Here is a 55,875-nt window from a genome sequence, read left to right on the forward strand (position 1 = left end):
TGTCCGGCGTGTCCTACCCGGTCGAGAGCAGGCACCCGGGCTGGCCGGCGCGGCTCGGCCCGCTGCGGGTGCCCGCCGGCGTGGTCGCGATCCGGCCGGTCCGGCTGCGCGACGCGGGCGAGTGGAGCCGGATCCGGCTCCGGGACCGGGCGCACCTCGAGATGTGGGAGCCGACCGGCGTCGGCCCGTGGCCGGAACGCAACGCCTTCTGGTCATGGCCGTCGCAGTGGGCGGCGCTGCGTTCGCTCGCTCGGCGTGGCCAGTGCCTGCCGTTCACGATCACCCTCGACGGGCGACTCGCCGGTCAGATCACTGTGGGTAACGTCATCCGGGCGTCGCTGCGGTCCGCCTGGATCGGCTACTGGGTGTCGTCCGAAGTGGTCCGCGGCGGGGTCGCGACGGCCGCCGTCGCCCTCGTCACCGACCACGCCTTCGGCCCGGGCGGCCTGCACCGGCTGGAGGCCACCGTGCGGCCGGAAAACACCGCCAGCCTGCGGGTTCTCACCAAGGCGGGCTACCGGCAGGAGGGGCTGTTCGAGCGCTACCTCGACGTCGCCGGTGCCTGGCGGGACCACTACTGCTTCGCCGTCACGCGCGAGGAGACCGGGCCTGGGCTGGTGTCCCGGCTGGTCGCGGCGGGCCGCGCCGACCACGCCTGACCGTGATTACCCACCTGGGTCAGTAGCCGCGTTACCACATGCTGTGAGATTCACCTAATCCGGTGAGGCATTTCCGTGATCGAACCCGGCGAGCCTCCGCCCGATCTGTTACTCCTGTGACTAGCGTGATTTCAGGTGAAGGATCGGGGGAGGTGACGGGAGATGCCCAGCTCCGTGATCATCGTCGCGCTCGCCGCGGCATGGCTCGTCGTTCTCGTGCCCATGGTCGCGCGCAAGCGGCAGCAGGTCGCGAGGACGACCGACTCCGCGTTGGCGGCCAGGGTCGTGCGCAGTGGTGGTGGACGCAACGAAGACCGGGAGGAATTCGCCATGTCCGACAGTCCCGAGAAGACCCGGCCCTCGGTCGAGGACGACCTCGCGGAACTGGAAGCGGACCTCGAACTCGAGGACGACTTCGAGGATCCGGAGCCCGACCCCGAACCGCTCCCGCAGCCGAAGCGCGCCTCGCGGGCGGAACGCGACCGGCCGGGCTACCGCCCCGGCCGAGGCGGCTTCGACCCCGAAGCGGCCGAGATCGCGGCCCGCGCGAAGTACGGCTTCCGGCAGCGGGTCGTCGTCATCCTGCTCGTGATCGCGGTCGCGACGGCCGCGGTGGCCGGCTTCCTCGTCCCGCTGGTCTGGTGGGGCCACGCCATCGTCGACGTCGCGCTCGTCGGGTACCTCGTGTACCTGCGCCGCCAGGTCCGCATCGAGGAGGAGATCCGGCAGCGCCGGCTCGCGCGGTTCAACAGCACGCGTGCGCCTCGTCGTGCTCCTTCGATTTCGGTGGAGGAGTCCGCTCCGGTCGAAGCGGAGGAGGACCACGCCGAGGACGTGGAGGTGGTCGAGCCGGTTCGGCGTGAGGTCGTCGAGCGTCGCCCGTCGCCGACTTCCCGGATCCGGCGCAGTGCGGTGGTCGTGGATCTCGATGACGAGGACCCGGCGTTCGAGGAGCTGGACGAGCCCGGGACCGGGCCTTATCGGCGTGCGGTGGGAGAGTGACCCCCCTGCGTGGGGTGCTCGTGGGGCACTGCTAAGCTCTACGAGCACAACCAAGGGGCTGTAGCGCAGTTGGTAGCGCGTCTCGTTCGCATCGAGAAGGTCAGGGGTTCGATTCCCCTCAGCTCCACTTCTTTCGTGAGAGAGCCCTGTTTGCCGAAAACGCAAACAGGGCTCTCTTCGTAGTGTCTTTTGGGGGTCGAATCCCCAAACCCCCGCCAAAGGGCTCCGCCCCCTGGACCCCCGGCCGTGGTCACCTTGTTCGAGTAAGCGTCAGCTCGGGTCGCGGTACTGGTGCAGCAGCTTCGTGAAGTTGCGGAGCTTCCTGATCGTGTCTTCGGCGACCGGGTCCGGGTGGAAGTGCATCACCTTGTTGCGGATCAGGCGGATCTTCTCCAAACGGGACGTGAAGGTCTGGCGGTCCAAGGGCCAGCCCAGCTTCTGCCAGATCTCCTTGTTCTCCAGGATGCGCTGGTAGTCGCCGAACGCCAGGTCGTCGAAGGACTTGATCGGTCTGCTGCAGTGCGGCTGGACGGCGGGGAGGTCCAGGCAGCGGCCCAGGATCCAGCGCAGCGTCTGGTCCAGCTCGCCCAGCAGGAAGTACGGCGTGGCCATTTCGCCGTAGCGGTGGGCGACGTCCGCGGTCGTGACGATGCCCTTGACCTCTTTGCTCTCGTTCAGCACCAGCACGAACTCGTGCTGCTGCAACGTCGGGAGGACTTCGAAGAGGTCGCGGTCGTAGGCGACCGATTCCGCGCCGACGATCGCGTCGGCGACCGTTGCCGTCGGTTTCTGGTGCAGGGCTTGGGCTATCGAGCGCCAGGTGACCGCGCCGCGGGCGTTGCGGGGGCCGCTGAGGACCGCCAGCTGGGAAAAGTCGTTGAGGAGCATCTTCGTGATCGCCTCGGCCAGCTCGCTGTTCGGGCCGACGGATGCCACGCCGTCCAGGGGCGTCAGGTTTCCCACCGTCAGGCGGACGTTGAGGTCGTCGCCGCCCTCTTCGTCCTCGGTGATCGGGGTGTCCTCGACCTCGTCGGGCGGGGTGGTCAGCGACACCATCGTGTCGAGGGTGACCGCGCGGAAGCTCGGGGACGTCACCAGCCCGTGGTTGGCCAGGTCCGCTTCGATCCGGCTGACCTGGTCGCCGCGGTCCCTCGCGCCCCAGAGGGCCAGGAGGTCGCGGACGGAGATGCGCTCGGGATCGTGCTGGTCGGCGCGGGCGCGGGCCTGGCGCAGGCGTTCGTGGACGCGCTGGCGGTCCGTGTCCTCGGAGCGGCGGTGAGCCGCGGAAATCGCGCGGTCGAGGAACTCCTGGCGGACCGTGTCCAAAAGGCGGTCTTCGTCGACCAGCACCCACGCGCGCCAGCCGTCGACCGCGCGCATGCCGGCCGCCACCATGGCCGCTCGTGAAGGGGACCGGAATTCCTCGCCGGTGGGCTCCAGGCGGATGCGGCCCTGGTCCGTCACCGTCGCTTCGAACGTGGCGCCGATGCGCTTGCGGCTGAACCTGAGCTTCGCGCCCGCCTGGATCAGGCCCGCCTCCAGCAGGTCCGAGACCATCACGCGGCGGCCGCCGATCAAGTGCATCGAACGGCCGTCTGCCGTCACCACTTCCGCAGGCCGGCGAACTTGCGCCGGGCGCCGATGGCCTGCTTGAGGACTCTCTTCTCGAGCTCCTTCGGCTGGAGGCGGTCGACGCGCGTCAGCTGCAGCTCGGTCGCGACGGCCAGCAACCCCTCGCGGTCGAGGTGCTGTGCCCGGAGGTACGCGGCGCCTTCTTCCTCGGTCTCCGTTTCCCGCAGGTGCGACGCGATGGCTGCCGCGTCGGAGTCCGGGTTCGTGGTGCTGACCGGGGGCGGTGCCTCGGGGCGGATGTCCGCCACCGGTTCGCTCACGGCGGGGCCGCCCAGGAGAGCCACGAGCCCGCCGCGCGTCAGTTTGCTGTACCCGCGCAACCGGCGTTTCTTGGCCAGCGCCCTGAGTTCGGTCACGGTCATGCTGGACAGCGAAGCCGGCTGTGGTTCCGGTGGCTGTTGCGCGCCGGTGATGGCCAGGTGCGCCTCGCCGCTGGCGATCGCCTCCAGCGTGGCCTCGTCCTGCTGGGCCAGGAATTCGAACATCCGCGCCTGCAACGCGGCCAGCTGCTTCAGGTCGTTCACCGGCGGCCGCCGGGCAGGGAGAGCGCGCCGAGGACCTCGTCGGCCAGGTGGTCGAATTCGCGGATGACTTCGTCCCGGCCGGCCACGCGCAGCATCGCCGGTACGCCGCTTTCGCCGGCGTCACCGAAGTGGCGGGGGCTGTTGCGGATCTTGCTGTTCAGCACCGGAACCCGGGAATTCAGGCGCACTTCCTCGATGTAGGCGTGCTGGGCGAGCGTCACCTGCTGCGAGTAGATCTGCACCATCGTGAAGACCACGCCGAGGATGGCGGGGTCGATCGGGCGGTGCCCTTGGGTGCCGCCGCGGTGGTTGACGAAGTCGTTGAACTGCGTGACCAGCTCGGCGCAGTTGCCCACGAGGTAGTCCAGGCCCAGCGTGGACAGGTAGTCCGCCTTCGCGGGCACGAGAACCTGTTCGCTGGCAACGATCGCGGTCTTGGTGACGATGCCGAAGTTCGGGGCGCAGTCGATGAGAACCAGGTCGTAGTCGGCGAAGTGGTCGTCGCGGAGCGCGCGCCGGAGGCAGTCGTGCAGGTCGAGGAACTTCCGCTTCGACGTCTCGATGGTGGTCGCCCCGCCCAGCCGGGCCGCGAGTTCCAGGTCGATGTCGATCAGACCCAGGTGCGACGAGATCAGGTCGAGGCGCCCGCCGGTGCCGTCGAGGACCTTGTTGACCCGCTCCGGGGTGACGACGAGGCCGGCCAGGGGCGTGTCCCGGCCCGGCACCTCGTCTTCGTACCACTGCTTGATCGTGCGGTTGTTGTCCTTGAGCTGGTGGTGCCAGTCGTCGATCGAGAAGAACGAGAACGTGAGGTTGGTCTGCGGGTCGAGGTCGAGGAGGAGGACGCGCAGGCCCCGGCTGGCGGCCACCGCGCCGAGGTTCGCGGTCAGGGTCGTCTTTCCTACGCCGCCCTTGTAGTTCATGACCGCCACTACCCGCATGCGCACTCCCCGGTGGTGTAGTCCTGAGCGCTGTTTGTAGTACAGCGCGGCCGGACCGACGACCCGCGGGAACCAACTGTCCCGGAACTGTCCAGGATCTGGCTGCTATGCAAGCGTCTTAAGCCAGTCCGAGACCACCGAGAAGTACGTCGGGGCGTTGGGGGCGTAGTTGATCGCGTGGCCGTAGCCGTCGAGGATGTACGTCTGCAGGGGGCCGGCGAAGAACGGGGCTTCCGACACGCGCAACGCTTCCGGGGAAGAGCAGTCGCTGCCCAGGGTTCCGCAGAAGTGCGGGTCGTTGCCCAGCACCAGCAGGACCGGGACGGTGATCTGCTGGGACGCCGGGGTGACCACCGTCGTCAACGTCAGGCTGTCCACCGCTTCCGTCGTCGCGAAGACGTCCTTTGTGGACTCGTCGTACGCGATCGCGGCCTCGTCGAGGGGGCCCGGGGTGTGGAACGCCGTGTAGCGGGTGCCGGGGCTCGTGGTCAGGTAGCCCGCGTCGCGGTCCGGGACGGCCGGGTCCAAGGGGGCCGGGATCATGTTGGCGAGGACCGGGATCACCGTGATCAGGTTCATCCGGTGGGTCATGCCCGTCACCAGCACGCCGTCGACGTCGTGGTAGCGGCCGGCCTCGATCATGGCCATGGCCGCGCCGATCGAGTGGCCGCCGATGATCACCCTGGGGAAGCCGGCGCGGATCGACTGGATCACCTGGTGGGCCGCCGTCGCCTGGGTCGAGGCGCTCAGCAGGGTGCTCAACGGCTTCGAGCTCGCTCCCGTTCCCAGGCGGTCCAAGGCAAGGGTCGCGATGCCCGCGTTGTTCATCGCCAGGCGGAACGAGCGGGTCTCCGGGGTGTAGCCGATGTCCCAATAGGACGCGTTGTACGTCCCGCCGGGGATCAGGACCACCACCGTGCGCGCGTTCGGCGGGGCGCACAGGCGGCCGTGCATCGTCTCGGGGAGCAGGGACAGCGTCACCGGGAAGTTCCGGTCCTCGCACGTCGCCGTGGCCGCCCGCGCGGGGGTCGGGAGCAGGGTCAGCAACAGGAAAACGGCAGCACAAACACGTAGGCGGAGCACGGGGAGTACGACCTCCAGCTAGTGACGGGGGACAGCCGTCATCGGCAGGCTGTCCGGGTAGGCGGCCGAGGTGAACTTCACGCGTACCGGGTGGCCCGGGAGCGGGACCAGCCGCCAGCGCGCGGCCACCGTGGCCACCGTGATGACGATTTCGTTCTGGGCGAAGCGGTTTCCGATGCACTGCCGGTTGCCCGCCCCGAACGGGATGAACGCGCCCTTCGGCAGTTCGGCGGCGCGTTCCGGGCTCCAGCGGCCGGGATCGAACCGGGCCGGATCGGGGAACGACGCGGGGTCGTGGTGCAGTGCGTGGGGACTGACGATCACCTCGGCGCCTTCCGGGAGGCGGACGCCGCCGAGGTCGACCTCCTCGAGGGTGCGGCGCATCAGCATCCACAGCGGGTACAGGCGCAGCACTTCGTCGACGACCTGGCGGACGTAGGCCAGCTGCCCGAGGTTTTCGGCCGTGACCGGGCGGCCGCCCAGCACCTCGTCGACCTCGGCGTGCACCCGTGCCTCCACCTCGGGGTGCCTGCCGAGCTCGTGGAACGTCCAGGACAGCGCCAGCGCGGTCGTTTCGATGCCCGCGGTGAGCAGCGTCAGCACCTCGTCCCGCGCCTGCTCGTCGGTCATGCCGGCCAGCAGCAACGTCGAGAGCAGGTCGCCGTGGTCGGTGCCGTCCGCCCGCCAGTCGCGGATCACCGCCAGCACGATTTCCCGCATCCGCGTGATCGCTTCGTCGAACCGCCGGTTCCCGGGCACCGGCAGCTTTTCGACGAACTTCGGCGACAACGCGCGAATCATTCCCTGCTGGATGATCAGGTAAATGGATCTCCGCGCTTCGGCGATCGCCTCTTTTCCCAGTTCCGTGGAGAACAGCGCCTCGCCGACGATCGTCACCGCGAGGCGCTGCATGTCCTCGTCGACCGGGCGAACCTCGCCCGCTTGCCAGGAATCGCCCATATCGGCCGCCGCGCGCCGCATGATCTCCGCGTAAGCGATCAAGCGGTCGCGGTGGAACGCCGGTTGCATCAGCCGCCGCTGGCGCCGGTGGAAGTCGCCGTTCGAAAGCACCAAGCCATTTCCGACGAACGGCCGAAACTTGTCGAACATGGCGCCCTTGCGGAACTTCGGACCCGCCGTGACCAGCACTTCTTGTGCCAGCCGCGGGCTCGTGACGAAGTAGGTGGGGGCCGGGCCGAGGTAGAGTTTCACGATCTCGCCGTGCTCGTGCAATGAACTGGTGAATGCGAAGCGTTGCCTCAGCAGTGCCGGAGTGTGCCCGAGAAAAGGCCACCGGCCCGGTGCGACCGGGGCGGTCATGTGGACTCCTCGTTGCGCCATTGTGTGGATTTCCCAAGGAGACGGCCTACGGTAGGCGCGTCCGGGCGAACGGTACAGTGCCCGATCGGGTGGCGTGGGCTCACGCATATGGCCCAGTGGACGAATCCGGGGGAATCGCTAAGCTCTTTCCGGTCCGACAGACTGAGAAGGTGTTCTTCGTGACGCGATCACCGGAATGGATACCACCGGGTGTCGATATCTCCGTGCCGAGCATGGCCCGCACCTACGACTTCATGCTGGGCGGCGGGCACCACTTCGCCGTCGATCGCGCGGTGGGCGAGCAGATCGAACGCGCGATGCCCGGCTTGCGCGACGCGGCGCGCGTGAACCGCGCGTTCCTCGGGCGCGCGGTGCGGTTCATGACGGCTCAGGGGATCCGGCAGTTCCTCGACATCGGCTCGGGAATCCCGACGGTGGCGAACGTGCACGAAGTCGCCCAGGCGCAGGACCCGGACTGCCGCGTGGTGTACGTCGACCGCGACCCGGTGGCGGTCGCGCACAGCGAATTGATGCTCGCGGGCAACGATCGTGCAGCGATCGTACACGCCGACATGCGGGACCCGGAGAAAATTTTCGATGCACCTCAGGTGCGCGCTTTGCTCGATTTCGAAAAACCCGTCGGGTTGCTGATGCTCTTGATGCTGCATTGGGTGCCCGACGAATCCGGGCCGCTCGAACTCGTCGGGCGGTACGGGTCGGCGCTCGCGCCCGGCAGTTTTCTCGCGATCACCCACGTCACCGGCGATCACCAAGGCGAAAACCTCGGCGAGGCGACCGAGGCGATCAAGGAAAGCCGGAGCCCCGATCAAGTGAACCTGCGGACGCACGCCCAGGTGACCGAGCTCTTCACGGGTTTCGAAATCGTCGAACCGGGATTGGTCGGCTGCGGGGAATGGCGGCCGGCCGGGCCGGCGGACATCTCCGCCGCCGCGGAGATGAACATGCTGGTCTACGCCGGAATCGGCCGGAAGAACTGATCGGACGCGCCGGATGTCGATGCCCGACCCCCATGCGAACCGCCCCGCGGTTCCCGACCCGGAACGCGCGCGGAACCTGCTCGCCCGCAAGTGGGCCTACCTCCTCAGCGGCACGACCGTGGTTTCACTGAGCCGGGAGGAGCTCGACGCCGAGTTGCGCGGCATGCTCGTCACGTTGTGCGGTTCGCTACGGGCCACCTCCGCGGACACCACGCCCGCCGAGCGGATCGGCGGGCGGCTGGTCGGGCTCGGCTACGTCGGCGAGCCCGGGCTGCGGTGCACGCTCGACGTCCTCGCGAAGGGCCTGCCCGCGCTGCCCGAACTCCAGGCGGTCGAGCGCTTGGCCGAGCGCGTCGCGCTGACGCTGGGCGCGCTCTCGTGCGGGTTCCTGCTCGCGCACGAGCGCAGCGTCCTCGACCAGCAGGAGATCATGCACCTCTCGCTGCTCAAGGCGGTGCGGGACGCCCAGTGGCACCTCAAGGAAAGCGAGGCGCGCTTCGAAGAGGTGGTGACGTCGTCCGCGAGCGGCATCGCGCTGGTCGCCCTCGACGGCCGGATCGTGCGGGCCAACACGGCGCTGGCCGAGATGCTCGGGCACCAGTCCGGCGAGCTGACCGGGACGGTGCTGTACGAAGTCGTCCACCCCGAGACGGTCGGCGTCCTGCGCGAGGCGATGGCGGCGCTGCTCGACGGCGGCAAGGAGCGGGTCCGGCAGTCGCAACGGCTGCTGCGCCAGGACGGCGACGTCGCGCGCATCTCGCTCACCGCGTCCCTGCTGCGCGACGCCGAGGACCGGCCGGGGCACTTCGTCGTCGTGGTCGAGGACGGCACCGAACTGATGCTGCTGCAAGGGGAACTGAGCCGCCAGGCCCTCCACGACGTCCTCACCGGGCTGCCGAACCGGCAGTACTTCGGCACCCACCTGGAGACGGCGCTGCGGCGCGCGGACCCGGTGTACGGCGTGACGTTGTTCCACGTCGACCTCGACGCCTTCGGGATGGTCTGCAACAGCCTCGGCCGCCGGATCGGCGAGCAGCTGCTGATCCACTTCGCGCAGCGGTTGAAGGCGGTCATGGCCGGAGAAAAGGCGATGATCGCGCGGTTCCACAGCGATGAGTTCGGCATCCTGGTCGAGAACACGGCGACGACGCCGGACATCGGCACCATCGTGCGCGCCATCAACGACGAGCTCGCCGAGCCGTTCTTCGTCGACGGGCACGGGCTCGCGCTGTCGGCCAGCGCGGGTGTGGTGCACCGGCCGTCGAAGGGCATCGACCCGGTGGAGCTGTTACGCGCGGCGGACCAGACGCTGCGGCGGGCCAAGGAACGACGGCGCGGCCAGTGGAAGATGTTCGACCGGGAGGCCGACGCCGAAGACCGGCGGACGCAGGCGCTGGCCGTCGGCATGGCCGGGGCGTGGGAGCACGGCGAGATCAGCGTCCGGTACCGGCCGATGACACGGCTGGCCGACGGCGAGGTGGCCGGCGTCGAAGCCCGCCTGCACTGGGACCGCCCGGACGAACCGGCGCCGGCTCACGAACAGTGCGCGGAGCTCGCCGAGTCGACCGGGCTGGTGCTGCCGCTCGGTGACTGGCTGCTGCGCGCGGCGGGCCGGCAAGGCGAGTGGTGGCGGCAGCGGGCGGGGTTCGGCCTCCCGGTGGTCGCCGGCCTGACCGGGCACCAGGTGTCGGACGACGCGCTGGGCACGCGCGTGACGCGGCTGCTGGCCGACACCGGCCTGCCGCCGGAGCAGCTGATGCTCGGCGTGCCGGTCGGCGCGCTGCCGGTGTCCGGGGTCATCGAGAACGTCACCGTGCTGGCCGACCTCGGCGTCCACGTGATGCTCGACGACTTCGGGCTGGGCCCCGACGACCTGCGGGCCGTCCAGGACCTGCCGGTCGACATCGTGCGCGTCGACCGGCGCCTCGCCGAGTGGCAGGCGTGGTCGGACTCGACGTTCCTCGGCGCGCTGGTGCCGCTGGTCCGGCAGGTCGGCGCGACGCTCGTCGTCGACGGCATCCACACCGAGGACCAGGCGAGCTGGTGGCGCACGGCGGGTGCCGAGCTGGCCACGGGCGACTACTTCGGGGTCGCCGAACCGGCCGCCGAGTTCGCCGGGCAGTTCGCCGGCACCTGAGGACGCCACCGGGTGAGGGCGACGGCGAACAGGACGATCGCCATGCCGCCGACGACCCGCGGTGTCAGCGGTTCGCCGAGGAAGAGCGTGCCGAGGCTGACCGACACCACCGGGAGGAGGTAGCCGACTGTGGCGGCCGCCGTCGGGCCTTCGTCCGCGATCACGCGGTAGTTGAGGTAGAACGTGATCCCGGTGCCGAAGACGCCGAGGACGGTCACCGCGGCGAGCGCCGTGAGGTTCACCTGCGGCGCGGTCCCGGCCACCGGCAGGGCGAGCGCCGTCAACGCGGTCGCGGTCGTCAGCTGGGCGGCCGACAGCGCGAGCGGGGCGCCGTTCGGTGGCAGTTTCCGTGCCATGTAAGCGAACGCGATCGCGTAGCTGAGGCTGGCCGCGAGCAGCGCGAGGGCGCCGGTGCTCAGCAGGCCCGCCTGCTCCCACGGCGCGAAGATCACCACGATGCCGGCGAAGCCGAGGGCCAGCCCGAGCAGGCGCGCCGGGTTGAGACGCCGTTCGGTGCCGAGTGCGACCCCGATCAGGAGCGACCACAACGGGGTCGTGGCGTTCATGACCCCCGCGACGCCGGAGTCCACCGTGCGCTCGCCGATGCCGAACAGCGCGAACGGCAGCGCGTTGCAGAAGAACGCGGCGACGATCAGCCGTCCCCACGTGCCGCGGTCGCGCGGAAGCCGCTGGCGGGCCGCGAAGGCCAGCACCAGCAGCGTCAGCGCGCCGAGCGCGCAGCGGATCAGCGTGAGGTGGACCGGGCTCAGGCCGGTCAACGCCAGCTTGATCCACAGGAACCCCGAGCCCCACAGGAGAGCCAGTACCGCGATGCGCACCCAACCAGTCACGTGCTCCACGGTGCCGAAGTGGACCCGTCAGGACAAGTGAAAAGTCCTGGACTGATCGTTAAGGGAAACTACAGTGTCGGGCCTCCACAGGCGCTCGCCGAAGAGGGCCAGCGCCGCGGGCAGCAGGATGCCGCGGACGACCGTCGCGTCGAGCAGGATCGCGAACGCCATGCCGAGGCCGAGCATCTTGTACTCGATCGCGGCCAGGCTGAGGAAGATGCCGAACACCCCCGTCATGATCAGCGCCGCGCTCGTCACGACCCCCGAACTGCTCGCCGTGCCCTCGACGATCGCCTCCCGCGCCGGGCTGCCCGCCCGCCGCCGCTCGCGGATCCGGCTCAGGATGAAGACGTGGTAGTCGGTGCTCAGCCCGAACAGCAGCACGAACAGGAACACCGGCAGCCAGCCGAGCACCCCGCCGTAGGGCGTGAAACCCAGTAGTGGCGCGAGAAAACCGTCCTGGAACACCAGGGTGAGCACGCCGTAGGCCGCGCCGGTCGAGAGCAGGTTGAGCAGGATCGACACCGCCGGCACGGCCACCGAGCGGAACACCGCGAGCAGCAACACGAAGGCGAGCAGCATGATGAACCCGAAGACGTACGGCGCCCGCGCCAGCACTTGCGCGGTGAAGTCGTGGGCTTCGGCCGTCCGGCCCGCGATCGCGTAACCGACGCCGTCCACGCGCCCGACCGTCCGCGGCAGCAGGGTTTCGCGCAACGCGGTGAGCGTGCGGTCCGCCGCTTCGCCGTTTCCGCTGCCGCCGAGCGGGATCCGGACGACGAGCGCCTGGTCCACCGGGACGACCACCGCCGGTTTCGGCGTCGCCGCCGTGAGTTCGGCGATCGCGCGGCCCACCGCGGGCGTGTCGACCGGCCCGCCGCCCTCGGCCCAGAGCACGACGTGCGCGGGCATCGTAATGCCGGGAAACGCTTCCTGGACGCGCACCGCGGCGTCGATCACCGGGATGCTGCGCGGCAGGCTTTCGGTCGGGGCCGGATCCTGCAGCCGGATCCCGAACGCGGGCAACGCGAGCAGCACCAGCAGCGCGGCCGCGAGCCCGCTCCAGAGCGCGGGCCGCCGGGTGACGACGCCGGCCACCGCGGCCCAGAAGCGCGAGCGCGTCCGGCGCTTGCCCAGCCACGGGACCCTGACCCGGTCGATTCCGGTGCCGAGCAGGGAAAGCGTCGCGGGCAGCACCGTCACCGCGGCCAGGACGGCCAGCCCGACGACCAGGATCGTGCTCACCGTCAGGCCGCGCAGGTTGTCGAGGCCGGTGAACAGCAGGCCGGTCACGCACAGCACGACGGTCAGCCCGGACACGACGATCACGTGCCCGGACGTCCGCGCGGCGATCCGGATCGACTCCTCGACGCCGTGCGCGCGTTCCTCCCGGGCCCGGCGCAGGAAGAACAGGGAATAGTCGACACCGACGGCCATGCCGATGAGGAGCGTCATCGCGGAAGTCGCGCTGTTGACCGGGATCCAGTTGTCCACAACGGACAGGATGCCGAACGCGGCGACCACGGTGGTCCCGGCGAGCAGCACCGGCACCGCGGCCGCGACCAGCGAGCCGAACACGACCAGCAGGATCAGCGCGGTGAGCGGGAGCGAACGGGCTTCCGAGCGCCCGATGTCCTCCTTGATGCTCCGGTCGACCGCGCCGGACACGCTGAGGTCGCCGGCCTGGGCGAGCCGGGCGTCCGGGTGGCGGGCGGCGACCGTCCCGACGGCCGCGGTCGCCGTCGCGAGGTGCGCGCGGATTTCCGTGCCGGTGCCGGTGATCCGGAAGCTGACGAGGCCGGACCGGCCGTCGGCGGAGACCCGGTCCGGGTCGTCGAGCGGGGAGCGGACGTCCGCGACCGCGCCGGACGCCGTCAACGTGGTCACCAGGTCGGTCACGACGGCGGTCGCCTCGCGCGGGACCAGGACGTTCTCCCAGAACGGTTCGCGGGTGGCCTGGCGGTCGAGGACGGCCTGGCCGGTCCCGGCGTCGCCGGCCGGGCTCGACCGCGCGTCGGTGCCGGGCAGGAACGTGCCGGCGGCCCAGGCGAAGGCGACGAGCGCCAGCCAGCCGAGGATCGCGGCGGCGCGGTGGCGCGCCGACCAGTCCGCGACGCGTTCCACCAGCGGAGCCGAGGTGCTTGCGGGCAGCATGAACTAAGGTCCTTCCGTGAAGGAGTGATCCGATGAGAGCTCGCCCTCGGGCGAGTGGGTGCTTCTTCTTCCTGGGCCGCCGAGTTGCCGCTCGGCGGTCCAGGGCCTCAGGTCAGTCGACCTCCTTGAGCACGTGTTCGATGGACCGCAGCCGGTCCTGGACGTCCCGCAGCTGCCGTTCGGTCTCTTCCTGCGTCCGGACGGCTTTCTCGGCCAGCGACCGGTATTCGTGCTCCCGGGCCAGCTTCGCCTTGGCGCGCCAGGTCGAGGCCAGCTGCACGATCGCGATCGACAGCACCACGGTGATCAGGACGAAGACCCCGGTCACGCCGATGATCTCCTGCCACTGGTGCCAGTTCATGTCCGTCCCTCCTCGCCGTCCCCGCGGACGGACTCCGGTGTGGTCAGCGTCGGCACGGCGGCCGCGATCGCCTCCGGCGTCAGGACGACGGAAAACGGCGTCAGCTCGTAGAACCGCAGCGTTTTGCCGTCTTCCCCGACTTCGGAGCTGGCGGTGACGAGACCGGCGGCTTCGAGCTTGCGCAGGTGCACCTGCAGCAGCGCGCGGCTGATCCGCAGCTCCCGCGCCAGCTTGCTGACGTAGGTGCGTTCGGCCAGCAGGGCGGCGACGATCCGCAGCCGGTGCGGGTTGCCGAGGGCCCCCAGCTGCCGCAGCAGGTCGTCGCCCGTCGTCCACATGCCAACAAAAGTTAGCAGGTGGCCGGGCGCGGTGCCATCGGGGTGATCCCCGAGATCACATCGGGTGTTCCAGCCACACGTTCGGCTCGACGTAGGTCGCCGTGTCGTGGGCGATCGACGCGTGGACCGGGGCGATGCCGCCGGGGATGAAGTTCTCGCCGTCCTGGAGCTTCACGCCCGTCCACTCGCGCCAGTCGGCCAGCGAGCCGGCCAGCGTCACGGCGAACGGGCAGACCTTCACCACGCGGGCGCCCAGGCGTTCGTGGGTGCGCAGCCAGCGGTCGGCGAGCAGGCCGTCCGGGCGGCGGCGGGCCGCGTACTCCGGCATCGGGGCCGCCGGTTCGGCTTCCTTGCCGATCGGGCGCACCGACACGATCAGCTTGCGCAGCCCCGTTTCCGCCGCGCGGGCCTTGAGCGCCTTCAGCATCGGTGCCGACAGGCCGGTGCCGCGCAGGTGCGGCGCGATCACGACTTCCAGCGCGCACAACGCGTTCGGCTCACGGCCGTCCATCACGTCCTGGGCCGCCCACTCGATCGCCTGGTCCCAGCCGTGGTCGGGCAGCTCGGTGCGGCCGGGGGCCGGGTAGGCGAGCGGGACCGACAGGGCGCGGGCGATCGGCGTGCCGTCGTCGGCCAGCGCGATCAGGAAGTACCGCGGCCAGTGGCGCAGGAACCGTTCGCCGGTGATCATCCGGCCGCCGGCGCCCTGGTAGATGAACTGGCCGCCGACGTCGCCGAGAGCCAGGGCGGCGTCGAGGAGATCGGGGCGCTCGGCAAGATCGACAACGCGCATGCGCCCAGTCAAACGGAAAGATCACCGGCGGCGATAGCGGCAACCGGGCGACTCAGCGCAAGGCCTTCTGGCGGCGGGTCAGCGCCGAGGGGTCGAGGTTCGCCTTCGTGCCGGCGTCGTGGCCGTCGAGGTAGCCGCTGCCCGACAGCCGCCGGGGCGCGGCCGAGCGCAGGTCGCCGTACTCCGAGTCGAACGCGTGCTGCACCAGCTGCGCGCGATCGCGGACGACCAGTTCCGCCGACCGCTCGCCGGGTGCCGCCGTGCGGACGGCTTCCGATTCGGCGTGCGTGAGCCGCTCGTGGACCGCGCGCGCGAAGCCGTGCAGCCACGTGCGTCGGTAGGCGGCCAGCGATTCGCCGGGGAAGAAGCCGTCCGGCCGGACGCGGGTCAGCTGGGTGCTCGCCTGCAGCAGCAGGCTGGTGAACAGCAGCTCCACGCGGCCGAGGTCGGAGTGGAAGCCGAACACCGTGACGCTGTCGACCTTCTGGCCGTAGCGGTGCAGCAGCGTCCGGCAGCGCAGCGGGTACGCGACCGACGTCAGCAGGCTCGCCTTGTCCCGGCTGTACGGGTCGTTCATCGGGATCTTGAGCGTGCCGATCTCGTCGGTGGTCGCGCCGGACTCGGCGAGCATCGCCTGGTCGATCCCGTACCGCGCGACGAGCTCGGCGGCCTTCCGGTTGTACGCCTCGGCCTCCGCCTCGGTGACCGCCGGGTCCTCGGCCTTGGCCAGCAGCTTGCGGATGCGCTCGAGCTGCGGGTCTGACTCGGTCATGGAGGCAGGGTATTCGATCAGGTGTTCGGACGCGTGCACCGGGTCACAGCGTGTCGCGGACCTGGACACTGAATGGATGGTGACGATCGAACGCTTCGACCCGCTGTCGACCGCCGAGGCCGGATTCGCCGCTTACCACGCTGTGTTCGCGGCGAGCCGGGAAACCGACCGGCCCGGCGAACCCGTGTTGCCGCTCGGCGAGCTGGCCGGACGGCTGACGAGGCCGCTGCCCGGGATGGGGGACGCGGCGCAGTGGGTGGCGTACCGCGGCGACGAGCTCGTCGCGTTCGCCGAGGTGCACTTCCTCGAAGCCGAAAACAACGGAATCGCACTGACCGACGTCGTCGTGCACCCGGCCGTGCGGCGTTCGGGGATCGGTACCGCGTTGCTGCACGCGGTGCTGCCGGAATTGCGAGCGCGGGACTGCCGGAGCGTCGAAGGCTGGCAGGTCGTCGCGGGGTCCGCCGGAGAGCTGTGGGCCGAGGCGCTCGGCTTCCGGCCGGTGCGGACGATCGTGCGGCAGGCTTTGGTCGTCGCGGAAGCCGATCAGACGCGCTGGGAAGTGCCCGTCCCGGTCGGCTACCGGGTGGTGCGGTGGGCGGGCGCGGCCCCGGACGACTTGCTCGGTTCCTACGCCGGCGCACGGGCGGCGATCCACGACGCTCCGCTCGGGGACTCGGGCTACCGGTGGCCGGAGTGGACGCCCGCGCGGGTGCGCGCGACCGAAGCCGAAGCTCGGTCGCAGGGCCTCGAACAGCGGATCGTCGCCGCGGTTCACGAAGGGACCGGGGAAGTCGTCGGGTTCACCGAAGTGTGCGTGCACCCGCGCCGGGCGGACTGGGGCTACCAGCGGGACACCGCGGTGCTCGCCGGACACCGCGGGCACGGGCTGGGGCGCTGCGTCAAGGCGCACATGATCCGGTGGCTGCTCGCCGAGCGGCCCGGGCTCCGGCGGATCAGCACGACGACAGGGGCGGAGAACGTGCACATGCTCCGGGTCAACCGCGAACTCGGCCTCAGCTCGCTGCCGGCCGTGATCGCCGTTCAGCAGGACCTCGACGCGCTCCTCAGCCCAGGTAGGCGTCGAGCGTGACGGCCAGCGCGGCCTCCGGGGACGGCGCGAAGCTCGCCCCCGCCAGGCCGCCCCACAGCCACAGCTGGGCGAGGCCGTGCAACGCGGCCCACAGCGACGCCGCCACCAGCCGCAGGTCGGCGCCCGACCGCGCGACCGGCGTCGGCACCGCCGCCACCAGCACGGCGAAGGTGTCGAACACCGCGCTCGCCGCCGCCGAAAGCGCCGGGTCGTCCGCGTCGACCAGGTCGCGGCGGAACATCAGCTCGAACATCGCCGGGTTGGCCAGCGCGAAGTCGAGGTAGCTGTGGCAGGCGGCGGTGAGCCGCTCCCGCGGCGACGTGCCGGGCAGCGTTTCCCGGCGGGCGAGCAGGTCGGCGTACCCGCGGGTCGCGACGGCGGACAGCAGCTCGGCGCGGCCGGAGAAGTGCCGCAGCGGCGCGCCGTGCGAGACGCCGGCCGCCTTCGCGATTCCGCGCAGCGTCACCGCTTCGACGCCTTCGCCGGTCAGGAGCGCGGTCGCGGTGTCGATCAGGCGTTGCCGGGTGCCCACGCTTCGTCCCGGGTCATGGGGAGCAGGTCCGGGCGCTTCGGCAGGAAGCCGTCGCCCGGCTGGCGGCCGATCAGCCGGTTGCGCGTGCGCGTCACGGCGACCGGCAGCACCTCGCGCAGCAGCCACTGCAGGTCGGCGCGCCAGCTCCCGGCCGCCGCGACGCCCGGCAGCGGCGCCAGCCAGCCGGGATCGTGGTCGAGCCCGAGCCGGCCGAGGACGTACGCGGCGAGCCGGCGGTGCCCGTGCTCGGACAGGTGGAGCCGGTCGGCGCCGAAGTAGCGGGAATCGGTGACGGCCTGGTCGGGCCACAGGTCGATGAGCAGCGCCCCGTAGCTGACGGCGGCTTCGCGGATGGCCTCGTTGAGCGCCACGATCCGCGGCCGCATCCGCTGCCCGAGCGGCATCCGGCTCGAGATGTCGCTGAGGGTGAACGTGACGACGGTGGGCGAGATCTCGGTGCACGCCCGGATGGCGGCGTCGACGCGGCGAGCGACGGTGCGCGCGTCCCAGCCCCGGCTCATGACGTCGTTCCCGCCGCCGAAGAGGGCGATCAGGTCTGGTTCGAGGCGGGTCGCGGCCGGGACCTGCTCGGGCACGATCTGGTCGAGCCGTCGACCGCGGACGGCGAGGTTGGCGTACCGGAAGCCGGGTTCGCCCTCCGCGAGCCGGGCGGCGACGAAGTCGGCCCAGCCTCGGTAGTGGTCCTGGCCGGGGTACGGGTCGTCGAGACCTTCGGCGCAGCTGTCGCCGAGGACGACGAAACGCTGGTAGCTCATCCCGATCTCCGTAACCCGTGGTTCACCTTGTGGACACTGTCTATCAAACTTTTGTAGACGGTGTCTACTTCCGGTGCCAGCGGGCTCGCCGACGTCTTGAATGACTCATTCAGGTCTCCGGACGTCCTGAATGACTCATTCAAGACACCGCGGGCACACCCGGCGGGCTGGCGCGGAGCGAGTCACCCGAGCCAGGGGCGGAGCTTCTCCGGGTTCCGCATTGCCCAGATCCGCGTGATCCGCCCATCGGCGACGTCGAACGCGTACACGGCCGCGAGGTCGCCGTCCCGGGTGAGCAGCAGGCCGGGCAGGCCGTTGACCGTGCGCTCGACCAGCGTCAGCGGTCCGGCGGTCAGCGCGGCGACGTACCGGGCGACCTCCGCCCCGCCTTCGATCGGGTGCAACGCCGCGCGCACCACGCCGCCGCCGTCGGCGGTGAGGGTTGCGCCGGGGTCGAGGAGGCCGATCAGGGCTTCGATGTCGCCCGCTTCCCACGCCTGCTTGAAGTCGCGGATCACGTCCGCGTGCCCGGTGGCCGGGGCCGCGGGGCGGGCGGCGCGGACGCGGCGGCGGGCCGACGACGCCAGTTCGCGGCACGCCGCCGGGGTGCGTCCGGTGATCTCCGCGACCTCCGCGAACGCGTACCCGAACACGTCGTGCAGCACGAGCGCGACCCGCTGCGCCGGGGTCATCGCTTCGAGCGTCACGAGGAAGGCCATGGTGACCGACTCGTCGAGGGTGATCCGGTCGGCGACCGAGTCGGGCTGGTCGGGCACCGGCTCGGGCAGCCACTCGCCCACGTACTGCTCGCGCCGGGCCCGCGCCGAGCCGAGGACGTCCAGGCAGATGCGGTCCGCGACCGTCGTCAGCCACGCGCCCGGCGAAGAGATCGCCGCCCGCTGGGCCGGCGTGAGCGCGTACCAGCGCGCGTAGGTCTCCTGCACCGCGTCCTCCGCCTCGGCCAGCGAGCCGAGCAGCCGGTAGGCGAGGTTGAGCAGGTGCCGGCGTTCGCCGACGACCGGTTCCGGTGGTGTCGTCATGCCTCCTCCGACGAGACAGCCTCCCCGAACGTCAGGCCTGACATCCCGCCGGGCTGCTTCGTCGTACTCCTCGAACCCGACCGAACAGGGGAGAACGATGATCGAGATCGGAATCGTGCTGGGCAGCACCCGCAACGGCCGCGTGGGGGACCAGGTGGCCCGGTGGGTCCACGAGCGGGCGAGCCGGCGCGCCGGCGCCCGGTTCACGCTGATCGACCTGCGCGACCACCCGCTGCCCCACCTCGAGGAGCCACCCGGGTTTTCGGGGCAGTACCAGGACGAACGCACGCGAGCTTGGGCCGCGACCGTCGCCGCGTGCGACGGGTTCGTGTTCGTCACGCCGGAGTACAACCACTCCGTGCCCGGCGTGCTCAAGAACGCCATGGACCACGTGCACGTCGAGTGGAACACCAAGGCCGCCGGCTTCGTCTCCTACGGCGGCGTCGGCGGCGCCCGCTCGGTCGAGCAGCTGCGGCTGGTCTGCGGCGCCCTGCAGCTGGCGGACGTGGCCCCGCAGGTCACGCTGCCGCTGGCGACCGAGTTCGCAGACCGGGCCACCTTCGCGCCCGGCGAGTACCAGCTCGCCGCGCTGGACGCGGTGCTCGACCACGTCGTCGCCTGGAGCACCGCGCTCGCGCCGCTGCGGCACGGGGACGCCGAAGCCGCGATCCGCGGCCGGATCGACGCGATCGTCGAGGGGCTCCGCACCAAGGACGTCGACGCGCTTCGACGGAGCTACGCCCCGGACGTCGTGTCCTTCGACGTCGAGCCGCCGCTGCAGCACGTCGGCGTCGACGCGAAGCTGAAGAACTGGGCGAAGGTGTTCACGATCTTCGAAAAGGTGGACTACGAGCTGCGCGACCTGACCGTCACGGTGAGCGGCGACCTCGCCGTCGGGCACGGTTTCGGCCGGGTCAGCGGGACGCTGAAGAACGGCGTCGTGACCGACGGCATGTGGGTCCGGGCCACGTTCGTCTTCCGGGACACCGGCGACGGCTGGGTGATCGTGCACGACCAGGCGTCCGTGCCGTTCGACGTGGCGACCGGGCAGGGCCGGGCCGACCTGGAACCCTGACGGCTCAGGCGAGCCGGGCGCGGTGGGCCGTCACGGCGGCCCGCCGCGGATCGGCCGCGGGGAGCGTCTTCAGCAGCGCGTCGAGCACCGCGAAGTCGTCCACCCCGCACGCGGTTTCCCAGAACGACCACAGCACGCCCGGGTCGCCGCTGTTCAGCGCCACCTGGCGGACCTGCGCGGTGAGCGTCTCACGCTCCTCGCGGATCGCCGGCGCCTCCGAGTCCGGCAGCAGCGGGCCGCGGAAGGCACGCAGGACGTCGGCGGGCGAGCCGGTGCGCAACGCCGTTCGGGCGCGGGTGAAGTCCGCGTCGACGTCCGCCGCCAGCCGGTACGGGCGCGTCTGCACCACCGCCGCGCCCAGCTGGGAGCGCAGGCGGTGGATCTCCGCGCGGACCGTCACCGGGTTGCCCGACTCGCCGTAGAGCTGCAGCGCCAGCCGTTCCGCCGAGAGGCCGTTCGGGTGCAGCGTCAGCAGGGTCAGGATCTCCGCGTGCCGCAACGTGAGCGGGACTTCGCGACCGTCCACAGTGGTCGAGAACGCGCCGTCCGCGAGGTACTCCAGCGACAGCCGCGGACGCGGCCCGCCGCCACCGGGCGACGACAGCCGCAGCAGGTAGCCCTCGGCCAGCGGCTCCACCGTGGCGATGCGGCCGTCGGGCAGGTTCACCGTGCCGCCGCCGCGCCGGACGTCCACTGTGGACGGCAGCAGGCACGCCTGCGCGGCGAGCACCCGGCCACCTGCCGAAAGCAGCGCGCCGGGGCGGCCGCGCAACGCGTCCAGGTGCGGCATGTTCGCCCGCCGCAGCTGCTCGTCGCGGACCGCGAGCTGGGCCCGCAGCTGGCCTTCCGCGAGCTGCGCCGTCGCCGTGACCAGCGAAAGCATCGCCGGGTGCACGGTGCGCAGCGGCCCGCTGACGTCGATCGAGCCGAGCAGCACGCCGGTCTCGGGGTCGCGCACCGGCGCCGCCGCGCACGTCCACGCGTGGTAGCGGCGGACCAGGTGCTCGGCCGAGTAGATCTGGACCGGGTCGCCGGTCGCCAGCGCCGTGCCCATGGCGTTCGTGCCGATCGCGGCTTCGCTCCAACGGGTGCCTTCGGTGAGGCCCACGCGGTCGCCGCGCAGCAGCTGGCCCGCCGCGCCCTCGCGCCACAGGATCAGGCCGTCCGCGTCGGTCACGATCATCACGTGCTCGGCGTCGTCGGCGATGCTCACCAGCATCTGCCGCAGCACCGGCAGCACGGGTGCCAGCGGGTGGGCTTCGCGGAGCGCGGCGAGGTCGCCGGTGTCGTAGACGAACGGCGCCTCGCCCTGGTCCGGGTCGACCCGGGCGGCGAGCGAGCGGTTCCAGGAGTCGGAGACGACGGAGCGTGGCGGCCGCGGCCCGGGAACGCCCTGGAGCACCGCCTCGCGGACGTGCTCCAGTAGCCGCGCGTACGACTCGGGGTCGCGCAGCAGCTCCGGTTCGGGCGCCTCTGCCACATGCTCCAGCGTAGAGACCCAGCTCACAGCGTTGCAACGCGCGTGCAACGTTGCCGCACCTACCTTCGGCGGCCACCAGGTCAACCGTCACTCCGAGCAACGAGGCAGGGAAGATGGTCCAGTACGCCGCACCGAACACCGAAGGCAGCGTCGTCAGCTACGAATCGCGCTACGACCACTACATCGGCGGCGAGTACGTGCCCCCGGCCGGCGGCCAGTACTTCGAGAACCCGACCCCCGTCACCGGCAAGACCTTCTGCGAGATCGCCCGCGGCAACGCCGAGGACGTCGAGAAGGCGCTCGACGCCGCCCACGGCGCCGCGCCGGCGTGGGGCCGGACCTCGCCCGAGGAACGCGCCAACATCCTGCTGAAGATCGCCGACCGGATGGAACAGAACCTCGAAGCGATCGCGGTCGCCGAGGCCTGGGAGAACGGCAAGGCCGTCCGCGAGACCCTCGCCGCCGACATCCCGCTGGCCATCGACCACTTCCGCTACTTCGCCGGCGCCCTGCGCGCCCAGGAAGGCGGCATCTCGCAGGTCGACGAGAACACCGTCGCCTACCACTTCCACGAGCCGCTCGGCGTGGTCGCGCAGATCATCCCGTGGAACTTCCCGATCCTGATGGCGGTCTGGAAGCTCGCCCCGGCGCTGGCCGCGGGCAACGCGATCGTGCTCAAGCCGGCCGAGCAGACGCCGGCGTCGATCCACCTGCTGTTCTCGATCATCGGCGACCTGATCCCGCCGGGCGTGGTCAACATCGTCAACGGCTTCGGCGTCGAGGCGGGCAAGCCGCTGGCCTCCAGCAACCGCGTCCGCAAGGTCGCCTTCACCGGCGAGACCACCACCGGGCGGCTGATCCTGCAGTACGCCAGCGAGAACATCATCCCGGTGACCGTCGAGCTGGGCGGCAAGAGCCCGAACATCTTCTTCGACGACGTCGCCGCGCGGAACGACGACTTCTACAACAAGGCGCAGGAAGGCTTCGCGCTCTTCGCCCTCAACCAGGGCGAGGTCTGCACCTGCCCGTCGCGGGCGCTGATCCAGTCGGGCATCTACGACCGGTTCCTCGGCGACGGCGTCGAGCGCGTCCGCAAGATCAAGCAGGGCCACCCGCTCGACACCGAGACGATGATCGGCGCGCAGGCGTCCAACGACCAGCTCGAGAAGATCCTGTCCTACATCGACATCGGCAAGCAGGAAGGCGCCGAGATCCTCACCGGCGGCGCGCGGTCCGACCTCGGCGGCGAGCTGTCCGGCGGCTACTACGTCGAGCCGACCGTGTTCGCCGGCGACAACAAGATGAGGATCTTCCAGGAGGAGATCTTCGGGCCGGTGGTGTCCGTGGCGAAGTTCGACGACTACGACGACGCCATCAAGATCGCCAACGACACCCTCTACGGCCTCGGCGCCGGTGTCTGGTCGCGCGACGGCAACACCGCCTACCGCGCCGGCCGCGACATCCAGGCGGGCCGCGTCTGGGTGAACAACTACCACGCCTACCCGGCGCACGCGGCCTTCGGCGGCTACAAGGCGTCCGGTATCGGCCGCGAGAACCACAAGATGATGCTCGACCACTACCAGCAGACGAAGAACATGCTCGTCTCCTACTCCGACCAGGCGCTCGGATTCTTCTGATGACCCACCGCGTAGACCTGACACCGGCCGCCGCGGAGCTGCTGCGGCGGTTGGTGTCGCTCCACGGGCCGGTGATGTTCCACCAGTCCGGCGGGTGCTGCGACGGCAGCGCCCCGATGTGCTACCCGGCCGGGGAGTTCCGCACCGGCGCGTCCGACGTGCTGCTCGGCTCGCTCGAAGTCGAGGGCATCGAGGACGTGCCGGTGTGGATGTCCGGGCCTCAGTTCGAGTACTGGAAGCACACGCACCTGACGATCGACGTCGTGCCCGGGCGCGGGAGCGGGTTTTCCTTGGAGGCGCCCGAAGGCGTGCGTTTCCTGATCCGCTCCCGGCTGCTCACCGACGAGGAGTCGGCGGCGCTGAACTGAAGGCGTCGAACAACGCCGTGGCGAGCACCAGTCCTTCCCGGGCGACCGGGGCGAGCAGGTGCTCGTCCGGCGCGTGCTGCAGGCAACCCGGGTAGGAGTGCGGCAGCCACAGTGTCGCCAGCCCGAGGACGTCGGTGAAGACGTGGTTGGGCAGGCCGCCGCCGAAGTTGGGCAGCAGGGCGACGGGCTTCCCGGCGACCGCGTCCAAAGTGGACTTCGCCCAGCTCACCCACGGGTTGTCGACCGGCGTGCGGCTGGCGAGGAAGGTGGCGTCGGCCTTGACGTCGATCATCGGGAACCCCTGCGCGGCAAGGTGTTTCCGGATGGCGGGCGCGACGCCGTCGACGTCGGTGCCGGCGACGTACCGCAGCTGCAGGACCGCTCGCGCCCGGCCGGGGATCGCGTTGACCGGGCGGCCGGGGTCACCCGCGCCGAGCGCGAGCACCTCCAGGGTGTTCCAGCCGTAGAGTCGCTCGGCGGGGCTCAGGGTTTGATCGCCCCAGCCCTCGTCCGCGTCGACGACCACGTCGGCCAGCGCGGCGCGCACGGTGTCCGGCAGTTCCGGCGGCAGCAGTTCCGGAACCTGGATGCGGCCGTGGCCGTCGACCAGGCTCGCGATCGCGGCGGCGAGCGTCGTCGCCGGGTTGCGCAGGATCCCGCCCCAGTTGCCGGAGTGGTAGGCGTCCGGGCGCAGGTCGGCGTCCAAGGTGATCCGGACGCCGCCGCGGGCGCCGAGGAACAACGTCGGGGTCGCCGCGTCGAGGCGGGGGCCGTCGGAGGCGATCAGGACGTCGGCTCGGAGGAGGTCCTTCTCCTGGGCCGCGAACTCCGTGAGGCCGGGGGAGCCGATCTCTTCGCCGGTCTCGAAGAGGAACTTGAGGTTAAAGCCCAGTTTTCCGCGTTCGGCCAGCACCAGGCGCAACGCCGTGAGGTTGATCAGGTGCTGGCCCTTGTTGTCGGCGGTGCCGCGGCCGTACCAGCGGTCGCCGTCCGCGGTGAGCGTCCACGGGTCGAGCCCGTCGCGCCACTGCCCGGCTTCCCCGACGACGTCGGCGTGGCCGTAGCACAGCAGCGTCGGCAGGTCTTCTCCTTCCGTGCGGACCCCGACCAGGAACGGGCCGCCCGCCGGGTCGGGGTTGGCGTGCTGGGTGACTTCGCAGCCGAGACCGGTCAGCGCCGGGGTCAGGACTTCGTCGAGGTAGGCCTGGACGGCGGCGCGGCCTTCGGGTGCGTCGCTCACCGTCGGGTAGGCGACCAGCCGGGCCAGTTCGGTGAAGAGAGCGCCGGAGTCGACGTGGGCGCGGGCCTTGCCGAGCAGATCCATGACCGCCAGCCTAAAGGCGGTAAACTATACGAACGGTCGTGCTATCTTCGGAGCATGAACGTCGACGGCGTGTACGTGGGGGAACCGAGCGTCCTGGGGTATCGGCGGGAGCGCCCGGTGCTGAGCGCGATCACGAAGGCGCGGGTCACGGCGCCGGAGCTGACCTTGACCGAGCTGAACCTCGACGGCGACCGGCAGGCCGACCTGACCGTGCACGGCGGGGTCGACAAAGCGGTCTACGTCTACCCGGCCGAGCACTACCCGGCTTGGCGCGAGGACGGCTTCGAGGCTTCGGTGGGCGACTTCGGGGAGAACGTCTCGCTGTCCGGCGTCACCGAGGACGACGTCCGGATCGGGGACGTCTGGGCCTGGGGCGACGCGCTCGTGCAGGTGTCGCAGCCGCGGCAGCCGTGTTTCAAGCTGGCCATGAAGACCGGCCGCAAGGACGTCACGCCGCTGATGATCGACTCCGGGCGCAGCGGCTGGTACCTGCGCGTGCTGCGGCCCGGCACGGTGCCGACAGCCGGCCCGATCGAGCTGGCCGAGCGCGCGGACGGGCCGACGATCACCGAGGTGTACCTGATCTCCTTCGCCAACTACGGGCAGCTGCCGCCGGACAAGGTCGAAGCGGCGCTGGACCTCGCGGACCGCGTGCTGGCGGCGCCGGCGCTTTCGGAGTCCTACCGCGGCGGCGTCCAGTCCACTGTGGACCGCTGGCGGGCGCGGCGTGCCGGTTGACGGCCGCCTCGCCCGCGGCGACGCGACCCGCCGCCTGGTGCTGCGCCGGGCGGTGGACGTCGCGTCGGTCGACGGCCTGGAGGGGCTGTCTCTCGGCCGCCTCGCCACCGAGCTGGAGCTGAGCAAGAGCGGCGTGTTCGCGCTGTTCGGCTCGAAGGAGGAGCTGCAGCTCGCGACGATCGAAGCGGCTCTCGATATCTTCGCGGCGCACGTCGTGACGCCGTCCCGCGAGGTCGCGCCGGGGCTGCCGCGGCTGCGGGCGATCTGCGAGAACTGGCTGGAGTACTCGGAAAAGCGCGTGTTCCCGGGCGGCTGTTTCTTCTTCAACGTCGGCGCGGAGTTCGACGCGCGTCCCGGCCGGGTCCACGACGCGGTGGCTTCGGCGAGCGGCTCGTTCGCCACGTTCATCCGCGAGACGGCTTGCGAGGCCGTCGCCTTGGGCCACCTCGACGCGGACCCGGAAGTCCTGGCGTTCGAGCTGCACGCACTGGGCCGCGCGGCCAACGCCGACGCGGTCCTCAACGGCGGCACCCACGCCTACCACTTGGCCCGCCGCGCCATCGAGTCCCGCCTCGCCTCCGCCGAAAAGCCGTGAAGGCCTCCTTACCGGCATTTATGCCCGTCAAGGAGGCCTTCACGGCTTTTGGCTACTTCCAGTCGACCTGCGGGGAGCGGTAGAAGTTGATGCCCTGGGCGGTCCAGCGCGGGGACTGCTTCGCCAGGCGTGCCCGGTAGGCGTTCCAATCGTGGGTGGCGCGAGGGGACCAGCCGATCTCCGCGATGCCCGGCAGTCGCGGGAACGCCATGTACTCGATGTCGGCGCTGGTGCGGATCGTCTCGGTCCACAGCGGCGCTTCGACGCCCGCGACCTGGCTCTCGCCGACACCGGTCACCAGCGAGGCGGGATCCCAGTTGTAGCCGTCGCGCACCTCGATCAGCGCGGCCCAGTCCTGGCCCAGCGGCGTCGACGCGTTGTACTTCATGTCCAGGTACGCGTAGTTCGCCGGTGACATCAGGATCTTGCTGCCCCGGGCGGCCGCGGCCGCGACGCTCGGGTTGTCGCCGCCGAAGTCCCAGTACTGCGGGACGGCCGACGCGGGCGGGTCCGACTTCGCGATCTCGTGCCAGCCGGTGACCTTCTTGCCGTATTTGGCGACGATCGGCTGGACCTTCTTCTCGAACGCGATGTAGTCCGCGGGCGGCGTGGAGTGCGCCTCGTCGCCGCCGATGTGCAGGTACGGCCCGGGGGTGATGGCCGCCAGCTCGCGGACGACGTCCTCGACGAACTTGTAGGTGATCGGCGAAGAGATGCACAGCGAGCTGTAGCCGACCTCGGTGTCCGTGCGCACCGGAACGGCCTTGCCGTCGCAGTTCAGCTCCGCGTACGTCGACTGGGCGGCGTTCGTGTGGCCCGGCATGTCGATCTCCGGAATCACTGTGATGTGCCGCGAAGCCGCGTACGCGACGATTTCCTGGTACTGCGCCTGGGTGTAGTAGCCGCCCGGGTCGCCGTCGACGGCCGTCTTGCCGCCGACCGTCGCCAGCTTCGGCCAGCTCTTGATCTCGATGCGCCAGCCCTGGTCGTCCGCGAGGTGCAGGTGCAGGGTGTTGACCTTGTACTGCGCGATCTGGTCGACGTACCGCTTGACCTGGTCCGGCTTGAAGAAGTGCCGGGCGACGTCGAGCATCGCGCCGCGCTCGGCGAAGCGCGGGTAGTCGAGGATCGTGCCGCCGGCGACCGTCCACGTCCGGTGCTGCACGCGCTTCGCCTCGATCGCCGACGGCAGCAGCTGCCGCAGCGACTGGACGCCTTCGAAGAGCCCGTCGGCGGTGTTGGCGCGCAAGCTGACGCCCTCGCGCGACACCTTCAGCTCGTAACCCTCGGTGCCGATCCGCGCGTCGTGGCCCAGCGCCAGCGAGATCGCGGGGCGGCCGGCGGCGTGCGGCACGACCGGCAGCGGGTAGCCGGTGGCCGGGCGGAGCAGGCCGCGCAGGTAGTCCGCGACCTGGCCGGCGCCGCGATCGGCCGCGATGACCGTGAACGGCGTCAGCTTGAAGCCGCCCCGCGGGTCGGCCTTCGCCGAGACGGGTGCCGGGACGACGTCGGTCACGCCGCGTTCCGGGGCGGCCGGCGCGGCCACCGCGGCAGCGGGCACGCCGACGGCCGTGAGACTCACGATCGCCGCGGTCAAGACGGCTCGGGACAAGCGCATCAGGGCACCTCCGGTCGGGGACTCCTCCCAAAGGTACAGACCAGCACCCGCATTTGGAACAGTTCTTAACGAAGGGCTTCCCGGATGGCGTCCAGGACGGCGGGGTCCTCGATCGTGGAGGGTACGGCCTCGTCGCGCCCGTCGGCGATCGCGCGCATGGTCTTGCGCAGGATCTTGCCCGACCGCGTCTTCGGCAGCGCGTCCACAATGGACACATCGCGGAACGCGGCGACCGGGCCGATGTCCCGGCGCACCAGGGCCACCAGCTCGTCCCGTAGCTGCTCCGGGGCGATGTCCGCGCCCGCCTTCAGCACCACGAACCCGCGCGGCAGCTGGCCCTTGAGCTGGTCGGCGACGCCGATCACGGCGCACTCGGCGACCGCCGGGTGCGAAGCGAGCACCGCCTCCATCGACCCGGTCGACAGCCGGTGCCCGGCGACGTTGATGACGTCGTCGGTGCGGCCCATGACGAACAGGTAGCCGTCCTCGTCGACGTAGCCGGAGTCGCCGGTCAGGTAGTACCCCTCGTAGCGGGAGAGGTAGGCCTCGCGGTAGCGCTCGTCGTCGCCCCACAGCGTCGGCAGCGACCCCGGCGGCAGCGGCAGCCGCACCGTGATGGCGCCTTCGCGGCCGGGCGGCAGCTCTTCGCCCGCCTGGTCGAGGATCCGGACGTCCCAGCCGGGGACCGGCTTGGTCGCGGACCCGGGCTTGACGTCCATCGGCTCCAGGCCGCGCGGGTTCGCGGCGATCGGCCAGCCGGTCTCGGTCTGCCACCAGTGGTCGATCACCGGCACGCCGAGCTTCTCGTGTGCCCAGTGCAGGGTCTCCGGGTCGAGCCGCTCGCCGGCCATGAACAGCGTCTTGAACGCCTTCAGGTCGTACCTCTCCAGCTCGCGGGCGTCCGGGTCGACCTTCTTGACCGCCCGCAGCGCCGTCGGCGCGGTGAACAGCGCTCCGACGCCGTGCTCGGCGATGACCCGCCAGAACGCGCCCGCGTCCGGCGTGCCGACCGGCTTGCCCTCGTACATCACCGTCGTCGCCCCGACCAGCAGCGGCGCGTAGACGATGTAGGAGTGCCCGACGACCCAGCCGACGTCGGAGGCCGTCCACCAGACGTCGCCGGCGTGGACGTCGTAGACCGCCGCCATCGAGTAGGCGAGCGCGACCGCGTGGCCGCCGGTGTCGCGCACGACGCCCTTCGGCTTCCCGGTCGTCCCGGACGTGTAGAGGATGTAGAGCGGGTCGGTGGCCGCGACCGGCACCGGATCGGCCGGGTCGGCGCTCGCGGCCAGCTCGCGCCAGTCCCGCTCGCGCCCGGTCAGCGTGGCCGGCGCCTGCTCGCGCTGCAGCATGACGACGTGGTCCGGCTGGTGCTCGGTCATCCCGAGCGCCGCGGTGATGATCGGCTGGTACTCGACCACCCGCGTCGGCTCGATGCCGCAGGACGCCGCCAGGATCACGTTGGGTTTGGCGTCCTCGATTCGCGCGGCCAGCTCCTTCGGTGCGAACCCGCCGAAGACCACCGAGTGCACCGCGCCGATCCGCGCGCAGGCCAGCATCGCGATCGCCGCCTCCGGCACCATCGGCAGGTAGACGAGCACGCGGTCACCCTTCGTGACCCCCAGCGAGCGCAGCGCACCGGCGAAGCGCGCGACCGTGTCCCGCAGTTCTTCGTAGGTGTAGGTGCGTTGCCGTCCGGTCACGGGAGAGTCCCAGATCAGTGCCGCCTGGCCCCCGCGCCCGGCCTCGACGTGCCGGTCCAGCGCGTTGTAGGAGGTGTTCAGCTCGGCGTCCGGGAACCACCGGAAGAAGGGCGGGTTCGAGCCGTCCAGGGCCCGTTCCGGTGCCTTCGTCCAGCTGATCGCACCGGCCGCGGCCAGCCAGAACGCTTCCGGGTCCCGCAGGCTCCGCCGGTAGGCCTCGGAGTACGCGCCCATTCCCGCTCCTTCGCGTCGAACGTCCCGCCGGCCCCCATCATGGCGCGGGATCGGCGGGCTCGCCGGATTCCAGGCACGCTGAAGACCCGGCAACCTCACGGCGGCCGGCTGCGTCCTAAGCTGGACGGCGGGGAAACGCCGCATAGCGGTACGAAGAGAACACGGACAGTGAGGGGAGCCCGGCGGTGAACGGACTCGCGAGCGCGTTGCTCTCGCTAGCCCATTCCTTGTTCGGCCCGGGCTTCTGCCCCGGCGACTGGGTCTGGGCCACGAGTGCGGCGGGCGCGCTCGTCGCACTGCTCCCGCCGATCGGCGCGCTGGCGGTGTCGATCATCCGCAAGGGCACCGGCAACCGCTACGACGCCACGACGTTGTCGGTGTTCGGCGCGATCGGCCTGGTGACCTCGCTGATCCTGCCGTGGCTGCTGTCCAACGGCGTTTCCAGCGTGTTCCGGGCCGAGCGGGCGGGCACGAAGTCGGGGCTGCCCCGCACGGAGGCCGCGACGCTGGCGAGCGGCTCCTGCTGGGTGGACACGCAGAAGGAGTACCTGGGCGGCGGCCCGAACGTCTACGAGGTGCTGTTCTACAAGAACAACGCGGCCCTGCCGACCTTCGTGTACGTGGCCGCGTTCATCCTGCTGCCGGCCGGCTCGCTGCTGTTCGTCATCCTGCAGGGCCGCACCGCCTTCCGCCGCGGCCCGAAGTGGCCGTCCCGGTTCATCTGGATCCCGTTCGCCGCGATGCTCGCGTTCAGCGTCGGCATGGAGGCCAACACCGCGCTGCACTTCTGGCTCGGCTTCCTGCCGTTCAGCGTGCTGGGCCTGATCCCGGTCGCGATGGTCGGGCCGCCGCCGTGGTCGGTGATCAACCGGCCGGACGCGCCGCCGCGCCGCGAACCCGAGCCGTACCGGCCGCCGCCGCCCTCCGCGTCCCAGATGCAGCCCCGCCCGACCCCGCCTCCGCCGCCCCCACCGGTCAACAAGCCGTACCCGAAGACGGCGCTGGCGTCGGCACCCGAACCCCCGCCGATGGCCGGCGCGCTGGCCGCGGCCCCCGGGCCGATCCCGCCGCCGCCCGGCTCCCGCAACGCCGGCGGCAGCCGCTACCGGCGGGTCAAGCAGCTCGGCGCGGGCGGCTTCGGCACGGTCTGGCAGGCCGTCGACACCCAGCTGAACCGCACGGTCGCGCTGAAGATCGCGCACGCGCCGGACCGCGACACGGCCGAGCGCATGCAGCGTGAGGCCCGCGCCCTCGCCGTGGTCAGCCACCCGAACTGTGTCAAGGTGTACGACCTGGCCGAGGAGCCGGACGGGCTCGCGCTGGTCATGGAGTACCTCGAAGGCCGCCCGCTGGCCGAGCTGGTCGACGGCCAGGGCCCGCTGGACGACGTCGCGGCCGGCCGCCTGTGGGCGACGATGGCGGGCGCGCTCGCCGCGGCGCACGAGAAGGGCGTCCTGCACCGCGACATCAAGCCGTCGAACGTCGTGCTGGACCCGAGCGGCCTGGCCCACCTGATCGACTTCGGCATCGCCCGCAGCCAGGGCGATTCGAAGATGACGGCCACCGGGATGATGATCGGCACGCCCGACTTCGTCGCCCCGGAGCAGGCCATGGGCGCGACGGCCTCCCCGGCGTCCGACGCGTGGCAGCTGGCGGCGACGATCAGCTACGCGCTGTCCGGCCAGCCCCCGCGCGGCACGCGCGAGACCCCGATGGCGGCCCTGATGGCGGCGGCCCGCGCCGAACCGGTGTCCCGGCTGCCCCAGCGCAGCGCGCACGCCCGCCTGCTGGCGGCGTCGCTGGACCCCGAGCCGCGCCGCCGCCCGACGTTGAACTCGGTGCGCCGCGAGGTCGAGGGCTGGCTGTCCCGCGCGGGCAAGTCCGCGGACGGCCCGGTGACCCGGGTGGTGCCGCGGCAGCCGGGTGGCCAGGTGCCCCGCCGCTAGCGGGGCTTCACCGCTTCGAAGATCACGAGCTGCTTCGGCTCCAGCCGGACGTCGACCTGCTCGAAGCCCGCCTTTTCGAGGCGGGCCGGGAACGTCGCCGCGTCGACGACGTTCATCGTGTCGCCGAGGTGCAGCAGGCGGAACCGCAGGTTGAGCTGACCGTCGCTGCCGCAGTACGTCCCGCCCGGGCGCAGGACCCGGGCGGCTTCGGCGAAGATCGCGTCCTGCAGCTCGGCGGTCGGCACGTGGTGCAGCATCGTGAAGCAGACGACCGCGGAGAAGCGGCCGTCCTCGAACGGCATTTCGGCGCCGCTGCCTTCGACGACCTCGGCGCGGCCGCCGAACTTCGCCCGCAGCAGCTCGGTCGACGCGGGGTCGATCTCGAGCACGGTGAGCTTCGGGACGGCGCCGAGCAGCACCTTCGTCGTGGCGCCGAAGCCGGGACCGATCTCGAGCACGTCGTCGCCCAGATCGCGCTGTGCCAGCCACGGCGTCAGGCGCTCCTCGACGGTCGCGGCCCACTTCTCCGAGCTGCAGATCTTCCGGTGGATCAGGTTCATCGGCATGCGCCCGACGCTATTTCGGCGCGCCGGTGGCCGGAAGCCGATACCGTGTCACGTCATGTCGCCAACCGGCCAAGCCATGCTGCTCGGCGAGTTCGACCTGCCCGCCGGCACCTGGTTCCCCTGGCACGAACACCCCGCGCACCAGCTGGTCTGGTCCGCGCGCGGGGTCGTCGCGGTCAAGTCCGGGGACGCGGGCTGGGTGCTGCCGCCGACGCGCGCGCTGTGGATGCCGGCGGGCGTCCGGCACCGCACGGGTGCGCTCGGCCGGGCGGCGCTGCGCGGCATCTACGCCGACCCGGCGCTGTCGCCGGTGTCGTGGCCGTCGCCGCGGATGGTCGTCGTCCGGCCGCTGCTGCGCGAGCTCCTGGAGTACCTGACCGGCGAAGGCGTCGCGCCGGACGCGCGGGTGCGGGCCGAGGCGGTGGCGTTCGACCTGCTGGAGCCGCTCGACGTGGTGCCGATCGCGGTGCCCGCGCTCACCGACCCACGCGCTCGCGACGTCGAGCGCGCCCTGCTGGCGAACCCGGCGGACCCCCGCACGCTCGCGGAGTTCGGCCGGGCGGTCGGCGCGTCGGAACGGACGCTGGCGCGGGTGTTCGCCCACGAAGGCCGGATGCCGTTCGGCACGTGGCGCACGCAGGTGCGGCTGCGTGCGTCGCTGCCGCTGCTGGCCCAGGGCACCCCGCTGGAGACGGTCGCGTACCGCGTGGGCTACAGCTCGGCGAGCGCGTTCGTCGCGGCTTTCCGGCGGGCCGTCGGGGTCACGCCGGGCGCCTACTTCGCGGGGTGACTACCGCCAGGAGGGCAGCCAGCGCTCGGCTTCCCACTGGCCGTTCGTGATCGCGATGCCGTTCAGGATCGGCCACAGCCAGGCGAAGTTGGCCACCACCAGCCCGACGTACAGCGACACGACGAGCAGGCCGGTCCCGCGTCTCTCGAACCCGCGCCGCGCGCTGCCCAGGATCTGGCCGAGGCACAACGTCAAGCCCAGCACCAGGAACGCGGCCAGCGGCGTCGCGTAGAAGAAGTACATCTGGCGGTCGATGTTGGTGTACCAGAAGACGTACCCGCCGAGGTAGCCGACCAGCACGGCGGCGTAGCGCCAGTCAGCGCGGAAGATCGAGCGCCAGGCCGCCCAGCCGAGCATCGGGATCGCCGCCCACCACATCGCGGGCGTGCCGATCAGCATCGTCGCGCTGATGCAGCGGGCTTCGCCGCAGCCGGTGACCTCGCCGTTGTAGCTGTAGAGCATCGGGCGCAGGCCCATCGGCCACGTCCACGGCTTCGACTCCCACGGGTGCGGGTTGTCCTTGGGCGTGACCAGCGTTTCGTGGAAGTGCAGGACGTTCCCGGTGTAGTCGGCGAGCGAGCGCAGCGCCGGCGGGACCCAGGCGAAGAAGCCCGGCGCGATGTCCTTGATCTCCGTGTAGTGCCGGTCGGTGGCCGTTTCGCTGGCGAACCACGCCCAGTACGCGGCGAAGTACATGAGGAACGGGATGACCAGGATCGCCCACAGCGCGGGCAGCACGTCCCGGCGGATCGTGCCCAGCCAGGGCCGCTCGACGCCGGCCGCACGCCGCGCCGCGACGTCGAAGAAGACGGTCAGCAGACCGAACGCGACGATGTAGTACAGCGCCGACCACTTGACGCCGAAGGTCAGCCCGATCATCAGGCCGGTCCCGAACCGCCACCAGCGGAACCCGAGCTTCGGGCCCCAGACTGATTCGTTGACCCAGCCTTCGCGGACGGCGGTCGCGAGCCGCTCGCGCACCTGGTCGCGGTCGGCGAGCACGCAGGCGAACGCGGCGAGCACGAACAGCGCGATGAAGATGTCCAGCATGCCCATGCGCGACTGCAGGTGGAGCACGCCGTCGCTGATGACGAGGATGCCGGCGATGGCGCCGAGCAGCGTCGAGCGCGTGAGCCGCCGGGCGATGCGGACGGTCAGCAGCACGATCAGCGTGCCGGCCAGCGCGGGCATGATCCGCCAGCCCCAGCCGTTGTAGCCGAACAGCCACTCGCCGATCGCGATGAGCTGCTTGGCCAGCGGCGGGTGGACGACCAGCTCGTAGCCGTAGTTGTCCTCGTAACCGCCGTTGCGCAGCACCTGCCAGGCCTGCGGCACGTAGTGCTTCTCGTCGAAGACCGGGCTGCCCTTGTCGGTCGGCACGCCGAGGTTCTGCAGCCGGACGATCCCGCCGATCACGGTCAGCACGAGGGTGACGACCCAGCCGCGCAGCCGGTCGGTCGGCATGCCGCGGCCGAGCAGGGTCACTTCGCGGTCGGTCGGCGGCCGGAGCGCCTCGACCGGGTCCGGCCGGACGCTTTCGTCGTCGGGACGGGTCAGCACGGCGGTCACGGGGGCGATCCTACGGGCGCGGCGGGGCGTGCGTCGTCGGGATCCGCTGATCAGCCTAGGCTGGCCGGGTGAGTCCCTCCCTGCTTCCCGGCCGGCTCGTCTTGGCCGCGACCCCGCTCGGCGACGTCCGCGACGCCTCGCCCCGCCTGGCGGAAGCACTGGCGGAAGCCGACGTCATCGCGGCGGAGGACACGCGACGGCTGCGGTCGCTGGCGTCCGCGCTGGAGGTGACCCCGCGCGGCCGCGTGGTGAGCTTCTACGAGGACGTCGAGACGGCGCGCCTGCCCAAGTTGCTCGAATCGTTACGCGCGGGCGAGACGGTCGTGCTGGTGACCGACGCCGGTATGCCCAGTGTGTCCGATCCGGGCTTCCGCCTGGTGGCGGCTTGTGTGGCTTCGGAGATTCCGGTGACGTGCTTGCCGGGGCCGTCCGCGGTGACCACGGCGCTCGCTTTGTCCGGTTTGCCGTGCGATCGGTTCTGCTTCGAGGGTTTCGCACCGCGGAAGCCGGGCGAGCGGACGCGCTGGCTGACGTCGTTGGTGTCCGAGCCGCGGACGGTGGTGTTCTTCGAGTCCCCGCACCGGTTGGCGTCCCTGCTTTCCGACGCGGCTTCGGTGCTGGGGGCGTCTCGTCAGGCCGCGGTGTGCCGCGAGTTGACGAAGACGTACGAAGAGGTGAAGCGGGGGTCTCTTCCGGACTTGGCCGCGTGGGCCGCGGAGGGGGTGCGAGGGGAGATCACGGTGGTCCTCGCGGGTGCCGCACCGCGGTCGGTTTCGGTGGCGGACCTGGTGTCGGAGGTGGCGGACCGGGTGGCATCGGGGGAGCGCCTGAAGTCCGCGGCGGCGGAGGTCGCGGAGGCCGCCGGGGTGTCCAAAAAGGAGCTTTACGACGCCGTGCTGGCGGCCCGGAAGGCCGAGTGACGCCGGAGCTGCGAGCCGCGCTGAGGGAGCTTCGGCGGGTGCGTGCCGAGAAGCCCGGTGAAGAACTCGGCACCGCGGCCTTCGCGGCTTGGCGGGTGTCGATCGCGGAGGCGCTCGAAGCGCTGGCTCCGTTGCTGCTCTTCAGCGAAGACCGGGAGCAGGCCGCGGCTGAAGCGCGCGCGGCCCGGGCCGAGGCGGCCGAACTCAGGTGAGTAGGGCCGTGACCGCGGCGTGCGCCTTCGCCGCGTCCGGGGCGTCTCCGGTGATCACGTCCGTGTACACGAACGACTCGCCGATCCGCACCAGCAGGTAAGCCAGGTCCGGCACCGGCAGCGGGGGCACCAGCCGTCCCGCCGAGACCTCACCCTCCAAAAGCGACTGCAGCTCCGCCGTCGTCCGCTGCTGGCAAACGCTTGCGCGCGTCGTCAACAGCCGCAACGCGCGCTCCGGCTCCCGGCGCAGGAAGTCCCGGAACGGCGGGGACTCGTTCGCGAACCGGACATATCCGCTCACGAAGTCCGCCACCCCCGCCGCGCCGCGGCCCACGCACGACGGCCACAAGCGGGCGATCGAAGCCGACGACAGCGACCACAGGATCTCGCCCAGCAGCCGGTCGCGGGAGCCCACCCGGCGGTGCAGGGTGGCGCGGCTGATGGACAGCGCCTCCGCCAGTTCGCCCATGTCGACCCGCCTGCCGGACAGGAACCACTCGCGCGCCCGCTCGAACTCCTGAGACATATGCCAGAATGTCTCACAGCCACCACGGGAAGGGAAACGCAGATGCGCGCAGTGCAGGTGACCGAGTTCGGCGGACCCGAGGTGCTCACCCCCGTCGAGCTGCCCGATCCCGTGGCCGGCCCCGGTGAGGTGCTCATCGACGTCGAGCGCATCGGCGTCAACTACGCCGACACCCACCAGGCCGAGAACTCCTACCTCGCGCCGTCGAAGCTGCCGCTCGTCCCCGGTGGTGAGGTGGTGGGAACCAGCGGGGGCAAGCGGGTCGTCGCCCTGCTCAACGGTGGCGGCGGGTACGCCGAGAAGGCCGTCGCGCCCGAGGCGACCACCTTCCCCGTGCCCGACGGCATCGACGACCTCACCGCGCTGTCCATGCTGGTCCAGGGCACCACCGCCTGGGTTCTGCTCCGCAAGAACGCCCACCTCGAGCCAGGCGACTCGGTCGTCGTGCACGCGGCCGCGGGCGGGGTCGGGACCGTCGCCGTGCAGCTCGCCAAGGCCTGGGGTGCCGGGCGCGTCATCGCCACCGCCAGCAGCGACGAGAAGCGCGCCCTCGCGCTCGAACTCGGGGCCGACGTCGCCGTCGACTCGCGTGCCGAAGACATGACCCAGACCCTCGTCGAGGCGAACGACGGCCGCCGGGTGGACGTCGTGCTCGACATGGTCGGCGGGACGACCACCGACCAGAGCATCGCCGCGCTCGCGCCGTTCGGCCGGCTCGCCTTCTACGGCATGGCCGGGCGGGAGAGCCCCAAGCCCGTCGAGATGCGCAACCTCCTGGGCCACAGCACCACCATCAGCGGCATGTGGCTGCCGCACGTCTTCCGCCTGCCGGGCAACGTCTTCGGGACGGCGCTGACCGAGCTCTTCGACCTGGTCCTCGCGGGCAAGCTCAAGGCGATTCCGGGCGGCGAGTACGCGCTGTCGGACGCCCGCGGCGCGCACGAGGCCCTGCGCTCCCGCAAGACCGTGGGCAAGCTACTGCTCGACCCCGGCAAGTAGGCGTTCCAGGGGTGCCGCCTTGTGGAGGCACTCCTGCCACTCCGCCTCCGGGTCCGAATCCGCCGTGATGCCGCCGCCGACGCCCAGCGCGATCCGGCCGGCGGCGATCTCGAACGTCCGGATCGCCACGTTCAGCTCCAGCCCCGCCGCCGGGGACAGCAGCCCGATCGCTCCCGTGTAGACCCCGCGTCCGCAGGGTTCCAGCGACGCGATCAGGTCCAGCGCGCGGATCTTCGGCGCGCCCGTCACCGAACCCGGCGGGAACGTCGCCGCCAAAAGAGAAGCGTCCGAAACGGACGGTCGCAGCACTCCCGTCACCGTCGAGTCCAGGTGCCACACCCCCGGCGCCGGCCGGACTTTCAGCAGCGAGGGCACCGTCACCGACCCCACCTCGCACACCCGGCCGAGGTCGTTGCGCACCAGGTCCGTGATCATCACGTTCTCCGCGACATCCTTTGTGGACTGGCGCAGCAGCAACGCGTTACCGTCGTCGGCGGGCCCGCGGCGGGGGAGCGTTCCCTTGATCGGCGTCGAGCGCACCGAACGCCCGTGCCGCGCCAGGAACAGCTCCGGCGAGAACGACACCACCGAGCCCCACGAGCCCGAGACGAACGCCGCCCGGCGCGGATCCAAAGAGGACACCCCGGCCGCGAACAAGGCGGCGGACGACCCCGAAAACGACCCCGTGAACCGGCTGCAGATGTTGGCCTGGAACAGCTCCCCGGCTTCGATCGCGTGCACGCACGCCTTGACCGCGTCCCGGTGCTCCGACGGCAGCGGACGCCGCAACGGCCCGGCCGTCCACGACAATGAAGGCGGCGAAGCGGCCAGCAGCGACTCCAATGTGGACACCGAGGGGCCGCCGTCGTCCAGGGACTCCAGGTAGCAGGTGCCCGATGCGGACCACCGCAGTACGTGGTCCGCCCAGCCCCACGCGGTCGGCGGAAGCGAGCCGGAGGCGTCGTAGGCCAGGTACCCGAACCACCCGCCGCCGATCACGCCGGGCGGGGCGTCGACCTCCGGGCAGGAGGGGAAATCGCCGGGCGAAACCGCGAGCGAAGGCGCGAGAACCGCCTGGGACGAGAACCAGTCGCCCGACAGCATCGCGGGCGGCGGCAGCCCGCGGGAAGCGTTGTGGTGAGCAAGTACCGAAAAAGCGCGCGCGGGCGTGACGTCCGTCCGGAGTGGCCTGCTCGTCACGCGCATGGCGACATACCACCACACGTCAGAGCAGCAGGTCACCCAATGTGAACGGGTACACGACGGCGTTCTGCTCCACCGGCCCGTCGACGCCCCGCACGTCCGGGCCGTACGCGTGCTGGTGCACGCCGAGCCGCGAGTGGAACCAGCCCGGCCGGCCGGGGATGCCGTTGTGCCGGATCAGCCACAGCACGACCTCGCTGTCGGCCCAGCGGTCCGGGTGCAGCCGGTGCGCCCAACAGTCGTGGTCGGCGTAGACGAGCACCCGCTCGATGCGCGCCGCGTGCCGGACGTGCTTGATCCACGACTTGATGAACCGGTCGTCCACGTTCGGCGCCGCCACCTCCAGGACCGGCGCCAGCGACCCGGGCGCGAACGCGCCGAGCCGGCTTGCCGTCCGCACGAAGAACTCGGCCTGGTCGTGCGCCCCGCCGGGGCGGGCGTAGTGCCGGCCGCCGACGTGCAGGCCAGCCTCCTGTGCGCCGGCCAGGCTCTGCTCGGCGGCCAGGTTGGTCCAGTTGACGTTCTCGCTGATCGTCACCGAGACGAACTTCGTGTCCGCCGCGCGGACGGCGTGCCAGTCGATCACCCGCTCCCGGTGGGACAGCGAGATCCCGCGTTCGCTCTCCGGTTCCGTCACAGTCCGCCCCCGGCACGTCGGTGGAGAGCACACCATACGTCGCCGGAGGCGGACCCGCAGTGACACACGCCCGGTTGATCAGGCGTTTTCCTTCTGGAAGGTGCGGGTGCCCCACCACACCGACACCACGGCCATCACGAGCACCACGACGCTGCCGGTGAACAACGCGTCCATCGTGAAGTCGCCCTTGAAGGTGTTCCGCTCGACGTCCACGACGTGGCGGAAGGGGTTGATCTGGGAAACCGTGTAGAGCCACTTCGGCGCGACGCCTGCCGTGATCGGCAGCAGGATCCCGGAAAGCAGCAGCAGCGGGACGAGCACGGCGTTGAGCAGGGCGGGGAACGTCTCCTCGCTCTTCAACGTCAGCGCCAGCGCGTACGAGCACGACGCCAGCGACACCGCCAGCAGGAACACGATCACCAGGCTCAGCAGCACGCCGCCGACCGGGGCGTCGAGGTCGAACGCCAGGTACGCCAGCGCGATGATCAGCAGCGACTGGACGACGGCCTGCAGCGCGTTGGCCAGCACCTTGCCCAGCAGCAGCGCGGCGCGGCTGACCGGGGTCACCCGGAACCGCTCGACGACGCCGGAGCGGTAGTCGGCCAGCAGCCCGAACCCGACGAACGAGCTGCCGAACAGCGCCAGCTGGGCGATCAGCGCCGGGGTGAGCAGCATCCAGCCGTCCACTTCGGACAGGCCCTGGGCCCGCACCGCCTTCACCATCAGCGGCCCGAACAGGAACAGGTACAGCAGCGGCTGCATGATCCCGATCACGACCCAGGTCGGGTTGCGCAGCGCCGCCTTCATGTCGCGGCGGAAGATCAGCCAGGTGTCACGCAGCACGGGTGCCCTCCTCCGCTTCGCGCAGCGAGCGCCCGGTCAGGGTCAGGAAAACGTCGTCGAGCGTGGGCCGGTGCACCTGGACCGACCGCATCGGGATGCTCTTCGTGTCCAGCGCGCGCAGCAGCTCGGGCAGCGCGACGTCGCCGCGCGGCACCCGGAACCGGACGACCCCGCCGTCGGCGGACAGCTCGTGCGCGCCTGAGAGCCGCCCAGCGATTTCGGCGGCGTCGGCGCCCTGCTCCGGGTCGACGCCGACTTCGACGCGGTCGCCGTTGACCCGGGCCTTGAGCGCGTCCGGCGTGCCCTCGGCGACGATCCGGCCATCGTCGATGACGATCAGCCGGTCCGACAGCGCGTCGGCCTCGTCGAGGTAGTGGGTCGTGAGGAAGACGGTGACGCCCTGCTCGGCGCGCAGCCGGCGGATGTGGTCCCACAGGTTGGCGCGGCTCTGCGGGTCGAGCCCGGTCGACGGCTCGTCGAGGAAGATGAGCCCGGGCGAGTGGATCAGCCCGAGCGCGATGTCGAGCCGCCGCCGCTGGCCGCCCGACAGCGTCTTGGTCAGCCGCTGGTCCAGCCCGGTCAGGTCCAGCTGCTCGGCGAGCTCGGCCCCGCGCGCGACGGCGTCGGCCTTGCTCATCCGGTAGAGCCGCCCCTGCAGTTCCAGCTCGTCGGTGACCTTCGTCTCCGGCGAGCTGCCGCCGCCCTGTGCGACGTAGCCGATGCGCTCGCGCACGCCGAGCGGGTCGGCCAGCAGGTCGCGGCCGCCGACGGTCGCGGTGCCCGCGGACGGTTTCAGCAGCGTGGTCAGCATGCGCAGCGTGGTCGTCTTCCCGGCGCCGTTCGGCCCGAGGAACCCGACCAGCTCGCCCGCTTCGACGTCGAGGTCGACGCCCTTCACCGCGTGTACTTCGCCCCCAGTGCGGCCCTTGCGGCGGAAGCGCCGCTCGAGACCGCGTGCCGTGATCATGAGATCCCCTCTCGAAGGTAGTCAAGCTTGACTAGCTGAGGCGCACACTGTGCCCAAGGATGCTGCGCTAGTCAAACTTGATTACTCGGCCGGTGGTTCGCCGAAGGCGCGGCCCGGGTCGTCGGCCATCACGTATTCGCCGGCCTCGAGCCGCTCGATCAGCTTCCGGAGCCAGTCCAGGCTCGCCGCCGAGATCTGGGCCCAGAGGCCGAACAGCTCGGCGATGTGCGCGGGCTGCCCCCACTCGGAGCCCTCTTCGATGAGCAGGCCCGCCCGCCGTACCTCGGCTTCGAGGTGGACGAGCCGCTGGTTCAGCATGCCGATCACCCGCTTGCGGGGCAGCGCCGTCATCAGCGAGATCGCGGCGGACAGCTCGGGGTGCCCGACCTCGGGATCGGACAGCGCGGTGCCCAGCAGCAGGTGGAACTCCCGGTCGCCGTCCTCGGTGACCCGGTAGGCGATCCGGTCCGGACCGCCCTCGCCCGGCTCGACGTCGACCTGCTCCAGCAGGCGTTCGGCGGTCATCTTCTTCAGCGCGTGGTAGATCGAGCCGGGCTGGACGTTGGCCCACTTGTCCGCCGACCAGGTCAGCAGCTCGCGCCGCACCTGGTAGCCGTGCGCGCGGCCGTACATGCGCACCACCCCGAGCACGAGCAACCGTGTCGCCGACAACCGGGCCTCCCTCTCGTCAAAGCGCGTGACGCCCTCCGTAGGCTAATAAGGTATGAGCACCCCTGTGTTGACCGCGGTGGCCTGGCCCTACGCCAACGGCCCCCGCCACATCGGCCACGTGTCCGGATTCGGCGTCCCGTCCGACGTCTTCTCCCGCTACCAGCGAATGGCCGGCAACCGGGTGCTCATGGTCTCCGGCACCGACGAACACGGCACCCCGATCACCGTCCAGGCGGACAAGGAGAACTCGACCCCGCAGCAGACGGCGGACAAGTACACCCGCCAGATCGGCACCGACCTGCAGGGCCTCGGCCTCTCCTACGACCTGTTCACCCGGACCACGACCGGCAACCACGCCGAGGTGACGCAGCAGATCTTCCTGGCGCTGCACCGCAACGGCTACGTCGTGCCGAAGACCACGCGCGGGGCGATCAGCCCGTCCACCGGCCGCACGCTGCCCGACCGCTACGTCGAGGGCACCTGCCCGATCTGCGGGTACGACGGCGCGCGCGGCGACCAGTGCGACAACTGCGGCAACCAGCTCGACGCCGCGGAGCTGATCAACCCGAAGTCGCGGATCAACGGCGAGACGCCGAAGTTCGTCGAGACCGAGCACTACTTCCTCGACCTGCCGGCGTTCACCAAGACCCTCGGCGACTGGCTGGGCACCAAGACCGACTGGCGCCCGAACGTCCTCAACTTCACCAAGAACCTGATCGACGACATGCGGCCCCGGCCGATCACCCGCGACCTCGACTGGGGCGTCAAGATCCCCCTCGACGGCTGGCGCGACCAGCCGCTGAAGCGGTTCTACGTCTGGTTCGACGCGGTGATCGGGTACTTCTCGGCCAGCGTCGAGTGGGCGCGGCGCTCCGGCAACCCGGACGCGTGGCAGGAGTGGTGGAACAACGCCGACGCCCGGTCGTACTACTTCATGGGCAAGGACAACATCACCTTCCACGCCCAGATCTGGCCGGCGCTGCTGTTCGGGCACAACGGCGAGGGCGACAAGGGCGGCGAGCCCGGCAAGTACGGCAGGCTGCACCTGCCGGACGAGATCGTCTCCAGCGAGTTCCTCACCATGAGCGGCTCGAAGTTCTCGACCTCGCGCGGGCGCGTCATCTACGTCGAAGACTTCCTGCGCGACTTCGGCCCGGACACGCTGCGGTACTTCATCACCGTCGCCGGCCCGGAGACCCAGGACACCGACTTCACCTGGGACGAGTTCGTCCGCCGGACCAACTTCGAGCTGGCCAACGAGTGGGGCAACCTGGTCAACCGGTCCATCTCGATGGCGCACAAGAACGTCGGCGCCATCCCGCGCCCGGAGGCCCCGACGGCGGCCGACGAGGAGCTGAAGGCGCTTTCCCGCAAGGCGTTCGACACCGCGGGCGCGCACCTGGCCCGGTCCCGGTTCAAGCTGGCGGCGAGCGAGGCGATGAAGGTCGTCACCGCGGCGAACAAGTACATCTCCGACCAGGAGCCGTGGAAGCTCAAGGACGACCCGACGCGGCGCGACACCGTGCTGCACACCGCGCTGCAGGTCGTCTCCGACGCCAACACGCTGCTGACGCCGTTCCTGCCGCACTCGGCGCAGAAGGTGCACGAGGCCCTCGGCGGCACCGGCGTCTGGGCCGCCCAGCCGGAGCTCAAGGAGGTCGACGACCTCGACATCGCCGGCCGGGTCAACCCGATCCTGACCGGTGACTACGCGGGCGAGCAGGCGAAGTGGGAGTCGAAGCCGATCGAGGTCGGCAAGCCCCTGGCCAAGCCGTCGCCGCTGTTCACCAAGCTCGACCCGGCGCTCGGCGAGACCGGTCCGGAGTGGGCGCCGATCATCAAGGAGTAAGAAGTACGCATGGGTGAAGAGAAGCGCGAGCTGCCGCCGGTCCCGGACCGGCTCCCGGTGTCGGTGGTGGACGCGCACACCCATCTCGACGCGTGCGGCGCGGTCACCGCGGCCGATGTCACGGCCATGGTCGACCGCGCCGAGCGCGCCGGCGTCGCCCGCGTCGTCACGGTCGCGGACGACCTCGCCTCGGCCCGCTGGGCCACCGAGGCCGCCACTTGGGACCGCCGCGTCTGGGCCGCCGTGGCCATCCACCCGACGCGGACCAAGGAGTTCGGCGACGCCGAGAAGTCCGAAGTGGAGCGCCTGGCCGCCCAGGACCGCGTGGTCGCCGTCGGCGAGACCGGCCTCGACTACTACTGGGACTACTCGCCGCACGACGCCCAGCAGGAGGCGTTCCGCTGGCACATCGACCTCGCCAAGCGGCTGGACAAGCCGCTGATGATCCACGACCGCGAGGCCCACGACGACGTGCTGCGCATCCTGGCCGAAGAGAATGCGCCGAATGCCGTAATCTTCCATTGTTTTTCCGGGGACGCGGAAATGGCCCGCAAGTGCGTCGACGCGGGGTATGTCCTTTCCTTCGCCGGCACGGTGACGTTCAAGAACGCGAAGGGCCTCCACGAGGCGGCCCGGCTGTGCCCGGCGGACCAGTACCTCGTCGAGACCGACGCGCCGTTTCTGACCCCCCACCCGTTCCGTGGACGGCCGAACGAGCCGTTCGGCGCCGCTTACACCGTCCGTCACCTCGCGGCGCTCAGGGGCGAAGCTGTCCACGAAGTCGCCGAATCGGTCCGGACCACCGCCGAGCGGGTCTACCGACTCCCCAGTGTCACAACGGGTTGAACGCATTGCGACATCAGGGTTCCTTGATCGTCCACCTGATGGAGTGACGGGGATCACGACACTCCGGGGGGTGTTTGCGCAACCCGGCGGGACCCGTTACTGTCCCGTGATCGTGCCGGTCGGGCCTGCGCTCAGCAGCTTCCGATCGTCACGCCCAGTCGTAGAGACGGCGCCCCCGACCGTCGTCTCGTGAAAGGGAACGATCCCCGGTGACAGGTAGCAGACAGGCTGGAGCGCGCTCCGCCGTCCTCGAGCGCAGTTATTTCGAGGACACCGCGTACGGTCAGCTCGACTTCTCCGACGACCCGAACATCACGCAGCAGGACATCCTCGCCGCGCTCGGCCCCGACGCCGACGCGATGATGGCCGAGATCGACGTCGACGTCGACGAACTGATCCGGCTCATCAACGCTGAGACGACGTACCTGCCCCCGATCGTCATCCCGGACGCCGTCGAGGCGGACCGCACGGCGTCGCCGCAGGCCAAGCGCGCCGCACTGGACGAGGGCCTGCGCGAGACCACCAAGGTCTGGAAGCGCCGCTTCCTCAAGGGCGCCGTCCTCAGCGTCATGATCAGCATCGCCGGCGGCGGCGCGGCCGCGCTGGCGATGAACAAGAGCGTCACCGTCGACGTCGACGGCCAGCAGCAGACCATCCACTCCTTCGGCGACACCGTCGGCGAAGTGCTGGAGGACGCGGGCCTGTCCGTCGGCGAGCACGACTCGCTCTCGCCCTCCCCGCAGGCGGAGGTCGGCGACGGCGGCGTCATCAAGCTCGAGCGCGGCCGCCAGCTGAAGATGATCGTCGACGGCGCGGAGCACACCTCCTGGGTGCGCGCGACCCACCTCGGCGACGCGCTGAGCCAGCTCGGCATGACCGGCGTCGACAAGCCCGGCACGTGGATGTCGATGCCGAAGGACGGCGAGCTGCCCCTGCAGGGCGCCACCGTCGAGATCAAGACCCTCAAGAACATCACCCTGTACGACGGCGCCAACGCGCCGAAGCAGGTGAAGACGACCGCGGTCACGACGAAGGAGTTCCTGGGCGAGTACAAGCTCACCCTGGGCCCTGAGGACCAGGCCGAAGGCGGTCTGGACGTCAAGCTGACCGACGGCGCCGAGGTGCACATCAGCCGCACCGGCGTCTCGACGGTCGTCCAGAAGGAGTCCATCGACCCGCCCGAGCAGAAGGTCGACGACCCGAACCTCGCCAAGGGCAAGACCTCGGTCGAGGACCCGGGCACGCCGGGCGAGAAGATGGTGACCTACAAGGTCACGCAGAAGAACGGCAAAGAGGTCGCTCGCGAGAGCATCTCCGAGCAGGTCATCACCCAGCCGAAGCCGAAGATCATCCACGTCGGCACCAAGGAAGCCCCGACCCCGGCCATCGGCGACGGCTCCGCGTGGGACCGCATCGCGCAGTGCGAGTCGGGCGGCAACTGGGCCATCAACACCGGCAACGGCTACTACGGCGGCCTCCAGTTCGACAAGCGCACGTGGGACGCCTACGGCGGCGACGCGTACGCGAACCTGCCGAGCCAGGCGTCGCGTGAGCAGCAGATCGCGATCGCGGAGAAGGTCCGCGACGCGCGTGGCGGCTACAGCGCCTGGCCGGTCTGCGGCAAGAAGGCCTGACAGCGCTTTCGGAACGGCCCCCGCCCCTCGTGGGCGGGGGCCTTTTCGCGTGCGGGAAAAAGCACTCGGCAAGATCCGCCGCCGCCCTCCACGGGCGGCCGGAACACCCTCGGTAAGCTCAACCGGTGGTTGAACTGTTGGGACCCGCCGAAATCCGCGGGCTGGCGGCCGAGCTGGACGTGCGGCCGACCAAGAAGCTCGGGCAGAACTTCGTGCACGATCCCAACACCGTCCGCCGGATCGTCGAGCTCGCGCACGTCGGGCCGGACGACGTCGTGCTCGAGGTCGGGCCCGGGCTCGGGTCGCTGACGCTGGGCCTGCTCGCCACCGGGGCGCGGGTCGTCGCCGTCGAGATCGATCCGAAGCTCGCCGCGCGGCTGCCCGAGACCGTCGCCGAGCGGGGGGCCGACGCCGCCGAGCGGCTGACCGTCGTCGGGGCCGACGCGCTGCGCGTCGCGAACGACGACCTGCCGGGCGCGCCGACCGCGCTCGTCGCCAACCTGCCGTACAACGTCGCCGTGCCGGTCGTGCTGCACCTGCTCGCCGAGGTGCCGTCGCTGCGGTCCGGGCTCGTCATGGTGCAGACCGAGGTCGCCGACCGGATGGCGGCCGGGCCGGGCAGCCGGATCTACGGCGTCCCGAGCGTCAAGCTCGCTTGGTACGGTCCCGCACGGAAAGTCGCCGCGGTGCCACGGTCGGTGTTCTGGCCGGTGCCCAACGTGGACTCCGCGCTCGTCGCGTTCGAACGCGGCGACCAGCCGGCGTCCGAAGACCGGGACAGTCTCTTCACCCTGGTGGACGCCGCTTTCTCCCAACGCAGGAAAACGCTTCGCGCCGCGCTCGCGGGCTGGGCGGGCTCGGCCGAGCGGGCCGGCGAGCTCTTGACGGCCGCCGGAATCGACCCGAAGACCCGCGGCGAGCAGCTCGACGTGCACGACTTCGCCCGGATCGCCGCCCGCGCGCAGGTCCACGGCTGAATCCACCACAGTGGAGACGGTGAAAATTGCACGTTTTCGCCGTCACCTCGTGACTGCGACACCTCCAGTCGTGTGATGTGGGCCAACGGGCTTGCTTTCGCTCCGTGGGATCGGCTTAACTCAGTACGTCCATCCCGAGCGACCGAGAGACCTGGCTCGCCGAAGTCGCAGCAACCACCCTCCACAGGGCAGGTGCTACCGCCAGGACCGATGGAGGCCGTTTTCGATGAAGAGGGTAGCTCGCCCCCTGCTGCTGACCAGGCGCCGCGTTGTCGACGAAGGCCGCCGCTCCGTCTCCGCATGTCGCCGCTCGCGCTGAGCTTCGTCTGAGCCGTCCCACCCTTCTCAACGCACCGTCCACTGCGGACGGACACTCGCTTGCGGCCGGGCGCGCCCTCGTGCGCTGCGCCCTGTTTTTCTGGAGCTGTCGTGATCACCGTCGAAAACCTGTCCAAATCCTTTGCCACCAACGGAAATTCCGTCGTCGCCCTGCGTGACGTGAGCGTCGACGTCCAGGCCGGCTCGCTGTTCGGCGTCGTCGGCCCGGCCGGTTCCGGCAAGTCCGTCCTGGCCCGTTGCATCGCGCTGCAGGAGCGCCCCGACCGCGGGGTCGTCCGCCTCGACGGCCTCAACACCGGCACGCTCGACGGCCGCCGCCTCCGCGAAATCCGCCGTCAGCTCGGCGTCGTCTCGTCGAAGCCGGAGCTGATCGCCGAGCGCACCATCGCCGGCAACATCGCTTCCCCGCTGGAGCAGCTCGGTGTCGAGGGCCCGCAGCGCCGCAGCCGGGTCGGCTCGCTGCTCGACCTGGTCGGCCTGACGCCGCGCGCCGCGCAGCGTCCCGGTGAGCTCACCGCGGGTCAGCTCCGCCGCGTCGCGGTCGCCAAGGCGCTCGCCGCCGCGCCCGCCGTGCTGCTCGCCGACGACCCGACCGCCGGGATCGACCCGGAGGAGGCCGGCTCGGTGCTCACCGTGCTCGACCGCGCCCGCTCCGAGCTGGGCGTCACCGTCGTCGTCACCACGCCGGACGCGGGCGTCGTCCGCCGGCTCTGCGACGACGTCGCGGTGCTGGAAGACGGCACCGTCGTCGAGCGCGGCACCGTGCTCGACCTGATCTCGAACCCGGGCAGCCGCACCGCGCAGGCGCTGCTGCCGACCATCGAAACCCCGCGATCGCAGAACGCGCGCTACGACCGCTCGGTCGACGTCGTGCTGGTCGGCTTCGCGTCGGTGGGCGCGCTGCTGCCCGAGGCCGCCGGCCGCTTCGACGTCGAGTTCGCCACCATCGGCGGCGGCCTGACCCGGATCGGCGACACCCCGGTCGGCCGCTTCCGCCTCGGCGTCCGCGGCGAGCGCGCCGACGCGGCGCTGGCGTGGGTCGCCGAGCGCGGCGGCCACGTCACCCAGACCGCCCGCGGCCCCCAGGCCGTCGTCGCCGCCTGACCCGAACATCCGTGAAGGCCTCCTTGCCGGGCATAAAAGCCGGTAAGGAGGCCTTCACGGCTTTTACCGGGTGCCGCGCGGGAGGACCAGCAGCGCGGTGAGGGCGGCCGCGGCGACGAGGGCCGCCGCCCAGGCCGACGCCGTCGTGTAGCCGTGGACGATCGCCGACGGCGTCGTGAGGCCCGCCGAGGCCGCGGTGGCGATCGTGTTCAGGGCCGCGGTGCCGAGCGAAGCGCCCACCTGCTGTGACGTCGTCACGAACGCCGAGGCCGCGCCCGCGTCCCGCGCGCCGATGTCGCGGGTGGCGACGTTCAGCACCACCGGCATGCACAGCCCGGCCCCGACGCCGAGCAGCAGCTGCATCGGCAGGACGACCCCGGCGTAGGACGCGTCCGGCGTCAGCCGCGTGGCCGCCAGGAGCCCGCAGGCCAGCACGAACAACCCGCCCGCCAGCAGCGGCCGCGGGCCGACGCGCGGGAGCAGCCGTCCCGAAAGCTGCGTCGACGTCAGCATGTTCGCCCCCAGCGTCGGCAGGAACGCCAGCGCCGCGGCGAGCGCGCCGTAGCCCATCACGACCTGCAGCTGGTAGGTCAGGAACAGGAACATCCCGAACGCGCCGAACGACGCCGCCCCGACCGTCAGGTAGGCGACGGCGCGAGCGCGGTCGCGCACCACCGCGAGCGGCAGCAGCGGGTGCGGGTGCCGGGCCTGCCGGACCACGAACCAGCCGAGCAGGAGCGCCGACAGGGCCAGAAAACCGAGTACTGGCAGGGAAAATCCTTGAGTGGCCACTTCGGACAGTGCGTGCACCAGCAGCACGACGCCGCCACAGCTGAGCGCCGCACTGGTCCAGTCCAGCCGGGTGCCGCGGTGCGCGGCCGTCGGCGGCACGGCGAACCAGGCGCCCAGCCCGGCGAGCACGGCGACCGGCACGTTGACGTAGAGGCTCCAGCGCCAGTCGAGGAACTGCGTCAGCGCGCCGCCGACGGTGAGTCCCAGCGCGGAGCCGGACATCGTGATGGCGCTGAAGATCCCGAACGCCTTCCCGCGTTCGCGCGGGTCGGTGAAGGTGAGGGTCAGCAGCGACATCGTCGACGGCGCGAGGAGCGCGGCGAACACGCCCTGCGCGGCCCGCGCCCCGATCAGCCAGCCGCCCGAAGGGGCCGCGCCGCCGACCGCGGACGCCACGGCGAACCCGGCGATGCCCACGAGCAGGGTGGTGCGGCGGCCGAACCGGTCGGCCAGCCGCCCGCCGAGCAGCAGCAGGCCGCCGAACGCCAGCGTGTACGCCGAAATCGCCCACTGGCGGCCGGTGTCGGACAGACCCAGCGCGCGCTGGGCCGAGGGCAGGGCGATGTTCACGACGGTCGTGTCGAGCACGACCATCAGCTGGGCCAGGCCCAGTGCGGCGAGCGCGAGCCAACGGCCCGCGACGCGCGGTGGCGCGGTTGTGGTCATGGTCAACCCCCGGGGTAAGCTGCGGATGCATTGCTTGTCGGCCGACAAGCAATGCCAAGCTAAGTGATTACTAGTCGGCCGTCAAGTAAGTTGAGGAGCGGAGCATGGCCGGGCGGCGCACCGACACGCGCGAACGCATCCAGCGCGTCGCGCTCGAACTGTTCGCCGAGCAGGGGTACGAGGGCAGCTCGCTGCGGGAGATCGCCGAGCGGCTCGAGGTGACGAAAGCCGCGCTGTACTACCACTTCCGCACGAAGGAGGACATCGTCACGAGCCTCCTGGAGGACTGGGGAGCGGCGCTCGACGACCTCCTCGGGCGCGAGACCCGGCCCGACCGGCTGCTCACCGAGTACGCCGGGCTGGTCGAGCACCGGTTCGGCCCGGTCATCGGCCTGGTGCAGCGCAACGCGACCGCGTTGAAGGCCATCGCCGCGGGCGCCGGGCTCGCGGACCGGATGCTCCGCCTCCACGAGCTGCTCTGCGGCGGGTCCGACGCCCCCGAGGCGAGCCTGCGCGCGCGGCTCGCGCTGGTCGCCGTGCAGCTCACCAGCGTCGAAGGCGGCCCGGAAACCCCGCCCGAGGTCGCGCTCGCCGTCGGGCTCGACATCCTTTCTCCTGGTCGGAACACGGACACGTAGGCTGGTCGGGTGCTCGCCGTAGTTCCGCCCCCAGTCACCGTCCGGGTCCCGGCCAAGGTCAACCTGCACCTTTCGGTCGACGACCTGCGCGAAGACGGTTACCACGAGCTGGTGACCGTGTTCCAGGCGCTGTCGCTGACCGACGAAGTGACCGTCGCGGTCACCGACGAGCCTGGCATCGAGGTCTACGGCGAGGGCGAACGCACCGTCCCGACCGGCCCGGAAAACCTGGCCTGGCGAGCGGTCGAAGCGCTGTCCGCGCACGTCGGGCGCACCGGCGAGCCGAAGGTCCGGGTGGTGCTGCGCAAGGGCATCCCGGTCGCCGGCGGCATGGCGGGCGGCAGCGCCGACGCGGCGGCGACCCTGGTCGGGCTCGCCTCGCTGTGGAACCTCGACGTCACGCGCGACGAGCTGGCCGACATCGCGGCGGGACTGGGCAGCGACGTCCCGTTCGCGCTCTACGGCGGCACCGCGCTGGGCACCGGCCGCGGCGAGCAGCTCGTCCCGGTGCTGTCGCGGCACACCTTCCACTGGGTGCTGGCGTTCGACTCCGAAGGGCTGTCGACGCCGAAGGTGTTCAAGGAGCTGGACCGGCTGCGCGCGGCGGGCAACCCGCCGCGGATCGGTTCGCACACCCCGGTCGTCGAAGCGCTGGCCTCGGGCGACCCGCGCCAGCTGGCGCTCCTGCTGGGCAACGACCTCCAGGCGGCGGCGGTTTCGCTGCGGCCCGAGCTGCGCCGCACGCTCCGGGCCGGCGTCAACGCGGGCGCGCTCGCGGGCACGGTCTCCGGCTCCGGCCCGACGTGTGCGTTCCTCTGCGAAGACGCGCAGTCGGCGGTGGAGGTCGCCGCGGAGCTCTCGGGCGCGGGCGTCTGCCGCACGGTCCGCGTGGCCCACGGCCCGGTCCCCGGCGCCCGCGTGGTCGGCGGCGACGACGCACCCCGCCCGGCGCCGCCGCGGGTGCACGCGTGAAGCACGCGGAATTCGCGTTCCCCGGCCCGCTGCGCGACAAGCTGGTCGCGGCGATCCTGGCCGGGGAAAAGACGACGACCTCCGCACTGCTGGTGGAATACGAGCGGGCGGGCGAGGCGTTGCCTTCCGTGGGCGAGCGCGAACTCGTGCTCGACTCCGCCGGCGCCGGGGTCGCGGTCATCGAGACCGCCGAGGTGCGCGTTCTCCCACTGTCCGAAGTGGACCTCCAGCACGCGATCGGCGAAGGCGAGGGCTTCACGAGCGTCGCCGAGTGGCGTGCCGGGCACGAGGAGTTCTGGCAGAGCGCCGAAATGCGCGCCGCCATGGAGGATCCGGAATTCACCGTGGACGACACGACGCAGGTCGTGGCGACGCGGTTCGTCATCGTAGAGAGGATCGGCTGAGCGGATGGCCAACCTGGTCAACCTGGAGTCGGTGAGCAAGTCCTACGGGATCCGCCCGCTCCTGGACGGCGTGTCGCTCGGAGTCGCGGCCGGGCAGCGCATCGGCGTCGTCGGGCTCAACGGCGGTGGCAAGACCACGCTCCTGGAAGTCCTTTCCGGACTCGCCGAGCCGGATTCCGGGCGGGTGAGCCACGTCGGCGGCCTGCGGATGGCGGTCGTCACCCAGCGCACGGAGCTGCCGGACGGCAGCACGGTCGCCGACGTCGTCCTCGAACGCTACGGCGCCGAGCACGAGTGGGCCGCCGACGCGCGCGTCCGGTCCATTGTGGACGGCCTGGGGATCACCGCGATCGGGCTGGACAAGCCGACCGCGAACCTCTCCGGTGGCGAGCGGCGCCGGGTTTCCCTGGCCGCCGCGCTGACCGGGGAGCTCGACCTCGTCGTGCTCGACGAGCCGACCAACCACCTGGACGTCGAAGGTGTCCGCTGGCTGGCCGACCACCTGCTCGCGCGCCGGATCGCGGTCGTGGTCGTCACGCACGACCGGTGGTTCCTCGACACCGTCGCGACCCTGACGTGGGAGGTCGCGAACGGCCGCGTCGAGCAGTACGAAGGCGGTTACGCGGACTGGATCTTCGCCCGCGCCGAGCGCGCGCGGCTCGCGGCGACGGCGGAGGAGAAGCGGCAGAACCTGGCCCGCAAGGAGCTGGCGTGGCTGCGCCGCGGCCCGCAGGCGCGCTCGTCGAAGCCGCGCTACCGCGTCGAAGCGGCCGAGGCGCTGATCGCCGACGTCCCGCCGCCGCGCGATTCCGTGGAACTGCAGGCGTTCGCCAAGCGGCGCCTCGGCAAGACGGTGCTGGAGCTGGAAGACACGACGTACGCGGTGGGCGACCGGACGCTGCTCGACCACGTCACCTGGCGCATCGGCCCGGGCGACCGGATCGGCCTGGTCGGGGTGAACGGCTCGGGCAAGACGTCGCTGCTGAAGCTGCTCGGCGGCGACGTCGAGGCGTCGACCGGCCGCCGGATCGAGGGCAAGACGGTCGCGCTCGCGCACCTGCGCCAGGAGCTCGACGACCTGCCCGGCGACCTGCGCGTGCTGCAGGCGATCGAGCAGGTGGCCGGCCGCGTGGTGTTCGGCAAGCAGGAGATGACGGCGTCGCAGCTGGGCGAGAAGCTCGGCTTCCCCCAGGCCCGCCAGTGGACCCCGGTCGGCGACCTGTCCGGTGGCGAGCGGCGCCGGCTGCAGCTGTGCCGCCTGCTCATGGCCGAGCCGAACGTGCTGCTCCTCGACGAGCCGACGAACGACCTGGACATCGATACGCTGCAGCAGCTGGAGGACCTCCTCGACGGCTGGCCGGGCACGATGGTCGTCGTCTCGCACGACCGCTACCTGGTGGAACGCGTCTGCGACACGATCGTCGCCCTCTTCGGCGACGGCCGCATCACCCACCTGCCGGGCGGCATCGAGGAGTACCTGAACCGCCGCTCGGCCGACAAGGAGGTCACGGGCCCGGCCCCGTCCGCGGCGAAGGTGGAGGCGAAGAAGTCCGCGGCGGACCTGCGTGCGGCGCAGAAGGAACTCGGCCGGCTGGAGCGCAAGCTCGACCAGCTGCACGCGAAGGAGGAGAAGCTCCACGCCTCCCTGCTGGCGGCGGCGACGGACCCGGCGAAGCTGATGGAGCTGAACGCCGAGCTGAAGGGCGTGCAGGGCGAGATCGAGGACGTCGAGGGCCGCTGGCTCGAGACGTCCGAACTGCTCGAATGACCCGGCTGCTCGGCCCCTCGACGTGGCAAGTCGGCTCGATCAGCCCCGCGCCGACGATGACCGGCTCGTCAACCGCTCGCCGTGCCATCGCGTCGGCCGGGGTTCGAAGATCCCCGGGGGCAACGTCGAAGGGCCGCTGTGCACCTTCTTCACCGACCGCGACCACAACGTCCGGTCTTCTCGTCGTCGTCCGGTTGCGGGGGCAGCGCCAAGTCGACAGCTGGCTGCGGGGCCCGGTTTCCGCGTTGGCGGGCGGATGTTGACGCCGAGACAGTAATGTTCCCGCCATGAGCAGGTTCGTGGACACGCTGGTCGCCACCGCGACGGGGCGGGGACAGCAGCGGGGCATGGTCACGGGGGAGCCGAAGGAGCCGGTCCGGCGGACCTGGGCCGAGGTGCACCAGGAAGCGCGGCGGATCGCCGGCGGGCTGGTGGCCGGCGGGTTCGAACGCGGGGGTGCCGTCGCGGTGCTGGCCGCGGCGCCGGTGCTGATCGCGCCGACCGTGCAGGCCGTGTGGCTGGCCGGGGGCAGCGTCACCATGCTGCACCAGCCGACGCCGCGCACCGATCTGGCCGAGTGGGCCGAGGACACCGTGCGGGTGCTCGGCATGATCGGGTCGAACCTGGTGCTGCTGGGCGAGCCGTTCGACCAGCTGGCGCCGGTGCTGGCGGAGAAGGGCATCGGCTACCGGCTGATCAGCGAGCTGACCGGCGCCGAGCCGCTCGAAGACGTCGTCGTCACCGACGAGGGCGAAACCGCGCTGCTGCAGCTGACCAGCGGCTCCACCGCCGACCCGAAGGCCGTGCGGATCACCTACGGCAACCTGTACTCCAACGTCAAGGCCATGGTCGACCGCGCGGAGTTCGACTTCGACGTCGACGTGATGGTGTCCTGGCTGCCGACCTTCCACGACATGGGCATGGTCGGCTTCCTGACCGTGCCGATGACCTTCGGCGTCGAGCTCGTCAAGATCACGCCGGTCGAGTTCCTTTCCGGGCCGTTGATCTGGCCCCGGCTGATCACCAAGTACCACGGCACGACCACCGCGGCGCCGAACTTCGCCTACGCGATCGTCGGGCGCCGGATGGCCCGCGTCGAGGACGACGACGAGTTCGACCTCTCGAAGCTGCGCATCGCCCTCAACGGTGCCGAGCCCATCGACGAGACCGCCGTCCAGACGTTCGTCGACGCCGGTGCCCGGTTCAAAATGCCGGCGGAATGCGTCTTCCCGGCCTACGGCATGGCCGAGGCGACCTTGGCCGTCTCGTTCGCGCCGCTGTTCACCGGGCTGACCCTCGACGTCGTCGAAGCGGACGCGCTCGAAGCCGACAACCGCGCGGTGCCGGTCCCCGAGGGCGACCCGCGGCGCGGCACCGACGACGTCCGGTCGTTCGCGCTGCTCGGCCGTCCGCTGGACGGGCTCGAGGCGGAGATCGTGAACGAGGCCGGGCAGCGCGTCGGCGACCGCGAAGTCGGCGAGATCCGGCTGCGCGGCGAGGCCGTGACGCCCGGCTACCTGACGATGGACGGCCCGCTGGCCACGCAGGACGAGAACGGCTGGCTCAACACCGGCGACCTCGGCTACCTGGTCGACGGCCAGATCGTCATCTGCGGCCGCCGCAAGGACGTCATCATCATGGGCGGCCGCAACCTCTACCCGACGGACATCGAGCGCGCGGCGACCTCGGTCGAGGGCGTGCGGGCCGGCAACGCGGTGGCGGTCCGGCTCGACGCGGGCAGCCGCCGCGAGCGGTTCGCGGTGGTCGTCGAGTCGAAGCTGGCGGGCGACGCCGAGGCGGAGAAGGACCTGATGAAGCAGGTCTCGGCCCGGGTCCGCGACGCGGTCGACATGCGCCCGTACGCGGTGGTGGTGCTCCCGGCGGGCAGCCTGCCGAAGACGCCGTCGGGCAAGGTCAAGCGCGCGGCCACGGCGACCCAGTTCGCGGACAAGATCAAGAAGAACGCCGACGCCTGACGCGTCGCTTTCACGTGAAAGCTCCCACCTGGGGGCGGAGCTTTCACGTGAAAGCTCCGCTCTAGCGTTGCTGGAGGCGTTCGGCTCGCAGGGTCGGCGGGGTGGCGCGGTCGGCGGTGGCTTCGGCGGGGGTGCGGGCGCCCGGCAGGTCCGGGGCGTGGCCGGTGCGGGCGGCGAGCTGGTCCTCCACCGAGTCGAGGAACTCGTCGACTTCGCGTTCGTCGTAGCCGCGCTTGCCGATCAGCGGCTTCGAGAACATCACGTGGTGCACTTCGGCGGCGG

53 protein-coding genes, 1 tRNA gene and 1 riboswitch (2 of these 55 running past the window's edge) are annotated in these 55,875 nt (G+C 71.2%); of the genes, 26 read left to right on the forward strand and 28 right to left on the reverse strand.

Going from position 1 to position 55,875, the window contains the following annotated elements; all coding sequences use genetic code 11:
• From H4696_RS39400 to H4696_RS39410, 3 genes are all read left to right on the forward strand, one after another.
• Window positions 1–659, forward strand: the 3' portion of a protein-coding gene (locus H4696_RS39400; protein WP_086861541.1) for a GNAT family N-acetyltransferase. 10 nt of this gene lie to the left of the window's left edge; 659 of the gene's 669 nt are visible here — the last part of the coding sequence; its start codon lies beyond the left edge, outside the window; it ends in the stop codon at window positions 657–659.
• A 162-nt stretch (window positions 660–821) separates the two neighbouring features.
• Window positions 822–1,661, forward strand: a complete 840-nt coding sequence (sepX, locus tag H4696_RS39405) for a divisome protein SepX/GlpR (protein ID WP_086861542.1) — start codon at window positions 822–824, stop codon at window positions 1,659–1,661.
• A gap of 54 nt (window positions 1,662–1,715) precedes the next feature.
• A tRNA-Ala gene (locus H4696_RS39410) sits at window positions 1,716–1,788 on the forward strand.
• Between the two features lie 143 nt (window positions 1,789–1,931).
• Here H4696_RS39410 and H4696_RS39415 read toward each other — a convergent pair.
• From H4696_RS39415 to H4696_RS39435, 5 genes are all read right to left on the reverse strand, one after another.
• Window positions 1,932–3,245 carry a restriction system modified-DNA reader domain-containing protein gene (locus H4696_RS39415; protein WP_192782783.1) on the reverse strand — a complete coding sequence of 438 codons (1,314 nt, stop codon included), beginning with the start codon at window positions 3,243–3,245 and terminating at the stop codon, window positions 1,932–1,934.
• A 17-nt stretch (window positions 3,246–3,262) separates the two neighbouring features.
• The gene (locus tag H4696_RS39420) at window positions 3,263–3,817 is read right to left on the reverse strand and encodes a hypothetical protein (RefSeq protein ID WP_086861543.1); all 555 of its coding nucleotides are present in this window, start codon (window positions 3,815–3,817) and stop codon (window positions 3,263–3,265) included.
• Complete coding sequence (locus H4696_RS39425; protein WP_086861544.1) at window positions 3,814–4,758, reverse strand: ParA family protein; 945 nt, start codon at window positions 4,756–4,758, stop codon at window positions 3,814–3,816. Before H4696_RS39425 ends, H4696_RS39420 begins: the two co-directional genes overlap by 4 nt.
• A 105-nt stretch (window positions 4,759–4,863) precedes the next feature.
• Window positions 4,864–5,808, reverse strand: coding sequence for an alpha/beta fold hydrolase (locus tag H4696_RS39430; RefSeq protein WP_169735024.1), 945 nt, complete (start codon window positions 5,806–5,808; stop codon window positions 4,864–4,866).
• 51 nt (window positions 5,809–5,859) lie between these two features.
• Window positions 5,860–7,161 carry a cytochrome P450 gene (locus H4696_RS39435; protein WP_086861545.1) on the reverse strand — a complete coding sequence of 434 codons (1,302 nt, stop codon included), beginning with the start codon at window positions 7,159–7,161 and terminating at the stop codon, window positions 5,860–5,862.
• A 179-nt stretch (window positions 7,162–7,340) separates the two neighbouring features.
• Here H4696_RS39435 and H4696_RS39440 point away from each other — a divergent pair, with 179 nt between their 5' ends.
• Window positions 7,341–8,159, forward strand: a complete 819-nt coding sequence (locus H4696_RS39440; protein WP_086861559.1) for an SAM-dependent methyltransferase — start codon at window positions 7,341–7,343, stop codon at window positions 8,157–8,159.
• A 19-nt stretch (window positions 8,160–8,178) separates the two neighbouring features.
• Window positions 8,179–10,296, forward strand: a complete 2,118-nt coding sequence (locus H4696_RS39445) for a putative bifunctional diguanylate cyclase/phosphodiesterase (protein ID WP_225955930.1) — start codon at window positions 8,179–8,181, stop codon at window positions 10,294–10,296.
• On the opposite strand, the gene H4696_RS39450 is transcribed toward H4696_RS39445, so the two are convergent.
• From H4696_RS39450 to H4696_RS39475, 6 genes are all read right to left on the reverse strand, one after another.
• Window positions 10,239–11,147, reverse strand: coding sequence for a DMT family transporter (locus tag H4696_RS39450; RefSeq protein WP_249027043.1), 909 nt, complete (start codon window positions 11,145–11,147; stop codon window positions 10,239–10,241). The two genes, H4696_RS39445 and H4696_RS39450, sit on opposite strands and share 58 nt — an antisense overlap.
• 27 nt (window positions 11,148–11,174) lie before the next feature.
• Window positions 11,175–13,301 carry an MMPL family transporter gene (locus H4696_RS39455; RefSeq protein ID WP_192782784.1) on the reverse strand — a complete coding sequence of 709 codons (2,127 nt, stop codon included), beginning with the start codon at window positions 13,299–13,301 and terminating at the stop codon, window positions 11,175–11,177.
• A 112-nt stretch (window positions 13,302–13,413) separates the two neighbouring features.
• Window positions 13,414–13,662: a hypothetical protein gene (locus H4696_RS39460; RefSeq protein ID WP_086861548.1), complete on the reverse strand. Its 249-nt coding sequence runs from the start codon at window positions 13,660–13,662 to the stop codon at window positions 13,414–13,416.
• On the reverse strand, window positions 13,659–14,000 hold the full coding sequence (locus H4696_RS39465; RefSeq protein WP_086861549.1) for an ArsR/SmtB family transcription factor: 342 nt from the start codon (window positions 13,998–14,000) through the stop codon (window positions 13,659–13,661). The genes H4696_RS39460 and H4696_RS39465 overlap by 4 nt, the downstream gene beginning before the upstream one ends.
• 55 nt (window positions 14,001–14,055) lie before the next feature.
• Complete coding sequence (locus H4696_RS39470) at window positions 14,056–14,793, reverse strand: Long-chain-fatty-acid--CoA ligase (RefSeq protein ID WP_086861550.1); 738 nt, start codon at window positions 14,791–14,793, stop codon at window positions 14,056–14,058.
• A 52-nt stretch (window positions 14,794–14,845) separates the two neighbouring features.
• Window positions 14,846–15,565: a DUF2786 domain-containing protein gene (locus H4696_RS39475; RefSeq protein ID WP_086861551.1), complete on the reverse strand. Its 720-nt coding sequence runs from the start codon at window positions 15,563–15,565 to the stop codon at window positions 14,846–14,848.
• A gap of 76 nt (window positions 15,566–15,641) precedes the next feature.
• On the opposite strand from H4696_RS39475, the gene H4696_RS39480 reads away from it, so the two are divergent.
• Complete coding sequence (locus tag H4696_RS39480; RefSeq protein WP_158104332.1) at window positions 15,642–16,658, forward strand: GNAT family N-acetyltransferase; 1,017 nt, start codon at window positions 15,642–15,644, stop codon at window positions 16,656–16,658.
• Here the strand turns inward: H4696_RS39480 and H4696_RS39485 are convergent.
• The 3 genes from H4696_RS39485 to sigJ form a co-directional block, all read right to left on the reverse strand.
• Window positions 16,633–17,190 carry a TetR/AcrR family transcriptional regulator gene (locus H4696_RS39485; protein WP_086861553.1) on the reverse strand — a complete coding sequence of 186 codons (558 nt, stop codon included), beginning with the start codon at window positions 17,188–17,190 and terminating at the stop codon, window positions 16,633–16,635. The genes H4696_RS39480 and H4696_RS39485 overlap by 26 nt on opposite strands.
• Window positions 17,169–17,966, reverse strand: a complete 798-nt coding sequence (locus H4696_RS39490; protein ID WP_086861554.1) for an SGNH/GDSL hydrolase family protein — start codon at window positions 17,964–17,966, stop codon at window positions 17,169–17,171. Before H4696_RS39490 ends, H4696_RS39485 begins: the two co-directional genes overlap by 22 nt.
• A gap of 182 nt (window positions 17,967–18,148) precedes the next feature.
• The gene (sigJ, locus tag H4696_RS39495; protein WP_086861555.1) at window positions 18,149–19,006 is read right to left on the reverse strand and encodes an RNA polymerase sigma factor SigJ; all 858 of its coding nucleotides are present in this window, start codon (window positions 19,004–19,006) and stop codon (window positions 18,149–18,151) included.
• Between the two features lie 97 nt (window positions 19,007–19,103).
• Between sigJ and H4696_RS39500 the strand changes: the two genes are divergently transcribed.
• The gene (locus H4696_RS39500; protein ID WP_192782785.1) at window positions 19,104–20,081 is read left to right on the forward strand and encodes an NAD(P)H-dependent oxidoreductase; all 978 of its coding nucleotides are present in this window, start codon (window positions 19,104–19,106) and stop codon (window positions 20,079–20,081) included.
• Window positions 20,082–20,085: 4 nt separating this feature from the next.
• Here H4696_RS39500 and H4696_RS39505 read toward each other — a convergent pair whose 3' ends face one another.
• Window positions 20,086–21,561 (reverse strand): helix-turn-helix domain-containing protein, encoded by a 1,476-nt coding sequence (locus H4696_RS39505; protein WP_249027176.1) that lies wholly within the window; start codon window positions 21,559–21,561, stop codon window positions 20,086–20,088.
• A gap of 113 nt (window positions 21,562–21,674) precedes the next feature.
• On the opposite strand from H4696_RS39505, the gene exaC reads away from it, so the two are divergent.
• Window positions 21,675–23,198, forward strand: coding sequence for an acetaldehyde dehydrogenase ExaC (exaC, locus tag H4696_RS39510; protein WP_086863862.1), 1,524 nt, complete (start codon window positions 21,675–21,677; stop codon window positions 23,196–23,198).
• Window positions 23,198–23,566, forward strand: coding sequence for a DUF779 domain-containing protein (locus H4696_RS39515; protein ID WP_086863861.1), 369 nt, complete (start codon window positions 23,198–23,200; stop codon window positions 23,564–23,566). The genes exaC and H4696_RS39515 overlap by 1 nt, the downstream gene beginning before the upstream one ends.
• Here the strand turns inward: H4696_RS39515 and H4696_RS39520 are convergent.
• Window positions 23,535–24,890, reverse strand: coding sequence for a M20 family metallopeptidase (locus tag H4696_RS39520; RefSeq protein WP_086863860.1), 1,356 nt, complete (start codon window positions 24,888–24,890; stop codon window positions 23,535–23,537). The genes H4696_RS39515 and H4696_RS39520 overlap by 32 nt on opposite strands.
• Window positions 24,891–24,944: 54 nt before the next feature.
• On the opposite strand from H4696_RS39520, the gene H4696_RS39525 reads away from it, so the two are divergent.
• Window positions 24,945–25,628, forward strand: a complete 684-nt coding sequence (locus H4696_RS39525; RefSeq protein WP_086863859.1) for an MOSC domain-containing protein — start codon at window positions 24,945–24,947, stop codon at window positions 25,626–25,628.
• Window positions 25,618–26,223 (forward strand): TetR/AcrR family transcriptional regulator, encoded by a 606-nt coding sequence (locus tag H4696_RS39530; protein ID WP_086863858.1) that lies wholly within the window; start codon window positions 25,618–25,620, stop codon window positions 26,221–26,223. Before H4696_RS39525 ends, H4696_RS39530 begins: the two co-directional genes overlap by 11 nt.
• Window positions 26,224–26,275: 52 nt before the next feature.
• Here the strand turns inward: H4696_RS39530 and H4696_RS39535 are convergent, their stop codons facing one another.
• The gene (locus H4696_RS39535) at window positions 26,276–27,841 is read right to left on the reverse strand and encodes a beta-N-acetylhexosaminidase (RefSeq protein WP_086863857.1); all 1,566 of its coding nucleotides are present in this window, start codon (window positions 27,839–27,841) and stop codon (window positions 26,276–26,278) included.
• A 65-nt stretch (window positions 27,842–27,906) separates the two neighbouring features.
• The gene (locus tag H4696_RS39540) at window positions 27,907–29,778 is read right to left on the reverse strand and encodes a propionyl-CoA synthetase (RefSeq protein ID WP_086863856.1); all 1,872 of its coding nucleotides are present in this window, start codon (window positions 29,776–29,778) and stop codon (window positions 27,907–27,909) included.
• 185 nt (window positions 29,779–29,963) lie between these two features.
• On the opposite strand from H4696_RS39540, the gene H4696_RS39545 reads away from it, so the two are divergent.
• Window positions 29,964–31,724, forward strand: coding sequence for a protein kinase domain-containing protein (locus H4696_RS39545; protein ID WP_192782786.1), 1,761 nt, complete (start codon window positions 29,964–29,966; stop codon window positions 31,722–31,724).
• Here the strand turns inward: H4696_RS39545 and H4696_RS39550 are convergent.
• Window positions 31,721–32,290: a class I SAM-dependent methyltransferase gene (locus H4696_RS39550; RefSeq protein ID WP_086860570.1), complete on the reverse strand. Its 570-nt coding sequence runs from the start codon at window positions 32,288–32,290 to the stop codon at window positions 31,721–31,723. The two genes, H4696_RS39545 and H4696_RS39550, sit on opposite strands and share 4 nt — an antisense overlap.
• A 76-nt stretch (window positions 32,291–32,366) precedes the next feature.
• Between H4696_RS39550 and H4696_RS39555 the strand changes: the two genes are divergently transcribed.
• Entirely contained in the window at window positions 32,367–33,080 is a 714-nt protein-coding gene (locus H4696_RS39555; RefSeq protein ID WP_086860568.1) for an AraC family transcriptional regulator, read from the forward strand.
• On the opposite strand, the gene H4696_RS39560 is transcribed toward H4696_RS39555, so the two are convergent.
• Complete coding sequence (locus H4696_RS39560; RefSeq protein ID WP_086860566.1) at window positions 33,081–34,649, reverse strand: dolichyl-phosphate-mannose--protein mannosyltransferase; 1,569 nt, start codon at window positions 34,647–34,649, stop codon at window positions 33,081–33,083. It abuts the gene before it with no gap.
• Window positions 34,650–34,729: 80 nt separating this feature from the next.
• Between H4696_RS39560 and rsmI the strand changes: the two genes are divergently transcribed.
• Both rsmI and H4696_RS39570 read left to right on the forward strand, forming a co-directional pair.
• Window positions 34,730–35,569, forward strand: coding sequence for a 16S rRNA (cytidine(1402)-2'-O)-methyltransferase (gene rsmI, locus H4696_RS39565; RefSeq protein ID WP_086860574.1), 840 nt, complete (start codon window positions 34,730–34,732; stop codon window positions 35,567–35,569).
• A 38-nt stretch (window positions 35,570–35,607) separates the two neighbouring features.
• Complete coding sequence (locus tag H4696_RS39570) at window positions 35,608–35,781, forward strand: hypothetical protein (RefSeq protein WP_158104311.1); 174 nt, start codon at window positions 35,608–35,610, stop codon at window positions 35,779–35,781.
• Here the strand turns inward: H4696_RS39570 and H4696_RS39575 are convergent.
• Entirely contained in the window at window positions 35,774–36,307 is a 534-nt protein-coding gene (locus H4696_RS39575; protein ID WP_086860562.1) for a QsdR family transcriptional regulator, read from the reverse strand. The genes H4696_RS39570 and H4696_RS39575 overlap by 8 nt on opposite strands.
• 42 nt (window positions 36,308–36,349) lie before the next feature.
• Between H4696_RS39575 and H4696_RS39580 the strand changes: the two genes are divergently transcribed.
• Window positions 36,350–37,306, forward strand: coding sequence for a quinone oxidoreductase family protein (locus tag H4696_RS39580; RefSeq protein ID WP_086860560.1), 957 nt, complete (start codon window positions 36,350–36,352; stop codon window positions 37,304–37,306).
• Here H4696_RS39580 and H4696_RS39585 read toward each other — a convergent pair.
• The 5 genes from H4696_RS39585 to H4696_RS39605 all read right to left on the reverse strand — a co-directional run bounded on the left by H4696_RS39585 (window position 37,283) and on the right by H4696_RS39605 (window position 41,628).
• Complete coding sequence (locus tag H4696_RS39585) at window positions 37,283–38,512, reverse strand: aminodeoxychorismate synthase component I (protein ID WP_086860558.1); 1,230 nt, start codon at window positions 38,510–38,512, stop codon at window positions 37,283–37,285. The genes H4696_RS39580 and H4696_RS39585 overlap by 24 nt on opposite strands.
• Before the next feature lie 19 nt (window positions 38,513–38,531).
• Window positions 38,532–39,146, reverse strand: coding sequence for a glycoside hydrolase family 25 protein (locus H4696_RS39590; RefSeq protein ID WP_086860556.1), 615 nt, complete (start codon window positions 39,144–39,146; stop codon window positions 38,532–38,534).
• 78 nt (window positions 39,147–39,224) lie between these two features.
• Window positions 39,225–39,989: an ABC transporter permease gene (locus H4696_RS39595; protein ID WP_086860554.1), complete on the reverse strand. Its 765-nt coding sequence runs from the start codon at window positions 39,987–39,989 to the stop codon at window positions 39,225–39,227.
• Window positions 39,979–40,956 (reverse strand): ATP-binding cassette domain-containing protein, encoded by a 978-nt coding sequence (locus tag H4696_RS39600; RefSeq protein ID WP_086860552.1) that lies wholly within the window; start codon window positions 40,954–40,956, stop codon window positions 39,979–39,981. The genes H4696_RS39595 and H4696_RS39600 overlap by 11 nt, the downstream gene beginning before the upstream one ends.
• An 81-nt stretch (window positions 40,957–41,037) precedes the next feature.
• Window positions 41,038–41,628, reverse strand: coding sequence for a PadR family transcriptional regulator (locus H4696_RS39605; protein ID WP_086860550.1), 591 nt, complete (start codon window positions 41,626–41,628; stop codon window positions 41,038–41,040).
• A 52-nt stretch (window positions 41,629–41,680) separates the two neighbouring features.
• On the opposite strand from H4696_RS39605, the gene metG reads away from it, so the two are divergent.
• The 5 genes from metG to H4696_RS39630 all read left to right on the forward strand — a co-directional run bounded on the left by metG (window position 41,681) and on the right by H4696_RS39630 (window position 48,377).
• Complete coding sequence (gene metG, locus H4696_RS39610) at window positions 41,681–43,477, forward strand: methionine--tRNA ligase (protein ID WP_169734995.1); 1,797 nt, start codon at window positions 41,681–41,683, stop codon at window positions 43,475–43,477.
• A 9-nt stretch (window positions 43,478–43,486) separates the two neighbouring features.
• On the forward strand, window positions 43,487–44,323 hold the full coding sequence (locus H4696_RS39615) for a TatD family hydrolase (protein WP_086860547.1): 837 nt from the start codon (window positions 43,487–43,489) through the stop codon (window positions 44,321–44,323).
• Between the two features lie 209 nt (window positions 44,324–44,532).
• A complete protein-coding gene (locus H4696_RS51060) occupies window positions 44,533–45,957 on the forward strand; it encodes a resuscitation-promoting factor (protein ID WP_086860545.1) in 1,425 nt (474 codons plus the stop codon).
• Between the two features lie 125 nt (window positions 45,958–46,082).
• A complete protein-coding gene (rsmA, locus tag H4696_RS39625; RefSeq protein WP_086860544.1) occupies window positions 46,083–46,934 on the forward strand; it encodes a 16S rRNA (adenine(1518)-N(6)/adenine(1519)-N(6))-dimethyltransferase RsmA in 852 nt (283 codons plus the stop codon).
• 126 nt (window positions 46,935–47,060) lie between these two features.
• A riboswitch (SAM riboswitch) is annotated at window positions 47,061–47,151 on the forward strand.
• A gap of 212 nt (window positions 47,152–47,363) precedes the next feature.
• A complete protein-coding gene (locus tag H4696_RS39630; RefSeq protein ID WP_086860542.1) occupies window positions 47,364–48,377 on the forward strand; it encodes a methionine ABC transporter ATP-binding protein in 1,014 nt (337 codons plus the stop codon).
• 63 nt (window positions 48,378–48,440) lie between these two features.
• Here H4696_RS39630 and H4696_RS39635 read toward each other — a convergent pair whose 3' ends face one another.
• Window positions 48,441–49,835, reverse strand: a complete 1,395-nt coding sequence (locus H4696_RS39635) for an MFS transporter (RefSeq protein ID WP_192782787.1) — start codon at window positions 49,833–49,835, stop codon at window positions 48,441–48,443.
• 104 nt (window positions 49,836–49,939) lie between these two features.
• Here H4696_RS39635 and H4696_RS39640 point away from each other — a divergent pair, with 104 nt between their 5' ends.
• The 5 genes from H4696_RS39640 to H4696_RS39660 all read left to right on the forward strand — a co-directional run bounded on the left by H4696_RS39640 (window position 49,940) and on the right by H4696_RS39660 (window position 55,593).
• Complete coding sequence (locus tag H4696_RS39640; protein WP_086862388.1) at window positions 49,940–50,473, forward strand: TetR/AcrR family transcriptional regulator; 534 nt, start codon at window positions 49,940–49,942, stop codon at window positions 50,471–50,473.
• 9 nt (window positions 50,474–50,482) lie between these two features.
• Window positions 50,483–51,445 carry a 4-(cytidine 5'-diphospho)-2-C-methyl-D-erythritol kinase gene (locus tag H4696_RS39645; RefSeq protein WP_086862389.1) on the forward strand — a complete coding sequence of 321 codons (963 nt, stop codon included), beginning with the start codon at window positions 50,483–50,485 and terminating at the stop codon, window positions 51,443–51,445.
• On the forward strand, window positions 51,442–51,849 hold the full coding sequence (locus tag H4696_RS39650) for an ASCH domain-containing protein (protein WP_086862390.1): 408 nt from the start codon (window positions 51,442–51,444) through the stop codon (window positions 51,847–51,849). The genes H4696_RS39645 and H4696_RS39650 overlap by 4 nt, the downstream gene beginning before the upstream one ends.
• A 4-nt stretch (window positions 51,850–51,853) precedes the next feature.
• Window positions 51,854–53,617 carry an ABC-F family ATP-binding cassette domain-containing protein gene (locus H4696_RS39655; protein ID WP_086862391.1) on the forward strand — a complete coding sequence of 588 codons (1,764 nt, stop codon included), beginning with the start codon at window positions 51,854–51,856 and terminating at the stop codon, window positions 53,615–53,617.
• A gap of 287 nt (window positions 53,618–53,904) precedes the next feature.
• Window positions 53,905–55,593, forward strand: a complete 1,689-nt coding sequence (locus H4696_RS39660; protein WP_086862392.1) for a fatty acyl-AMP ligase — start codon at window positions 53,905–53,907, stop codon at window positions 55,591–55,593.
• A gap of 61 nt (window positions 55,594–55,654) precedes the next feature.
• Here H4696_RS39660 and H4696_RS39665 read toward each other — a convergent pair whose 3' ends face one another.
• On the reverse strand, window positions 55,655–55,875 hold the 3' portion of the coding sequence (locus tag H4696_RS39665) for a DivIVA domain-containing protein (protein ID WP_086857161.1). 136 nt of this gene lie beyond the right edge of the window; the window shows 221 of its 357 coding nt (coding positions 137–357); the start codon falls outside the window, past its right edge — the gene reads right to left on this strand; its stop codon occupies window positions 55,655–55,657.

It is taken from the genome of Amycolatopsis lexingtonensis, from assembly GCF_014873755.1.
Taxonomy (GTDB): Bacteria; Actinomycetota; Actinomycetes; order Mycobacteriales; family Pseudonocardiaceae; genus Amycolatopsis; species Amycolatopsis lexingtonensis.

Excerpts from the sequence above, each read along its gene's own strand:
- H4696_RS39660 (WP_086862392.1), top strand. The coding sequence starts at position 53,905 with ATGAGCAGGTTCGTGGACACGCTGGTCGCCACCGCGACGGGGCGGGGA.
- H4696_RS39575 (WP_086860562.1), bottom strand. The coding sequence starts at position 36,307 with ATGTCTCAGGAGTTCGAGCGGGCGCGCGAGTGGTTCCTGTCCGGCAGG.
- exaC (WP_086863862.1), top strand. The coding sequence starts at position 21,675 with ATGGTCCAGTACGCCGCACCGAACACCGAAGGCAGCGTCGTCAGCTAC.
- H4696_RS39655 (WP_086862391.1), top strand. The coding sequence starts at position 51,854 with ATGGCCAACCTGGTCAACCTGGAGTCGGTGAGCAAGTCCTACGGGATC.
- H4696_RS39615 (WP_086860547.1), top strand. The coding sequence starts at position 43,487 with ATGGGTGAAGAGAAGCGCGAGCTGCCGCCGGTCCCGGACCGGCTCCCG.
- sepX (WP_086861542.1), top strand. The coding sequence starts at position 822 with ATGCCCAGCTCCGTGATCATCGTCGCGCTCGCCGCGGCATGGCTCGTC.
- H4696_RS39550 (WP_086860570.1), bottom strand. The coding sequence starts at position 32,290 with ATGCCGATGAACCTGATCCACCGGAAGATCTGCAGCTCGGAGAAGTGG.
- H4696_RS39520 (WP_086863860.1), bottom strand. The coding sequence starts at position 24,890 with ATGGATCTGCTCGGCAAGGCCCGCGCCCACGTCGACTCCGGCGCTCTC.
- H4696_RS39540 (WP_086863856.1), bottom strand. The coding sequence starts at position 29,778 with ATGGGCGCGTACTCCGAGGCCTACCGGCGGAGCCTGCGGGACCCGGAA.
- H4696_RS39480 (WP_158104332.1), top strand. The coding sequence starts at position 15,642 with ATGGTGACGATCGAACGCTTCGACCCGCTGTCGACCGCCGAGGCCGGA.
- H4696_RS39415 (WP_192782783.1), bottom strand. The coding sequence starts at position 3,245 with ATGCACTTGATCGGCGGCCGCCGCGTGATGGTCTCGGACCTGCTGGAG.
- metG (WP_169734995.1), top strand. The coding sequence starts at position 41,681 with ATGAGCACCCCTGTGTTGACCGCGGTGGCCTGGCCCTACGCCAACGGC.
- H4696_RS39465 (WP_086861549.1), bottom strand. The coding sequence starts at position 14,000 with ATGTGGACGACGGGCGACGACCTGCTGCGGCAGCTGGGGGCCCTCGGC.
- H4696_RS39555 (WP_086860568.1), top strand. The coding sequence starts at position 32,367 with ATGCTGCTCGGCGAGTTCGACCTGCCCGCCGGCACCTGGTTCCCCTGG.
- H4696_RS39460 (WP_086861548.1), bottom strand. The coding sequence starts at position 13,662 with ATGAACTGGCACCAGTGGCAGGAGATCATCGGCGTGACCGGGGTCTTC.
- H4696_RS39490 (WP_086861554.1), bottom strand. The coding sequence starts at position 17,966 with ATGAGCTACCAGCGTTTCGTCGTCCTCGGCGACAGCTGCGCCGAAGGT.
- H4696_RS39515 (WP_086863861.1), top strand. The coding sequence starts at position 23,198 with ATGACCCACCGCGTAGACCTGACACCGGCCGCCGCGGAGCTGCTGCGG.
- sigJ (WP_086861555.1), bottom strand. The coding sequence starts at position 19,006 with ATGACGACACCACCGGAACCGGTCGTCGGCGAACGCCGGCACCTGCTC.
- H4696_RS39635 (WP_192782787.1), bottom strand. The coding sequence starts at position 49,835 with ATGACCACAACCGCGCCACCGCGCGTCGCGGGCCGTTGGCTCGCGCTC.
- H4696_RS39455 (WP_192782784.1), bottom strand. The coding sequence starts at position 13,301 with ATGCTGCCCGCAAGCACCTCGGCTCCGCTGGTGGAACGCGTCGCGGAC.
- H4696_RS39445 (WP_225955930.1), top strand. The coding sequence starts at position 8,179 with ATGCCCGACCCCCATGCGAACCGCCCCGCGGTTCCCGACCCGGAACGC.
- H4696_RS39425 (WP_086861544.1), bottom strand. The coding sequence starts at position 4,758 with ATGCGGGTAGTGGCGGTCATGAACTACAAGGGCGGCGTAGGAAAGACG.
- H4696_RS39470 (WP_086861550.1), bottom strand. The coding sequence starts at position 14,793 with ATGCGCGTTGTCGATCTTGCCGAGCGCCCCGATCTCCTCGACGCCGCC.
- H4696_RS39475 (WP_086861551.1), bottom strand. The coding sequence starts at position 15,565 with ATGACCGAGTCAGACCCGCAGCTCGAGCGCATCCGCAAGCTGCTGGCC.
- H4696_RS39500 (WP_192782785.1), top strand. The coding sequence starts at position 19,104 with ATGATCGAGATCGGAATCGTGCTGGGCAGCACCCGCAACGGCCGCGTG.
- H4696_RS39435 (WP_086861545.1), bottom strand. The coding sequence starts at position 7,161 with ATGACCGCCCCGGTCGCACCGGGCCGGTGGCCTTTTCTCGGGCACACT.
- H4696_RS39580 (WP_086860560.1), top strand. The coding sequence starts at position 36,350 with ATGCGCGCAGTGCAGGTGACCGAGTTCGGCGGACCCGAGGTGCTCACC.
- H4696_RS39600 (WP_086860552.1), bottom strand. The coding sequence starts at position 40,956 with ATGATCACGGCACGCGGTCTCGAGCGGCGCTTCCGCCGCAAGGGCCGC.
- H4696_RS39585 (WP_086860558.1), bottom strand. The coding sequence starts at position 38,512 with ATGCGCGTGACGAGCAGGCCACTCCGGACGGACGTCACGCCCGCGCGC.
- H4696_RS39525 (WP_086863859.1), top strand. The coding sequence starts at position 24,945 with ATGAACGTCGACGGCGTGTACGTGGGGGAACCGAGCGTCCTGGGGTAT.
- H4696_RS39535 (WP_086863857.1), bottom strand. The coding sequence starts at position 27,841 with ATGCGCTTGTCCCGAGCCGTCTTGACCGCGGCGATCGTGAGTCTCACG.
- H4696_RS39640 (WP_086862388.1), top strand. The coding sequence starts at position 49,940 with ATGGCCGGGCGGCGCACCGACACGCGCGAACGCATCCAGCGCGTCGCG.